Consider the following 57,248-nt stretch of genomic DNA (forward strand, 5'->3'; position numbering starts at 1 on the left):
GCTTATACAGATCAGTCACTTGAATCATAGGTTCCATCTGATTACCCACTCTTTCTCATAGCTTTTTCGACTTGTTGACCAATCAAGGACAATCCCATGACAAGTACGAAGTAAATGAATCCCGCAAACAACAGCGGCTCAAAATACAAGGCCTTTTCTCCTCCGACGACCTGCGCCCGGCGCATGACGTCAAGTACGCTGACCGTTGAGACCAATGCCGATTCTTTTGTTAATGTGATCAATTCATTCATGAGTGCCGGCAGGATGTTTTTGAACGCTTGCGGCAAGATGATTGATCGTAACTGTTTCATGTAAGGAATACCAAGGGCGTCTGCTGCTTCCCATTGTCCGCGGTCAACGGCTTGAATCCCGGCCCGGATGATTTCAGAGATATAGGCACCGGAGTTCAGAGAAAAGGCAATGACCGCCGATTGATAACCGGTCGTCACGTACCCTGTCAACTGCGGTAACCCAAAGTGAATGATCGCCAGTTGTAAAATGAGCGGCGTTCCGCGGAAAACTGCCGTATAGGCATGACCAATGAACCGAACGAATCCATTTTTCGTAATCTTCAGCGCTGCGACGACGATCCCGATTAACATACCGGCAATCGCGGCGACGATGACGACTTGAAATAGAACTGGAATTCCTTGCAGAATATATGGGATTGAATCTTGAATCTTTGTAAAGTCTATCATAACCAATCTCCTAACGTCGCACAAAAGGGATGAGGTTACCCCCACCCCTATGCACTACTCTTATTTTGCTTCTTTTTGGAACCATTCTTCCGCGAGTTTATCGATGTCGCCGTTGTCGATCATCTTCTTCAACTCTTTGTTGAAGTCGTCACGCATTTTGTCCCCTTTTTTGAAGGCGACGGCCGAACCGGTTGGCCCGTCTTCTTTGATTTCATACGTTTTTAATGCTTTGTCCTGATCCATGTACTTGACGGCCACTGCGTCTTCAATGATCAAGGCGTCGATCCGGCCCGTATTCAACTCCTGAATGATTTCCGGAATTTTATTTAATGAAACAGCTTCACTGTCTTTGTAACGGTCCTTCGCCAACGCTTCCTGGATCGATCCGAGTTGGACACCTAGCTTCTTGCCTTTTAATTCGTCATCTGACGTGATGGCTTTATCTTTCGTCATGACCAGGTTTTTAGACTGGAAATAAATATCCGTGAAGTCGGCGTTTTTCTTCCGCTCGTCGGTCGGCGTCATTCCTGCCATGACGAAATCAACACGTCCCGCACTGAGCGCTCCAAGCAGACTGCCGAACTCCATGTCCTCAATTTTCAAATCATATCCGAGATTTTTTGTGACTTCTTTGGCGATTGCCACATCAAATCCGACGATGTCATCACCTTTTGCTGTATCGATATACTCGAATGGGAAGTAATCCGCTGACGTTCCCATCGTCAATACTTTATCGTTCTTTTTTATCGTATCGCCTGTCGATTCCTCCGAAGCGCCACATGCTGCCATCGTGACTGCTAGAATGCCTGCCATTGCCGTTGCTGCTAATTTCTTCATCAATAAATTCCCCTTCCAACGCTCAATTGTCAGAACTTTAACAATAGTATGACTTATGTTTTTTTCTAATTCAATACTAAAAAGTTCGACCTGATTTATTGCTTTTAGAATATACGAATATTTATTCATTGTAAAGCATAAAAATATGAAAATAGTGCATAAAACCTGAATTTATTCGCTTTATTTGATCAACACCATTTTTGTTAACGCTTACATTTATTTTTGTTTTATTCCCGTGCAAACAAAAAAAGACCAACGTTTTCACGTTGGCCTCTTTTTCACTGTTACGCGTAGATTTCAATCAATGACTCTAACTTTTCGACGACTTCTTCTGCAGTAAACGATTCGATGTCAAACCGTTCGACCATCGAGAGGATGTTTCCATCTTGCATCAATGCGAATGATGGTGATGACGGTGGATATCCTTCGAAGTATTCACGCGCCCGGTCTGTTGCTTCCCGGTCTTGTCCTGCAAATACGGTCACGAAATGATCCGGTTTTACACCTTCCATCCGGTTGATATAAGCTGCAGCCGGACGCGCGATGCCACCGGCACATCCACAAACCGAATTGACGAGGACGAGCGTCAAACCGTCACGCTTCATTGCCTCATCGACGCTTTCGGCCGTCGTTAATTCTTCAAAACCAGCCGCAGCTGCTTCTTTACGTGCCGTTTGAACGACATCTTCAAAATACATTTGGAAATCCATTGTATTTATTTCCCCCTTTAAATCGTTGTCTTCTTTATTGTACGAGTTTCGGTGAAATCTGTCCAAGTCTGCCGCTCAATTCGTGTTCTAAATACGGTTTAGCGTGTAACAGGTCTCGGAAAGCGATATACCGGTCAATTTTTTCTTCCGTTGGCTGCTTCGGATTCTTGTAGGCCCGAATCAAGATGTTTTTCGGCGTATGTTCCAAATCGATGAACTCAAGCAATTGCGTATCGTATCCGACCAGTGTCAATAACTCTGCCCGGATGGAATCCGTCGCGAGTGAAGCAAACTTTTCTTGAATCAATCCATGTTGCAGCATGACGTCAAGCGGTGAACAATCCAATTGACGGTTCAATTCTTTCTGACAACACGGGACACTGAGAATGACTGATGCGTTCCAATCAACGGCACGGGCAAGTGCGACATCCGTCGCCACGTCACAAGCATGCAGCGTCACCATTAAATCAACTTCCGTATCCTGGTCGTAATCATGGACGTCCCCGACACGGAATGATAAATCGTCATACCCTAAGTCAGCAGCGATCACGGTGCAGTCCTCAATGACTTCTTTCTTAAGATCAAGACCGGTGACATTTAAATCAAAGCCCTTGACGACCTTCAGGTAATGATAAAGAGCAAACGTCAGATACGATTTACCGCACCCGAAATCCAAAATCCGTAACGTACGCCCTTGCGGCAACGCTGCAATGCTGTCTTCGACGAATTCAAGAAAACGATTGATTTGTTTAAACTTATCGTATTTTTGACGTTTGACCTGTCCGTCTTCCGTCATGACACCAAGACGGATCAAAAACGGGACCGGCACGCCGTCTTCGAGCAGATGACTTTTCTTTCGATTATGAGACAGTTCGGCCTTCACCGGTTCCTTGGCTGTCGTTTTCAGCGAAACTTTCATTTTCTTCGAAAGCTGGAACTGGACTTCTTCCGTCTCAAAACGGAATAAAAATTGACGAAATTCATTAAAATATTCGTCCATTCGTAAAATAAATTCTTCTATACTTAAGTTCTCATGCTTAATGATCCGTTCATGTTGAAACTCTAACTGGATTGCATACGTATCTTTAAGTAGAATCGGCTTTAACTTGATTCGACGAAGATCGTTTGATTTTTGGCGCGGACCGCTGATCGTCGCGTGGACGAGTGAAGCCGCCTCCAGTTTTTTAGTGAGCAGGTCTTTTAATTGGTGTAGTTCCACGTATCGTCCCGTCCTTTTTTGTTTGGTCTTTCGAAACTGTAGCAAATTCGTCCCCGTTCGACAAGCAAGTCAGCTTTATTTTCGGCTGTCATACTTAATTTAAAGGAGGAACACAACATGTTCAAAAAAATTCTTTCGCAAATCGGCATCGGTGCCGCCACCGTCGATACACGCCTCGAGCACGATCAATGTGAACCAGGTGGAACGATTCAAGGAGTCGTTCATATTAAAGGCGGTAACGTCGATCAGGAAATCGCCCGGATTTATCTCGCCTTTAATACCCAGTACAAACAAGAAGTCGGGGACAGTACGTCATTTACAACGTTCACACTCGACCGTTTTGCATTAAATGAAGCACCGTTTACAATCGAAGCAGGCGTTGAACGGGAAATTCCGTTTACACTCCAAGTTCCCTTTAATACACCACTCTCCGTCAGCCAATCGAAATCATGGATTGAGACCGGCCTCGACATCGCGCAAGCCGTCGACCCTTCCGACCATGACGCGGTCGTCGTCAAGGCGAACGACCATCAATCGGTCATCCTCGAAGCAATGGAAGATCTTGGATTCCGCTTAAAAAAGGCCGATACAGAAAAATTACCGGGACGTTTCCGGAAAGATTTGCCGATTGCACAGGAACTCGAGTATTCTGCCCGCGGGACACATTACGCTCACAAGCTGGACGAAATCGAAGTCATTTTATTACAGGACCGCTCCGGCATCGACATCGTCGTCCAAATTGACCGCCGTGCCCACAGTCTCGGTTCGCTGTTCAGCGAAATGGCAGGAACCGACGAGACGATGACAAAACTTTCATTATCGAATCAGGACTTAACCAATCCGTCACTCGTGAAGCAACGTCTCGCCGATTTGATTGAACACCACAGTTGATTGATGTTTTCTATAGAACAAACACCGGATCCGACGATAAGCGGATCCGGTGTTTGTATTTCCTTCTTTACTTGGATGATGTCATTTCCATCGTCTGTTCATACTGCCGTTCAAACGTTTCTTCCGCCCAGCCCATCTGCCAAAACATCAATTCGTAATAACAGCTTCTGACGAAATGTTGTTTCATCCGGACGCGTTCATGTTCACCCGCCTTCTCTGCCAACTCATTTAACCGGTCAATCTGTTCAAAGACCACCCGCTCGAACCATTCCGAACTGTATGTCGCAATCCATTGCTGATAAATCGGTGAAGCCGGTGTCGCGGCTTGTAACTGTTGTCCAATCTCATAATAAAGCCAGTAACACGGTAAAATCGCAGCGATCGTCTCCCCAAGCGTTCCTTCACTCGCATGGTGCATATGCGAAATATACGCGTATGCAGTCGGTGCCGGTTCAAACTCTGCCAGTACCTTGTCTGAAATTCCGAGCGGTTCAAAAAACGATTGATGCAGACTGAGTTCTGCAGCATAGGTCGACGTCGCATGTTCCGCAAGTTCGGCAATCGTTGCGAAGTCCTGTGCTTTCGAAGCGGCCCGTGCCTGAATTTTTGCGAAATGTTTTAAGTAATAGGCATCCTGCAAAACATAATGACGAAATTTTTCTTCCGGCAATGTTCCGTCCGCAATGCCGGTTACGAATGGATGGATAAAGCTGCTGTCCCAATACCGTCTTGCCGCTTGCCGGATTTCTTCACTGAATGTCATCTTGTTTCCCCCTTTGTTAATCAAAAAAACGCCACACCATTTGTCAGGTATGACGTGAAACGATCACAAAAAGAGGATCAGCCACGCCACTTCCCTCCGTAAGTCCAAACTTAATCAGGTTCAAAGGGTCCGCACGTCTCCGTCGTCTCAGTCAGCCTACTGACTCCCCTAGTGGTCGTTATTTGATTTGTTTTGAGTTTATCATGATTTGATATGGAATTGACCCATTCTCGTCATTTCACTCGATTTTTTTGTACAATGTACATGACGGAAGGTCGATGCCAGCTCGTTCTTGAGACCGATTCTCTTCTGTCACCGGTCGATTAGACTGAACTTAGTACCTGATACTTAAATAACGGAGGAATTTTTTATGAATAAAACCATCACATGGACCGCTTCGGCATTACTTGCCACGACGCTATTACTGCCAACCGTTGCATCTGCCGAGCAGGTCGTCGATAAAACAATCATCACACTGGGCGAATCGCTTGGGGCAAAGGATAAAACATGGGTCTTGTCCCGCCTGAATGCACCGGAAGGCATCACTCCGATTATCGCGACGTCTGCGGACGAAGAAAAATATCTCGGGAAAAATATTCCCCAGTCCCAGCGCGGCGGCGGCATGTATTCCTCCGCCAAGATCGAGTTAGCCGAAAAAGGTGACGGTCTGTCCGTCGCAACGGAAAATATCACGTGGGTGACGAAAGACATGTACTTGAATGCCCTCGTCACGGCCGGCGTAACCGATGCCGACATCACCATCACATCCCCTTATAAAGTAACCGGCACTTCGGCTTTGACCGGAATCATGAAAGCCTACGATCAGACGTCGGCTGAAACCGGGATCAAACTGACGGATGAACGAAAAGATTTGGCCCAACAAGAATTGTCCGTCACGTCGGACGTTGGGAAAACGGTCGGAACGGACAAAGTCGCCGACTTGATGAACGAAATCAAAGCGGAAATCGCCAAACAAAAACCGGAAACAAAAGTCGAGATCGAGAATGTCATCGTCCAAGTCATTCAAAACAACAACATCAATCTGTCCGATGCCCAGATGGAACGCTTGACCGGTTTGTTTAATCAAATGGAGCAAGCAGACCTCAACTGGGGACAAATTGAAAATGGATTGAAGGATGCCGGGCAAAACATTCAATCCTTTGCAACCTCAGAAGAAACAAAAGGATTTTTTGCAAAGCTGTTTGACGGCTTAAGTGCATTTTTCAACTCCATTGCCGGCTTATTTAAATAATCTGTTCTTTCGTTCCGGTTGAAATGGTAAAATAGAGTCATCGAATGAGAAAAGGTGGTGGGAAGACATGGGTTTTGCTGCGTGTAAGCATTGGTTGATGGAACAACTTTATCTGTTGCGCGCAATTTTTCATGGAATGGCGTTCTAAGGGATCAGTCTGCCCTTTTTTGAAGAACTCCATACTTGAAAAATAAAGCAAAGCGCATCTTCCACGAGTCGAGGAGAGTGCTGTTTGCACTCTCCTTTTTTGATGCGTCAGAGAGGACATTTCCTATGATGATCTGCGACATGCAACACCTGACAAAACAATTCGGAGGCGAAGACGTTCTAACGGACGTCTCCCTCTTTATCCAATCAAACGACCGGATCGGTTTAATCGGACGCAACGGGAGCGGGAAAACAACTCTCCTGCGTTTGATGGCACGACTTGATTCACCCGATGCCGGGACTATCTATCAAAAAAGCGGACTATCGATCGGTTACTTGGAACAGTTACCGGTCTACAATTCCGGCATGACCGGACTTGATGTCCTATGGACCGCTTTTGCCTCCTTGCTCGACTTACGCCAGTCACTACACGATCTCGAACAAGCCATGACAACGAACACGGATCAAATCGAATCGTTGCTTGAGCAGTACACGAAGGTGACGGAAACATTCGAGCGGCAAGGCGGTTATCTGCTTGAATCCAAAGTCGACCGGATGATTAACGGTTTACGACTACATCCTCTACTCGACCGGTCGTTCGAGCAGCTCAGCGGCGGCGAACAAACGAAAATCTGCCTCGGACGTATGCTGTTAACCGAACCCGATTTGTTGATTCTCGATGAGCCGACGAACCATCTTGATCTCGAAGCCGTCGAATGGCTTGAATCCTTTTTATCGAGCTATGCCGGCGCCGTTCTGATCGTGTCACACGATCGTGTATTTCTCGATACGGTCGTAACGAGCATTGCCGAACTGGAAGATGGTCAGATTCAACTATACCGGGGGAACTATTCGTACTATATGACGGAAAAAGAACGGCTGTTGCTCGAGCAATTCCATGCCTATCAAGAACAACAAAAAAAAATCAAGCAAATGAAGGATGCGATCCGCCGCCTTCGCCAGTGGGCGAATGAAGCTTCTCCACCGAGCGAAAAGCTGTTTCGGAAAGCGAAATCGATGGAACGGGCACTTGAACGGATCGAACGTATTAAACGTCCTCAACTCGAAGCCGTGACGCCCGATGTCGTTTTTAATGCCCAAGGCAAAACAAGCCGGATGGTCTATCGACTAGAAGATGTCAGCGTCTCCTTTACCGAGAATCCTTTGTTTCACGCCTTAACTGTTGAAATCGTCGCAAAAGATCGCCTGGCCATCGTCGGCGCCAATGGCAGCGGAAAAACGACACTGTTGCAACTGTTGTTAGGACGGATCCAACCGACAAGCGGTCTCATCTCGCGGGGGCCTTCGGTGAAAATCGGCTATTTATCGCAACACATCGATTTTCCTGACGATCAACGTTTGATTGATATCTTCCGGTCAAGTATCGCTAGCGATGAAGGGACAGCCCGAAAACACCTCGCCCAGTTTTTATTTTTCGGTCCGCGTGTCTTTTTACCTGTGAGCGCTTTAAGCGGGGGCGAGCGTATGCGTCTGATGCTCGCAATTTTAGTCCACTCGGAACTAAACGTCTTGATTCTCGATGAACCGACGAATCATCTCGATATCGAATCACGTGACGCTCTCGAAGAGGCACTTGAGTCGTTTGAAGGGACGTTGATCGCCGTTTCACATGACCGCTACTTCTTGAATCGTCTGTTTACGAAAACACTTTGGCTTGAGCAAACGCCGGCGTTGTATCACGGTCCCTACGCCTATGCGGTAAGTAAGCACGCTGTAAAGTCTCCTGTGGCTGAAACGGAACACATCCCTTCAAATAAAAAACTGCCTAAACGATCAACTCCGATTTCTCCGATGCAACGCTCACGACAACTGGAAGAATCCATTAATCAGACAGAGCAGGAGCTCCATCTGCTGGGATCAGAACTGGAACAGGCAACGGATTACGACATATTGACGAAACTTTTTGACGCGCGTGAAGAGCTGGTGCATCACCTCAACGACCTTTACGAACAATTTCTGACTTTGGAATGACCAATCTGTTTCTTAGCATTTCTTTTTTGACCTGTCGTCCTCTTCGGCAGGTCTTTTTTCATAGTAAAAAACAAACTCTTTTTTACATTCTAAATAGTTAACACAGTTAGTTTGTGAAAAAAAGTTTTAAAATTTATCTTGCTTATTATCTGAAAATTCGTATAATTTAGCGTATAGCCATTTTACTACAACACATTAGGAGGAATTTTTCAGATGGATGCCTTTCAGCAAGCAGTACAATCAGGAGTCGATTTTGCCAACAACTTATTATGGTCTTATGTTTTAATCGCGGCACTGATCGGAGTCGGCATCTACTTTACGATTCGGACAAAATTCATTCAGTTCCGGTACTTAAAAGAAATGTTCCGTGTCACACTCGATAAAAACGAGAAGACAACGGACGATGAAGGACAAAGCATCACCTCTTTACAGTCGTTCTTCATCGGTGCCGCTACGCGAATCGGAACTGGTAACCTCGCCGGTGTTACGATTGCCATTACGCTCGGCGGTCCCGGTGCCGTCTTCTGGATGTGGATGGTCGCATTACTCGGAGGCGCAACGGCTTTAATTGAAAGTACGCTTGCTCAAGTCTATAAAGTCCGCGACAGTAAAACGAATGCTTACCGCGGCGGTCCCGCCTACTACATCGAAAAAGGTTTAAAAAACCGTGCGCTCGGTGTTGTCTTCGCCATCTTAATCGCTGTCACGTTCGGCTTAATCTTCAATTCCGTTCAATCGAACACGATTGCGGCAGCATTTGATAATGCCTTTGGTGTCAATAAAGCTGTCGTCGGCGGAGTACTCGTTGTCTTGACAGGACTGGTCATCTTCGGTGGTGTTCACCGGGTGGCGAAGTTCTCAGCTATCGTCGTCCCTGTCATGGCCGGTCTTTACCTGATTGCTGCTCTGTTCGTCGTCGTCACGAACCTGACGGAACTTCCCGGCGTCTTCGCGATGATCTTCAAGAGCGCTTTCGGCATCGAGCAAGCTTTCGGCGGATCGGTCGGAGCCGCGATTTCGCTTGGTGTCAAACGGGGTCTGTTCTCAAACGAAGCCGGTATGGGTTCTGCACCGAACGCTGCCGCGGCGGCCGAAGTTTCTCACCCAGCCAAACAAGGATTCCTACAAACACTTGGTGTTTTCCTTGATACGTTGATCGTTTGTACAGCAACAGCTGCTATCGTCTTGTTGAGTGACAGCTATGCTTCAGGTAACGGCGAAGGAATCGCCATGCTACAGAATGCTCTAGGTGAGCAGCTTGGCGCTATCGCTCCAGCTTTCATTGCAATCTGTGTCTTCTTGTTCGCCTTCAGTTCGATCGTCGGCAGCTACTACTACGGTGAAACAAACATCGAATTCATCAAAAACAGTCCGGCTGCTGTCTTCGGATTCCGGATTGCGACAATGGCCTTTGTTTTCATCGGTTCCGTACTCAGTCTGGGAATGGTTTGGAGCTTCGCTGACCTCTTCATGGCAGGTATGACGTTGATCAACTTGACGGCCATCTCACTCTTAGGCGGTATCGCCCTCAAAGTCATCAACGATTACCAGGAACAACGGAAAAAAGGACTCGATCCTGTCTTCTCGGCGAAAGCACTCGGTATCGAAAATACAGAGTGTTGGGACGAAGAAGAAACCGTTCGTCCGGCAGCAGGAGAAGCATCCCCTCCTCCAATCGCCCGTCGCTAATTTCATCGTTTCCTTGGACATGACGAATCTTCGTGATGTCCAAGGTTTTTTTCTGTCCAGGATTATGTTTATGGAATCTTGGGAAAATAGGAACAGGTAGAATCAAAGGAGGAATCATTTGTGTCAAAAGTCATGCTCATCATCAATCCGTCATCCGGTAAAGAACTTGGAAAGAAACACGCTGAATTTGCGGAAGGAACATTGGCGCAACGGTTTACGGAAGTCGATGTCCGTTTTACGGAAAAAGAACGCGATGCAACCGAATTTGCCAAACAAGCTGCAGTCGGGCATTATGATGCCGTCGTCGCTATGGGTGGAGATGGAACGGTTAATGAAGTCATCACCGGCATCGCGGAACAAGAACATCGACCGACGCTTGGCATCGTGCCGCTCGGAACGGTCAATGACTTAGCGCGTGCATTAAACATTCCGACAGATCCGCAGGAAGCTATCAGCGTTTTAGAGGATGCCCCGTCCCGCCCGCTCGACATCGGTAAGTATGATGATCATTATTTCATGAACGTCATCGCTGTCGGTTTGATTGCAGAAGCGGTCGAAGAAGTAAGTGTCGAACAAAAAACATCGCTTGGTTCCGTCGCCTACTTCATTGAAGGACTAAAAGCCTTTAAAGACCACAGTCCCTATCCGATCCAACTGACGGCGAAAGAAAAATCGTTTGATGGTGAAACGCCTCTCCTGATCATTTCCTTGACCAATTCCGTCGGCGGTTTCGAATCGTTTGCGAAAGAAGCCCGTGTCGACGATGGTCTGTTGCATGTCTTCATCGTCAAACAGCTTGGTTTCTTTGATGCCTTACAGGCCTTACCGAAACTATTAACCGGAAAAATTTCTGACGCTGATCAGGTGGAATATTTTACGACAAAAGAAGTTCATATCGATTCAAAGGAACGTCTCCCGATTAATGCTGACGGCGACACAGCGGGTCATCTTCCCGTTACGGTTCAGGTCTTAAGTCAGCATTTAACTGTTTTCGCACCCGTTTCCAACTAATTCTTTTTGCCTATAGCCCGTGACGATGTGAGACACACATCATCACGGGCTATTAATTTTTTTCATAAAAAGGGCTATACATTCTATTTTAGTAAAAATAAATTCAGATACCAAATGAAAAATATTCCATTACAATATATGTTATACAACTATAATCTTGCAATGAAACTGAAATATTTTTGTGTTATTCGCGATGCTATAATCATTCTATCAAGAAAATATTTATACATATTAAATACATATGCTTTGCATCTTACAACTTTGAAAGGGTCTTGTTCCCTTACATAATCGTCCGTCGTCTTTCACACTTTAGGAGGAACTTCTACATGAAACGCATGATTACAACTATGACAATGACAGCACTGATGGTTTCTGGTTTCGCTACAACGGGTATAGAAAAAGTTGAAGCAGCAACAACGTACAAAGTAAAAGTAACTGCAGACGGGTTGCGGGTTCGAACGGGTCCTTCGACTGCTTACAAAGTTGTCGGTAGTGTCAATTCTGGTCAAACCTTCAATTATTTAGGAGTGTCCGGATCTTGGACAAAAATTTCTTACGGCGGCACATCCCGTTACATCTCTTCTACATATGCTAAAAAATACAGTGTTACGACATCTGCAAAAGCGTCTAGCGGATTTTCACGACCAGCCAGTGGACGGATTGCCCAAGGGTATGGTGCCGCTAGCGGTACTTACGGTTACACGTTCCATAACGGGATTGATATCGCTGCCCCGACCGGTACACCGGTTTATGCTTCTGCTGCCGGTACAGTCATCACTTCCCGGTATTACGGCGCTTACGGTAACCACATCATGATGAAGCATACTGTCAATGGAATTTCCTATACGACGGTATATGCACACTTAAGCAGTCGTGCTGTTTCTGTTGGACAAACGGTTGCTAAGGGTTCACGCATCGGTAATATCGGCAACACCGGCAACTCATTCGGCTCACACCTTCATTTCGAAATGCACCGTGGAAACTATGTTTACAGCGCTTCTTCTGCGGCAAACAGCGTCAACCCGCTGAACTATTTTAATTAAGACCTGATCTTCTCTCACGCGACTGTTTGTCTTCGCGTGAGTTTTTTTTGTTGTTCGTTCGAGATGAAATCCTTTGCAAAGAATGATACGGTTATAGGACAGACTTTCCGTAAAGGAGGATTTCCCTTGAAGAAGACACTCCCGCTTCTGCTTTCGACAAGCTTCGTACTGACCATCCTTGCCGGCTGCCAAGATCAGCCGACACCTGAAGAACGATTAGATGCCTATATCAAATTATGGGAAAAACAAGATTACGATAAAATGTATGCTGATTATGCCAGCAAGGAAACTAAAAAAACATACGGTAAAAAAGAGTTTATTGATCGGACAAAAAAATTAGCCGATTCTCTTGCCATTGAAAAGATCTCTGTCGAACGAATGAAAACCGAAGAAAACGAAGAGAAGGAACAGACCAGTTTACCGGTGACAATCTCTTTTGAGACACTGGCCGGACCGGTTTCCTATAAAAAAGACGTCCCGTTGACGTTCGAGAAACAACAAGATACGGAAAACTGGTTCATTGACTGGGATTCTTCGTTTGTTTTGAAGGATTTCAAGAAAGAGGATCAAGTCCAGTTGACGACGCTCGATGCCAAACGTGGTGATTTACTTGATGTCAAAAATCAGCCTCTCGCCACGACAGGGACCGGTTACCAAGTCGGGGCCATTGCAGGTGAAGTCAAGGATCTTACGGCGCTTGCTAAACGGCTCGACCGTCCTGTCTCTGCAATCGAAGATGCACTCGGCGCCAGTTGGGTCAAGGATGGACAATTCGTTCCGCTGAAGACGTATACAGCAAATGATAAATCAAAAATCGATCGCCTCAAGCAACTCGACGGTATCAGCGTCAAGGAAACGGAAGTCCGGACATATCCGTTCGGGAAAGCGACTTCCCATTTGATCGGCTATACCGGTTCCGCAACAGCCGATGACATCAAACAATCCAAACAAACGATCCAAGCAGGCGAACAAGTCGGAAAACGGGGACTTGAACAAGTGCTCGACGAGACGTTGCGCGGTACGTCCGGTGCCCGAATCAACATCGTCAAGCCGGATAAAACAACGGTTACCGTCGCCGAGACGGAAGCAAAGGATGGACAGGATATCGAACTGACGATCGACGGGAAGTTACAACAAACGACCTATGCGACGATGAAAGAGGATCCGGGGACTGCGACCGCGATTGATCCCCGGACCGGGGAGACCCGTGTCCTGTTAAGTTCTCCCGGATTCGATCCGTCGGAATTTACAACGGGTATTTCACAGGCCCGTCTCGATACGTTGACGAACGATCCGGATCAACCGCTGTTGAACCGGTTTACGAGTGCCTTTGCTCCCGGCTCGACCCAAAAACCGTTGACGGCAGCGGTCGGCTTAAAAAGTCAAACGCTCGATCCGGAAAAAGCGTATACGATTGACGGGTTAAAGACAAAAATCGACGGTTTCAACGTCACCCGGATTCACGAGACACCGGATCCGGTCAATCTCCATAATGCTTTGGTCTACTCGGATAATATCTACTTCGCAAAATCGACACTCGAACAAATCGGAACCACCACGTTTACTTCCGGTCTTGAAGCACTTGGATACGGAGAAAAGATTCCCTTCACCTATCCGATGCGGGCGTCACAAATTTCAAACGACGGTTCGATTGCTTCCGACGGTCAGCTGATGGATACATCTTATGGACAAGGACAGATGCTGACGAACATCCTGCACCTTGCTTCGATGTACGAGATCTTCTTGACGGACGGGACAATTTATCGACCGACGTTGCTTGCAGAAGAAAAAACGAAGCAGGTCTGGAAAAAAGACGTCCTCGACGCAAAAGATGCTGCAATGATCCGCGACGATCTGTATGATGTCGTTCATGCCGGCTATTCCTTACCGGCTGATATTCCTGAAATTAAAGTTGCCGGCAAAACAGGTACAGCTGAACTAAAGAAGTCCGGTGAAGAAAACGGCCAGGAGAACGGCTTTTTCGTCGGCTATGATAATGACAAGAAAGATTTGCTCGTTGCGATCATGATTGAATCGGTCGAGAAGGAAGACCGGGGCAGCCCGTACGTATCGGGTCTCGTCGCTGACGTTTTAAAGAGTCATGCCAACAAATGAAAAGTGATGCTACAGCAAACGAGGGTACCGGAATGAAAAATCCGGTACCCTCGTTTTGTGATGCTCCTATTTTTACACTGTCACGTCCGGCAGGCGGGCTGCCATCAACTGTTCAATTGCCTTTTCATCCCCTTGCTGCAACAATTCGACGATTTTACTGCCAACGATGACACCGGCGACACTTGTACTGAGCTGACGGACGTGTTCCGGTGTACTGATCCCGAAGCCAGCCATGACCGGAACCGGACTCAGTTGCGCCACTTTCGCCAAATGCTGTTCAAGTGAATCCCCGAAGTTGGTTTGTCCCCCTGTCGTCCCGTTAACGGTCACGGCGTAAAGGAACCCTTCACTGTGTGTGGCCAGTTTTTCAATTCGTTCAATCGGACTGGTCAGCGAGACCAGTTGAACGAGTGCGATGTCTGTTTTATTGCGCCCGGCAAAAAACTGATCGCTTTGTTCGAGTGGCAGATCAGGAATGATCAACCCGTCGACACCGACTTCACGGCACGTCGATAAAAAGGAATCAATGCCGAAGCGGAAGATTGGATTCAAGTACGTCATGACGACGATTGGCACGCTGGTTGACTGACGCGCAATCCGGATCGCCTCAAGGACATCCTTCAAACTGATTTTCTCTGCCAGTGCCCGTAGTCCTGCTTCCTGAATGACCGGACCATCGGCAACTGGATCGGAAAACGGCACCCCGACTTCAATCGCTGTCGCACCGGATCGTTCAAGAAACGCTAAAATATCCGGCAGACGATCGATGCCTCCGTCTCCTCCCATGACATACGGGATAAACGCTTTTTCACCACGTGCGTTAACTGTTCGGATTGCTTCTTCTAATCGCATCATGCTTCCCCCTTCAAGGCATTTCTGACGGTCATGACATCTTTATCGCCGCGTCCTGAAAGACAGATGACGACAACTTCTTCCGGTTGCATCCTTTTTGCGAGTTCCGTCGCCTGTGCGACGGCATGAGCCGACTCCAGGGCCGGAATGATGCCTTCTTTTTGACAGAGCAGTTGCAAGGCATCGAGTGCCTGTTGATCCGTTACTGCTTCGTACTGAACACGGCCGATGTCTTTTAGCAGGCTGTGTTCCGGTCCGACTCCCGGATAGTCCAGTCCGGCTGAAATCGAGTGCGCTTCCGTGACTTGACCATGCTCATCCTGTAAGAGATACATCATTGAACCGTGCAGGACACCGACCTCACCTTTAGACATCGTGGCGGCATGTTTCTCCGTCTCGAGTCCGTTTCCGGCTGCTTCGATGCCGTACAATGCGACCTCTTCATCGTCGATGAACGGATGGAACATGCCAATTGCGTTGCTTCCGCCTCCGACACAGGCAACGATGGCTTCCGGTAATTTGCCTTCTTTTTCAAGAATCTGCGCCCGTGTTTCCTTACCGATGATGGCTTGGAAATCACGGACGATTTCCGGGAACGGGTGGGGGCCGAGGACCGATCCCATCAAGTAATGCGTATCGTCGACGTGTTTGACCCAGTAACGTAACGCTTCATTGACAGCATCTTTTAACGTCCGGCTTCCTTGCGTTACCGAAACGACTTTCGCGCCGAGCAACTCCATCCGGAAGACGTTTAATTCCTGGCGCCGGATGTCTTCTTCTCCCATAAAGATGACACATTCGAGATCAAGTAGCGCACAGACGGTCGCCGTCGCGACACCGTGTTGTCCGGCACCGGTCTCGGCAACAATTTTCCGTTTTCCCATCCGTTCGGCGAGTAGTGCTTGCCCAATCGTATTGTTGATTTTATGCGCTCCTGTATGATTCAAATCTTCGCGTTTCAAGTAGATTTTGGCGCCGCCGATCGCCCGCGTCAAATGTTCCGCGTAATAAAGCGGTGTTTTTCGTCCGACATAATTTTCGAGTAAATCATTCATCCGTTCATGAAACGCCGGATCTTCCTTCACTTCGGTATAGGCTTGTTCGAGCTCAAGAACGGCTTGCATCAACGTTTCCGGAATGTAACGTCCTCCGTAGATTCCGTACTGTCCCAGTGCATCAGGTTGTAAATAACGTGTCATTTAAAAGTCTCCTTTACGGCATCATGAAATGCCTGCATTTTTTTCGTATCTTTTTGACCATTCGTTTCAATACCGCTTGAGACATCAACAGCAAACGGCTGATACCGTTCAATCACTTGTCCGACGTTATCTGCCTGCAGACCACCTGCGACGAACATCGGTTGATCGACCCGTAGATTGGTTGTCCAATCAAAGGTTTGACCGCTTCCCGCTTCCGGTGCATCAAATAACACATAATCGGCGTCCGGATGAATCGTAACCTGTGTTCCGGCCGCGAGCGCCTGAATGACCGGCACCCGTTTCTCCCGGTACAACTCATCCGGGACCTGCCCGTGAAGCTGAATCAAATCCAGTCCGACCTGTTCAATCGCTTCTTCGACTTCCTGTTTCGTCGGAGAGACGAACACACCGACGACCTGGACCGTCTCTGGAATTTCTGCCCGAAGCCGTGCTGCTTCCGTCAATGTGACCTGCCTCTTGCTCGGAGCAAAGACGAATCCGATGTAGTCGGCCCGTTCGATGGCGAAATGGACATCTTCTTGCCGCTTCAGCCCACAGAACTTAATACGTGTCATGTTTCACTCCGTTGACGGCTTGAATGAAGGTTGCCGGATCTTCCGCCCGCATTAACGTTTCCCCGATTAAAATTCCGTCTGCACCTGCCGCATGAAGCATCTGCGCTTCAGCAACGGTCTTGATGCCGCTCTCACTGATATAGCGGACATCGGGTGACTTCGTCTTCAGCAGTTCGAGCGATGTTTCGAGACTCACTTCGAATTTTTTCAGATTGCGGTTGTTGATGCCGATGATTTTTGCCTGCAACCGTTCCGCCCGTTCCAGTTCCGTCGCATCGTGCACTTCGACCAATACTTCGAGGCCACTCGCATAAGCATAGGCGTATAGATCGTGTAAGGTTTCTTCGTCAAGCGCCGCAACGATCAACAGAATCAAACTGGCACCATGCGCTTTCGCAAGATCAATCTGGATCCGGTCGACCATAAAGTCCTTACACAGCACCGGAACGTTGACTGCTTTCGTGACGGCCGCTAAATCTTCCATGCTTCCTTTAAAATACGTCTGATCGGTCAACACCGAGATCACGGTCGCTCCGCTCGCGGCATACCGTTTTGCCTGTTCGGCAGGATCGACATGTAGTGAAATATCGCCTTTTGACGGTGAAGCCCGTTTAATTTCCGCGATGACGGACAAATCCGTTCCGCCAAGCGATTGATGAATCGATTGGTTAAGTCTTCTCGGCTCCGCTTGACCCACGCCGTCGATTTTCAAGCGGGCAACTTCCTGTCGTTTCGTCTCGATGATGCGGTCTAATATATTCATCCGATTGCCTCCTGTTGTTTCATCCGTTGTAAAAATTGTAATTTTTCAAGGGCGCGACCGGAATCGATGCTTTCCGCCGACCGTTCGATTCCTTCGCGAATCGTCTCGACCCGACCTTCCGCAAACAAAGCGATTCCGGCATTGAGTAAGACGGTATCCCGGTACGGACCCGCTTCCCCGCGGAGGACCCGCAAGAGGATTTCCGCGTTTTCTGCAGCCGTACCGCCACGGATGGCTTCGAGTGGCGCGACCGCCAGTCCAACTTCTTCCGGATGAAGACTGAACCGGATCAACTCGCCTTGATCGAGCAGTACCAATTGATTTGTTCCTGCGAGTGATGCTTCATCCATCCCACACGCTCCGTGTAAGACGATGGCACGTTTTCGTCCAAGCCGATGCAAGGTCAAGGCCATCGTCTCCAGCAAATCTTCCCGGTAAATTCCGAGTAACTGTGTTTTTAATGGTACCGGATTCGTTAGCGGTCCAATCAGATTAAAGATTGTCGGAATCCGTAAATCGCGGCGGACTTTCATGATCTGTTTGACACGCGGGTGCATCCGTTGGGCGAACAGAAACGCAATCCCGTTTGCTTCAAGCAACTTCGCAATGTCTTCTGCCGTCACATCGAGCGGGACACCGAGTGCTTCGAGTACATCGGCACTGCCCGTTTTGCTTGAGACACTCCGGTTTCCGTGTTTTGCTACTTTGGCTCCGGCACCGGCCAAAACGAATGCCGCTGTCGTACTGATGTTAAAGGATTGGGAACCGTCGCCGCCTGTACCGCAGTTATCGATAAAATCCGTTCCCGTCACCGGAATGTCGAGTGCGACTTCCCGCATGATGGAAGCAAGACCGGCCAGTTCTTCCGCCGTTTCACCTTTGGCTTTCAGCGCAACGAGAAAAGCTGCAATTTCACTGTCTGTGACATCTGCTGCAAATAAGGCACGGGCCGCCTGTTGCATTTCTTCGTAGCGGAGATGATTGGCATTCGTCAATTTCGTCAATACGTCCTTCATTCCTGTCACTCCTTCGTCAGTTCGATAAATCGTTGAATCATTTGTTGTCCAAGCGGGGTTCCGATCGATTCCGGGTGAAACTGAATCCCGTATGTCGGATGTGTGTGGTGTTCGAGTGCCATGATTGTTCCGTCAGCGGTCACGGCGGTCACTTCCAGTACTTCCGGTAAGGTCGTCCGCTCGACAATCAAGGAATGGTAACGCATGACGTCGAGTTGTTCCGGAAGACCGGTAAACAATCGTCCGCTTTGCCGGATTGTTGATGTCTTTCCGTGCCGGATCTCATCCGCTTCGATGACACGTCCGCCAAATGCTTGACCGATTGCCTGGTGCCCGAGACAGACACCGAGTATCGGGATCTTTCCCGAGTATGTCTCAATCACGTCGAGACAGATACCGGCATCACTCGGATGACCCGGTCCCGGCGATAAGATGATTCCAGCCGGATTCAAGTCGGCAATCGCGCTCACTTCGATCGCATCATTTCGGATGACTTGAATCTCATCGTAGACGGCCGCATATTGATACAGGTTATAGGTAAAAGAATCATAGTTGTCAATCAGTACAATCATTTCCAAACCTCCAGTAACGACTTCGCTTTATGCAACGTCTCTTCATACTCCAAGGTCGGATCAGAGTCATAGACTATACCCGCTCCGGCCTGAACGTACGCTTTTCCATGTTGGATGACCATCGTCCGGATGGCGAGCGCAAAATCAAGATTGCCGCTGACATCAAAATATCCGACCGCTCCGGCATAGACTTCCCGTTTTTTTGTCTCATATTGATTGATCAACTGCATCGCCCGGATCTTCGGGGCCCCTGAGACGGTACCTGCGGGCAGACAGGAAATCAATGCGTCTGCGCCTGTCCGTCCTTCTGCAAGTCTTCCTTCGACGACGGAAACGAGATGCATGACATTTTTGAACCGTTCGATTTCCATTTCCCGCGAGACATGGATGGTACCGACCTGACAGACTTGACCAAGATCATTTCGTCCTAAGTCAACGAGCATCCGGTGTTCAGCCTGTTCTTTCTCGTCGTTCAATAAATCATGCGCCAGTTGCGTGTCTTCCTGTTTCGTTTTTCCACGGGGCCGGGTCCCGGCAATCGGATTCGTCGTGACATGGCGGCCTTTGACCTGAACGAGACTTTCCGGTGATGCACCAAGGACGATGACTTCTCCTAAATCAATGTAAAAGAGATACGGACTCGGATTGTCCTGGCGCAGCTTCCGGTAAAAGTGGAACGGGTCGCCGGCGAATGTTGCGTCTAACCGTTGCGATAACACCAGTTGGAATACATCTCCCTGACGAATATGTTGTTTCGCCTGTTCGACGAGTGATATAAAAGTTTCTTTTTCAAGCTGCGGTTGATAGACGATGTTTTCAAGCGGGCGCTCGATCCGGGTCTGCTGACCGGTTTGTTCCAGTAAGGTTTTGCGGAGCTGCAGTTTCCGAATCATCTCCTGCCGGTCCATCAGTCCACCGAGTGACGTATGAATTAAATGCACCCGGTGTTCCAGGTGGTCATATAAAATGATTTCGTCATAGACGGCAAGCAAGGCATCCGGCAAGTTGCGGTCACTGTCCGGCACCGGTCCGATGTTCTCATATGCCCGAATCGCATCATAGCCGACATAGCCGATTGCACCGCTTAAGAACGGAAAGTCGGTATCGGTCGTCCCCCGTGTCACAGACTGTTGCAACAGCCGGACCGGATTCCCTGTCATCGTTACGGTTTCTTCCGTCTGAAGATGGTGCCGCGTCACTTGATTGCCTTCCGCCCGAAGCAATTCGACCGGATTGACGCCGATGATCGAGTAACGACCGTTACTGCCGCTCGCTGAGCTTTCAAGTAGACATTTCCGGTCTCCCTCGAGATTTAAAAAGATGGAGATTGGCGTCAACTCATCGCCGTTCATTTCGATTTGCTCTATTATCAATTGTTCTGTCTCGATCATCCTGTTCGCCTCCTGATATATAAAAAAAGTCCTCCATACAGCAAATGCCGTATGGAGGACGATAGACTCGCGGTGCCACCTCACAATTGGAACTACAAACGTTCCCACTCTTCCGATGCGTCTTGACGAGACATCGTAGCCTAAGATAACGGGGGCTTCCGTCACGACCTACTTACCGTTCAGTCCTGCTCTCATGAGACCATTCATCAAACATCCCTGTACGGAAGTCCCACCATTCTTCCGCTCTCTGAAACAACGATTCGTCTGACTACTTAACTCATTCATCGATTTACTTATTCAATTGAATACGAAAAGGGTTTTCCCGTCCATTCATGCTAAACATGAAGGACGGGAAAACCCGCGGTACCACCTTCGTTGACTAGTACTAGTCCCCTCGAACGAACCGGTCACCCTGATTCGTCGTCCTTGATAACGGAAGGTACCCGTCAGAGCCTACTGTAAGTTCGGTCTGATGCTCAGAAGCCCATTCACCTGTTTCACGATACTGATTCGCACCACCCATCAGCTCTCTTCAATCGTTTCATAGGTTACTTTTCTTCGTCATTGCGTCTGTGTTCTTTAATTGTTCTTTATGTTACGTGGGAAACCGTTTTCTGTCAATAGATTTGTCTGAATCAATATAAAGACAGTTGGTTCGGGTCAATTGACTCGAGCGCGTGTTTGACCGTCTGCAGGAACTGGCCGGCAACGAGTCCGTCGAGCACCCGGTGGTCAATCGACATACAAAGGTTGACCATGTCGCGTGCTGCGAACATGCCGTTGACCCAAACCGGGCGTTTGACGATTGATTCGACCGACAAAATCGCCGCTTGTGGGAAGTTCAGAATCGGCGCTGACTGAATCGAACCAAATGATCCGGTATTGTTGACCGTAAACGTTCCGCCCTGCATCTCGCTTGACGACAGTCGTCCGGCTTGCGCTCGTTTTCCGAAATCATCGATTGCCCGGGCCAGTCCTTTAATGCTGAGTTCGTCCGCATTTTTGACGACCGGTACGAACAAGGCTTCTTGCGTCGCGACCGCGAGTGACAAGTTGATTGCTTTTTTCTGGATGATCTTGTCGCCCGCCCACGTCGAGTTCATGATTGGATGTTTCTTTAATCCTTCAACGGTTGCTTTCATGAAGAACGGAAGGAATGTCAATTTGACCCCTTCTTGTTTAAAGAATGCATCTTTATGACGATTCCGGGCTTCGACCAGGTTCGTCACGTCGACTTCAATCATTAACCAGGCATGCGGTGCTTCCTGTTTAGAGCGGACCATGTTCGCTGCGATTGCTTGGCGGACACCGGCCGTCGGAATTTCGATGTCTCCGGCTTCTGTCGTGCTTGTCATCGGTTTAGCCGCTTGCGGTCGCGCTGCTTGCGGTTGTTCATGTCGTTCAGGTTGTGCTTCCGGTTTTGGTGCCGGCACCGACTCAATCGTCGGTGCTTCGACCGTATCCGGTTGTGTAATTTGTCCGGTTTCGACGATTTTGAGAAGGTCTTTCCGGGTAATCCGGCCGCCGGCACCCGTTCCCGAAACCTGCTCCAAATCAATGCCGTGCTCGGCAGACAATTTAAGAACGGCCGGTGAATAACGTTTCTTCATCGATTGATCACTTGAAACCGGTGTTTCTTCGATTGCCGGAACAGCTTCTTCCGTTGCCGCGACTTCTGTTGAACCGCCGCTGACTTGCAAGGTCACGATTGCCTCCCCGACTTGCAACGTGTCTCCTTCTTCTGCCAACAGCTGATCGATGACACCGTCGAAAGACGATGGAACTTCTGCTGTCACTTTATCGGTGATGACTTCCGCGATCGGATCATACTTCTTGACTGTATCACCTGGTTTGACGAGCCAAAGGGAAATCGTCCCTTCCGTTACACTCTCACCAAGTTGTGGCATCGTTAATGTTTCAGTTTTCATTGACGTTTCCCCCTTAGTACGCGTGCAGCGTCCGGATTTTATCTTCGATTTTTTCGCTCGAGACATTAAAGAATTTTTCCATCGTCGGCGCGTATGGCATCGCCGGGACATCCGGACCGCACAGTCGTTCGATTGGTGCGTCGAGATCAAATAACGCTTCTTCCGCAATAATCGCTGACACTTCACTCATGACGCTGCCTTCTTTGTTATCTTCTGTCACGAGCAAGACTTTCCCGGTTTTTCTTGCTGCTGCGACGACCGCTTCCCGGTCGATTGGATAGACGGTCCGCAAGTCGAGGATATGAACATCGATGCCGTCTTTCTCAAGACGTGCTGCTGCGTCAAGGGCGAATTGAACACAGAGACCGTACGTGATGACCGTCAAATCTTCGCCTTCCCGTTTGACGTCGGCTTTGCCGATTTCAACGATATAATCCTCTTCCGGTACCTCACCTTTGAGGAGACGGTATCCGCGCTTATGTTCAAAGAACAACACCGGATCATTCGAACGGATCGCTGCCTTCAGCAGTCCTTTAGCATCGTACGGATTCGACGGAATGACGATTTTTAAGCCCGGTGTCGAATTGAACATCGCTTCGACGGATTGCGAGTGGTAAAGAGCGCCGTGAATCCCGCCGCCGAACGGTGCCCGGATGACGATCGGGCACGACCAGTCATTGTTCGAACGGTAACGGATTTTCGCCGCTTCACTGACGATCTGGTTGACGGCCGGCATGATGAAATCAGCAAACTGCATTTCAGCAATCGGCCGCATCCCGTACATCGCAGCCCCGATTCCGACACCGGCGATTGCACTCTCAGCGAGCGGTGCGTCGATGACACGTGCTTCCCCGAACTGTTCCAGTAATCCTTGTGTCGCCCGGAAAACGCCACCGCGGACGCCGACGTCTTCTCCGAGGACGAAGACCGATTCATCGCGTTCCATCTCTTCTTTGATTGCGCTGTTGATTGCTTCGATTAAACTTAATGTCGTCATTTCGTTTCCCCCTCATCGTACACGTAACGGAGTGTGTTTTCAGCTGTATCATAGGCTGCTGCTTCCGCATAAGCCGTCGCTTCGTCTACTTCCTGCTCAAGTTTCGCTTCGATGTCTTGTGCCGTTTCTTCCGTTAAGACACCCATCTGAATTAATTTTTCACGGAACAGTTTAACCCCGTCACGTGTTTTCAGTTCAGCCAGTTCTTCCGCTGAACGGTACGATTTATCGTCATCATCCGATGAATGGGGCACGAGCCGTTCGACTTCGACCTCAATCAATGTCGGTCCGTCACCGCGAAGACCACGCTCACGTGCTTCTTTGACGGCTTTATAGACCGCAAGCGGATCAATACCGTCAATCGTCACGCCCGGCATCCCGTATCCGATCGCCCGGTCGGCGACGTGTTTCGCCGATAATTGTTTCGAAAGCGGTGTTGAAATCGCGTATTTATTGTTTTCACAGAACAGGATGACCGGTAATTTATGAATGCCGGCAAAGTTCGCGCCTTCATGGAAATCCCCTTGGTTCGATGAACCTTCGCCAAATGAAACGTATGCGACAAGCGGCTCTTGACGCATCTTCGCAGCGAGGGCAATCCCGACAGCGTGCGGGACTTGCGTCGTTACCGGACTTGACCCCGTGACGATGTTTAAAGCACGCGAACCGTAATGGCCCGGCATTTGACGTCCACCTGAGTTCGGATCTTCCGCTTTCGCGAAAGCGGACAACATGATGTCACGCGACGTCTGTCCAAAATGCAGCACGACGCCGAGATCGCGGTAGTAGGGTAAGATGTAGTCTGTTCCTTTTTCGAGAGCGTAAGCTGCACCGACTTGTGCCGCTTCCTGCCCTTGACAGGAGACGAGGAACGGGATTTTTCCTGCCCGGTTCAATTTCCACATCCGTTCGTCAATCTTCCGTGCCCGGACCATCGTTTCGAACATTTGAATCGCATCTTGCTCCGTCAAACCCAGTTCGACGAGTTCTTTGAATTCTATTTTTTCCATCTGTTTTTCCTCCTTAGGCGTGAACCGCTAATCCGTCAACTGCGAGTGCTGCTTCACCGAATGCTTCTGAAAGTGCCGGGTGTGGGTGGACGAGTTGTCCGACTTCCCATGCCGTTGCATTCAGGACGAGCGCAAGACCGCCTTCACTGATTAATTCAGTTGCTTTTGGTCCAACGATATGGACGCCGACCAAATCATCCGTTTTCGCATCGGAAACGAGTTTAATGAAGCCTGCCGCTTCCCCTTCAATCCGGGCTTTTCCGAGACCGTTAAACGAGAACATCCCTGTTTTGACGTCCAGTCCCGCTGCGACAGCCTCAGCTTCCGTCAAGCCGACCGAGGCGGCTTCCGGCACACTGTAAATACAACGTGGAACAAACGCATAGTTCAGTGGTGTCGTCGAACCGTTGACAATCGTCTCGACCGCTTTTGCACCTTCTGCCGATGCGACGTGCGCGAGTTGCAGACGTCCGATGACATCACCAATCGCAAAGATGTGGTTATCCTTCGTCCGGAACTCATCATCGACCTGGATGAAGCCGTTCTCAACGACGATGTTCGTATTTTCAAGTCCGATGCCCTCGATATTCGCCATCCGACCGATCGCGACCAACAACTTATCTGCCGCAAGCGTCGTTTTGTCGCCGTTACGGTCGACATCAATCGTCACGCCGGACTCGGTTAACTGGAAACTGTCACTTTGTGCTGCAGCACTCGTCATGATTTTGACGCCGCGCTTTTTGAGCTGACGGGCTACTTCCCGGCTGACCGCCTGATCTTCTGTCGGTAAAATCCGGTCGCTGAATTCGACGACCGTGACCTCGACGTCAAAGTCCGTCAACATCGACGCCCATTCAATTCCGATGACACCCCCACCGATAATGACGATTGATTTTGGTAAGGCGTTCATGTCGAGCGCCTCATCCGAACTGAGCACATACTCGGAATCAAAGGCCAGACCGTTCAATGGGCGTGGACGCGAGCCTGTCGCGACAATCAATTGACGCGGTAAGATCAACTCGCCGTCGCCTTCTTCCGGCTCGACGCTGATTGTTCCCGGCATTGGTGAAAAGATGCTTGGTCCAAGAATCGAACCGCGGCCGTGAAAGACTTCGATTTTTCCTTTTTTCATCAGATGCTGGATGCCGGATTCGAGACCATCGATGATCTCTTGTTTCCGTTGTTTGACCTGTTCGAACCGTAAAAACGATTCCGGTACGTCGACGCCGTATGTAGCGGCGTGTTTGACTGTCTGATAGACGGCTGCCGACTTTAAAAATGCTTTGGACGGGATACATCCACGATGCAGACAGGTTCCCCCGAGTTTTCCTTGTTCTACGATTGCTACCGTTTTCCCGGCTTGTGCAGCACGAATCGCTGCGACATATCCACCGGGTCCACCACCTAGGACAACGACGTCGAATTCTCTAGCCATGTTAGTTCGCCTCCATATTCCTTCACTTGTTCCTCTTGACGCAGTACACGTAACACGCCTTCTGCGAGCGCACGTAACTCATCTTCACCCGGTATCCGGATGACAGATCCGATGTGTGCGATCCGTTCTTCAATCGCTTTTGTTAACCGGTCACTGTATGCGAGTCCGCCCGTTAAAATGACAGCATCGACTTGACCATATAAAACAGCACTTTGGGCCGCGATCTCTTTTGCAACTCGGTAGGCCATCGCCTCATACAGCAGAGCGGCTTTTTCATCGCCGTCATCAATCCGACGTTCGATTTCGACCGCATCATACGTGCCTAAGTGCGCGACAAGTCCGCCTGACCCAACGACCAGACGCTTCATTTCCTCGAGTTTATACTTGGTACTATAACATAGTTCTACTAGTTGACCAACAGGCAGGGACCCGCTTCGTTCCGGTGAAAAAGCACCTTCTCCGTCCAGTCCATTGTTCACGTCAATCACACGTCCGTTCAAATGGGCACCGACTGTGATTCCGCCACCCATATGGGCTACAATCAGCCGTAACTGCTCGTATGGTGTGCCGATTTCTTTGGCATACCGTTTCGCGACTGCTTTTTGATTCAAGGCATGGAAAATACTTTTTCGTTCGAGTTCAGGTAAGCCTGTAAGGCGGGCAATCGGTTCCAGTTCATCTACGACGACCGGGTCGACGATGAAGGCCGGAATCGAGAGCATTTGACCAATCTCATCCGCAAGCAGTCCACCGAGGTTCGAAGCATGAACGCCAAACGTTCCGCTTAACAAATCATCACGCATTTCTTGATTGACCCGGTACGTCCCACTGACGAGTGGACGAAGCAGACCACCACGACCGACGATAGCCGTAAACGCTTTCAATTCAATCCGTTCTTGTGCCAGCACATCAAGGACGACTTGTCGTCTGATCTTCAGCTGATCTGAAAGCGGTCCTCCGACCGCTTCAGCTGAATGGCGCAACGTTTTTGTAAACACTTGCTCTGTTCCATCAAAGATTCCGATTTTCGTTGAGGTTGACCCCGGATTGATGGTTAAAATACGTTCGCTCATTGAAATCCTCCTCTGATTTAACCGCGTGATCCTAAAATGTTTTTATCGCGACGTAAAAACTGGCTGCGGGCACTGCCCATTGTCGCAATCCGTTCTTCCGCCATCTTTTCAGCTGCCCGGTAAGTCGGCAGATGATCACGTTTTGCAATCTCGATGACTTTCGCTACTGCATCATAGACCAGTTCCACTTTTTTCATCGCACGTTCCCGGTTGTATCCGTCGAGTTCGTCCGCGACATTGATGACACCACCTGCGTTGATGACGAAGTCTGGTGTATAGAGAATACCGCGTTCTTGGAGCATGTCCCCATGACGGTCTTCTTTCAGTTGGTTGTTTGCGGCACCGGCAATGATCTTGACCTTTAGTTGTGGAATCGTCTCATCATTTAATGTCGCACCCAGGGCACACGGTGCAAAGATATCAGCATCGACACTGTAAATTTCATCCGGTCCGACGACTAAAGCACCAAACGCTTCTTCCGCACGGCGTAACGCATCTTGATTAATATCCGTGACAATCAATTTCGCGCCTTCTTCGTGCAGATGACGGCATAAGTTAAAGGCAACGTTTCCAACACCTTGAATCGCGATTGTTTTTCCGCCGAGTGAATCTGTACCGTACACTTCTTTCGCTGCAGCTTTCATCCCGCGGTAAACACCGTACGCCGTGACAGGTGACGGATTCCCACTTGATCCGAATGCCGGGCTGACACCTGTTACGAAGTCCGTTTCCATATGAATGTAATCCATATCGGCGACTGTCGTATTGACGTCTTCCGCTGTGATGTAACGTCCGTTTAACGACTGTACGTAACGACCGAATGCACGGAACAACGCTTCTGATTTTTGAGTCTTCGCATCACCGATGATGACAGCTTTCCCCCCACCGAGGTTAAGACCGGCTGCGGCATTTTTGTATGTCATACCTTTTGCCAATCGTAACGCATCAATCAAGGCTTCCTCATCCGACGCATAGTTCCACATCCGGAGTCCGCCGAGTGCCGGTCCGAGTGTCGTATCATGAATCGCGATGATGGCTTTTAACCCGGAGACTTTATCGTGACAAAAAACGACCTGCTCGTAATCTTCCATTGCCATTGTTTCAAAAATACTGAATCGTGCTTCTACGTTTGTTTCAACCATCGTTAGTTCCCCCTTAGATTGTTTGTTTAATTTTTTTAATAGGCTGCGCATTAAGTAAAGCAAAGGCCAATGAATACAGTTTCGCTTCCGCCGTATCGGCCCGACTCGTCAAGACGACCGGTGCTTTGGCTCCGACCAAGATAGCCGCGACCGAAGCGTGCGCAAAATACATCAGTGATTTATAAATCACGTTTCCAACCTCAATTTGCGGAACGACGAGTAGATCGGCTGCCCCCGCAACGTCTCCTGTCAGTCCCTTTTGTTTCGCCGCTTCTAGATTGACAGCATTATCGAGAGCGAGTGGACCGTCAACAAGGCAATCCTTGATCTGTCCGCGTCGATTCATTTGTGTCAGTAAGGCAGCATCAATCGTTGCCTGCATCGTCGGATTAACGACTTCGACAGCCGCCAACACCGCCACTTTCGGCAAAGAGTATCCGACTGCCCGAAGTGCGGTCACCCCGTTTTCGATGATGTGGACTTTATCTTCCAGTGTCGGCGCGATATGAATCGCAGCATCCGTCAATCCGATGGCAGTCTCCCGTCCCGGTACTTCAAACAACGCGACATGAGACAACACATTTCCTGACCGTAAACCTGTTTCCTTATTTAAAACAGCTTTCATGAACGTTGCTGTCGGAACAAGTCCCTTCATCAAGACATCCGCATCCCCTTTGCGGACAGCATAAGCGGCACGCTCGGCTGCTTCTTGTGCCGTGGCCGTATGCGTGATGACGAATTGCGCCTCACTCAACTGCCGTTCATGAATCATTTTTTGAATACGTGTCGCATCCCCAAACAAATGAAAACGGGCTAAATCGTTCTCAATTGCCAACGCCACGGCATCCATTACTTCTTCATCATCTGCTGATGCAATCGCAACGACTGCATCTTCAAGATCTGCTGCCTGCTGAACCATCTGTTCAAACCTCAAGCCATTTCCCCCCTTACCTGTCGTTCTCTTTATTTAATAGCAATTTTCATGCCAATTTTAAAACGACGATATACCAACATTTACTCTTTTATTTTTGCATGGAATTGCATTTATTTGCAATATGTTGCATGCAATAAATTGCAAATCAACACCGGATATTAAACCGCTCCACTTTGTAATAAAGAGCTCGTAAAGAGATGCCTAATTGTTTAGCCGCTTCAGTCTTGTTTCCATTTACAACATCCAGCGCCTCCCGAATCAATTGTTCTTCCACGTGCGACATCTCATCCGACAGGTGTTTGATTTCTTTTTTCGGACGTTCCGATCGTTTAGGTGGCGTCGAAACTACCAGTTGCAAATGACCTTTTCGTAAGACCTGCTCCGTTTTATCCGTAAAAATCAGTGCACGTCCGATGACATTTTCGAGTTCACGGACGTTTCCTTTCCACGTCTGTTTTCGAATGGCATCCAAAGCGTCTTCGGAAACCCGTTCGACGGATCGTCCGTAACTTTGATTTAATTTACGCAACAGATGTGTCGTCAACGGCGCAAGATCGTCAGGTCGTTCACGGAGAGCCGGAATATGGATCGGTAACCGGTTGATGCGGTAATATAAATCTTCCCGGAATTCCCCGGTGATGATTTTTTGCTCGAGATTGGCATTCGTCGCTGCAATGATTCGGACATCGACCGGGACTGCTTTCGCTCCGCCTACGCGTACGACTTCATTTTCTTGCAACACCCGTAATAACTTCGCCTGGACATCAAGCGGCAGTTCACCAATCTCATCTAAAAACAGCGAGCCGCCATGTGCTTCTTCAAAATATCCTCGTTTCCCGCCACGACGGGCTCCCGAGAACGCTCCGTCTTCATAACCAAACAACTCGCTTTCAAGCAGGCTCGGTGCAATCGCTGCACAATTGACCCGGACGAATTGTTCATACCGACGATCACTTGCAGCATGAATCGCATGTGCAAACAATTCCTTTCCGGTACCGGATTCTCCCCGGATTAAGACATTGACCGGCATCGTCGCTGCAAGCTTCGCCTGATCCACGACAAAACGCATCGATTCACTTTCAGCGATGATGTCATCAAACGTGTATTTCGCTTCAAGCGTCCGGATTTTTTGTTTGGCAGCTTTCAGTTCTTTCGTTAATGCTTTCATTTCCGAGATATCCCGGATCACACCAACGGATCCCCGTACTTGACCATCCACGACGACAGGAGCTGCATTCACGATAATATCCCGTCTGTCTTGACCAATCTTCATCCGGGCATCGCGGACACTTTCCCCCGTTTCGAGTACCCGTAAATGGACCGATTCCTGCATCCCGATATCCGCGCTTGCCGGTTTACCGATGACGTCATCCTCTGTATAACCGGTCATTCGCGTATATGCCGGATTGATCAGCATCGTCTCACCCGCCTGATCCGCGACTGAAATCGCTTCGCTCGTACAATGAATGATCGCTTCGAGCATCCGTTCCTTTTCTGCCAGTCGTTCCAGTAACACACGAACGAATTCTCCCGGTAAAACGGCGGCGTCCGGAAAATAATGAATCAATTGTTCCAGCACACCGTGTTCTCCGGTCGCGTCAATAATAAAATCAATGGCTGTTCCCTGAAAAGCCGCCCAAGTTTTTTCTACCCGAATTTGTCCCCGTTTTGCGAGTTGAACGCCTATCGCGTGTTCGTCTGGATCGACGACCCCGATAACCGTCAACAAAGGCGAACGTTGAAAAGCATGTAATACTTCTGTTCCACCGCGCCCCGCACCAACAATCAAGAGATGATGCATTCTGATTCCCCCTTTGAAACTGCTTACATCTTTATCCTACCTGTATTAAAACAGGAGGGCAAATCGAATTCGCAGTCATCTGGATTTTCTGATACAATACGCTTGGAAAGGGGTCACAATCATGCGAATCATCGGTCTATTGTCTTTGTTCATCCCGGGTGTCATCGGTGCCATTGGCATCAAGCTGATGCGGGACAGTGTTTTCTTAAAAGCTCAGTTCCCCTTCCGGTATCTAGGGGATTCTGCCTATGTATATGTTTTACAAGGGTTCACCGGTTTAGCGTTAGCTATTGGCGGCATCGGTTTCGTCGCAGGTTATGTTTTTTACCGCGATCGTAAACGTGGCAAAGTGTCGGATCGTTATCAAAAAAAATAAGCACACAAAAAGGTCCCCATCTCTTGAACTCATTTCAAGCGCGGGACCTTTTATTCATATAAAGTTGGTTTCACTTACGGATGAACTCCTCTCATAGTAGAACTATTCGTGTACTTCAAAACCATAGGTGGTCCTCTTAATGAAGAGGTTGAAAGAAATCAGATTTGGCTATCGGGCGATCGATAGAAAGATAAAGCTACTCCATCATCTGACTTTACTTGGACCTAGGTGAAGCATAATGTCATCCGCTTAACGCAGTCGATCATTCGGTTGCTAACATTCACTGCTAGACAACACTCCTTTTCACGAACTGTACTTGTTACGGGTCTTGCTTGGTCTTGCTTGGTCTTGCTTGGTCTTGCTTGGTCTTGCTTGGTCTTGCTTGGTCTTGCTTGGTCTTGCTTGGTCTTGCTTGGTCTTGCTTGGTCTTGCTTTGGACGTTTATTTTACGTTACCCTCCACTTTTTCCTTGCTTCGAAATCGTGAAGTTTCATACCTGTTTGAAATAAATCTTCCAAAAAAGATATGAAATGCCTTGGTAAAAACTCTACCAAGAGAATGTCGTCCCTCATTCTTGAGCCGTTTACAGGTGGCGACCTGAGATGAAATGTGTTGAACGGTTTTCCGGGAACCAATTCGACTCGACGTTCATCTGACGTCTTTCCAAATCATTTGGTACCTTTATTATAACAAACATTTTAGTTTATGCAACATTTATTTAATGAATATTCAGTTTTTATTAATCTATTCAAAAAAATCAGGATTATGCGGATACGTTCATCCGTACAAACCTGATTTCTCTCTGTTCAAGATCCGTTCATATGATTTGACACATAAGAAATGAACTCGGAATTTTTTGGACTTTTCTGTTGTTCAATCCGTCCGTTGAATAAGGTATGTTCACTCATACCTTCTTTCCAGGCCGACTTAATCGCATGACGCATCGCCCGTTCGACACGAGAAGAAGTTGTTTCATGTTTTTTAGCAATCATCGGGTATAACTCTTTTGTGATCAACCCCAATAAATCTTCTCGTTCAAGTACCATCAAGACGGCATCTTTTAAGTACGTGAACCCTTTGATATGCGGAGCAATCCCAATTTCCCGTAGCGTGGTTCCGACTTTCGTTTCAACCGGTTCTGCTTGGTTCGTCTGGACACCGTGAACGACAAGGCGGATTTTATTGACGAGTTGATCCAGACTAAACGGTTTTAATAAAAAGTAGGCAGCGCCCAGTGAAACCGCTTGTTGCGATACTTCATCTTTTCCGAATGCACTTAACATGATGACAGCCGGACTGTTCTTTTGATTCGTCAATGCTTCCAAGACACCCAATCCGTCGAGATGAGGCATGATGATATCTAATAACAGGACGTCCGTCTCGACATGCTCCAATTTCTCGAGGCAACTTTCGCCGTTATAGGCGACACATACCACTTCCATGTCTTCTTGTGCAGATAGATGTTGCCGAATCAATTCGACCATCTCACGGTTATCATCTGCAATCCCCACTCTAATCAATTGTTACACCCCATTTTTAAGCGATTCCTTCATATGCATTGCCTGTTCCATCAGTTCTTCTGCATGACGCAACGTCAAATCCGTCATATGTGTACCGGAAATCATCCGTCCCAGTTCATTTCCACGCTCCGAGTCCGTCAGAACGTTGACCTGTGTCGTCGTCCGGTCCGTCTCTTCGATTTTCCGGATATACAAATGTTGATCCGCAATGGAAGCAACTTGAGGCAAGTGAGTGATACACAACACTTGACTGTCGATCGACAGACGATAAATCTTTTCCGCCATCGCTTGGGCGACACGACCGGATACACCTGTATCCACCTCATCAAAGATGATGGATGCCACACCGACTGAACGTGAGAAAATCGATTTCAGCCCCAGCATGATACGTGACAATTCACCGCCCGAAGCAACTTTCCCAAGTGATTTAAATGGTTCTCCGGCATTCGTCATAATATAGAACTCAACGAAATCGATTCCATTTCTACGTAAAGTCGGTACCTTTCCGTCCTGTAGGAAACGAATTTCAAACCGGGCTTTTTCCATATACAACTGACGCAGCTCGAGATGAATCGCTTCACCTAAAAGATGTGCTTCTTTTCTCCGGACTTGGGACAACTCGCCACCGATTTCGAACAGTTCCGTTTCCAACTGTTCCACTTCAGTTTTCAGTTTCTCAATCCGCTCATCCCGGTTCGTCATCGTATCCAGTTCCACACCGATTCTTTTCCCGTAGGCGATGACTTCTTCAATCGTCGCCCCGTATTTCCGCTTCAACTGCTGGAATACGGATAAACGGAGTTCGATTTCATCGAGCCGGTTCGAATCAAACTCTAATGTTTCCAGTTGATCACGGACCGCATATCCGACTTCCTCCAGCGCGTAAAATGCATTCGCGAGGGTATCACTTTGACCTGAAAACTCGTCATCGATACTTGAAGCCTGCTGCAATTCACGCATCGCGTCTCCTACGGAATCGATACCGCGTCGTTCATCATGCAACGCATCGTAAGCCGCACTGAGCGAAGCATGAAGCTTTTCGAAGTTCGCTAACCGGTTTCGTTCGCTCAACAACTCTTCTTCTTCTCCTGTTCGGAGTTTCGCACTGTCGATTTCTTCCGTTTGAAAGGACAGCAAATCGATGCGTTGCGCTAATTCCTGCTCGCTTTGCGCCAACGCTTGTAAGGCATCACGTTTTTCTTCATACTGCTGAAAACGTTCCTGATACCGTTCGAGAATCGGAGCAATCGTCGCATGTCCGAAATCATCCAAAATGGTTTGATGATACGTACTTTCCATCAGATGTTGATGTTCGTGCTGACCGTGCAGATCGACAAGCGCCCGTCCGAATTCCCGCAAAATCGTCAACGTGACTAATTTATGGTTGACGCGACAGACACTTTTCCCGGAAGCAAACAAGTCACGTCGTAAAATGATCATCCCGTCTTCCATGTCGATCCCGTACTCTTCGGCTAACGTATATGCCATATGACCGTCTTCAATCATGAAGAGACCTTCTAATTCCGCCTTGTCCTCACCGTACCGGACAAATTCAGCAGACCCGCGACCACCGATCAGTAATCCAATCGCATCCAACACGATCGATTTACCGGCTCCTGTCTCTCCGGTCAAGACCGTCATACCTTTTTTAAAATCAATCTGTAGCTGGTCAATGATTGCAAATTGTTTTATCGATAGTTCAGCTAACATCTTGTCAACTCCTTACAACATTCCTAAAATACGTTCAGTCACTTCCGCTGCCGCTTCTTCGTTTCGCGTAATCATCAGTATCGTATCGTCTCCGCAGACCGTACCGAGCAACTCCGGCCAGTTTAAATGATCAAGGAGGACTCCTAATGCGTTAGCATTCCCCGGTAAAACATGCATGACAATCAAATTTTGAGCAGAATCAATCGAGATGAAGCTATCTCCGAGTAACCGGCGTAACTTTCCGAGTGGATTGAACCGCTGATCGGCAGGCAAACTGTATTTATATCGTCCATCATTTAACGGTACTTTTACGAGATGGAGTTCTTTAATGTCTCGAGAGACGGTAGCCTGTGTTACTTTATACCCTGCATTTCGAAGTTCCTCGACCAACTCATCTTGTGTTTCGATTTCTGACTGCGTAATGATTTCCCGAATCTTGATTAACCGTTGCCCCTTTGTCATCCTTGCACCTCACAGTTTTTCTTCACTGATACTATTGTAATCCAATAATTCGATAAAAGTCCATGCTTGCCCTATTCATTCCTGACAAATCAAAAACAGACTCCATCATCTTTGACGGAGTCTGCTCAAAAATCGATTGGACTTACAGCGCAGCATGTGCGAGGCGGACGGTTTCAAGCGGATCGACCGACTCTTCCATTCCCGGTGTCTTGAGCTCGGCATGCAAGAGAAACTCAATATTTCCTTCACCGCCGGTAATCGGTGAGAAATCTAATTGTTTGACGTAAAATCCTTCACGGACGAAGAAATCCACCATCTCTTTGAGTACACGTTCATGAATCCGTTCGTCCCGAACGATTCCTTTTTTACCGACATCATCGCGTCCCGCTTCAAACTGCGGTTTGACGAGCGCGATGACATCCCCACCCTGAGCTAGAATGGCTTTTAAGGGCGGAAGAATTAATCGGAGCGAAATGAAAGAGACATCAATCGTCGCAAAGCTTGGCTGAATCGAAAACATGTCTGGCGTCGCATGGCGGAAATTTGTTTTCTCCATCGCCGTCACACGATCGTCCGACCGTAATTTCCAGTCCAGTTGATTTGACCCGACATCGAGCGCATACATATGTGCAGCTCCGTTTTGTAAGGCACAATCCGTGAAACCGCCTGTTGAAGAGCCGATATCAAGACCAATCCGTCCGGATACATCGATATCGAATACAGCTAGTGCTTTCTCCATCTTATATCCGCCACGACCGACATATGGCATGACTTGACCTTTAACCGTCAAATCGATGTCTGACTTCACTTTTTCACCGGCTTTTTCGAGTCGTTCCGTTCCACTGAATACAAGACCTGCCATAATGGTCCGTTTTGCTTTTTCACGTGTTTCACATAAACCGCGCTCGACGAGTAAGACGTCGAGGCGGATTTTTTTTACAGTTTCCATGAATCGTTACACACTCTGTTTCTTTCCTTGATTGACAAACAAACGAACTTCTTCCGCAATTTGTCCAGGCAATAATCCGATTTCTTCTAACAATTCGTTGACGCCGCCGTGTTCGATATACCAGTCTGGAATACCAAATCGTTTGACGCGCGGGAAAGCTTCCTGTTCATTGGCATGTTCAAGAACAGCTGAACCGAATCCACCTTTAAGCACCGCTTCTTCAAGCGTCACGAGTGGAATGCCTTCTGCATATAAAGCTGTCAACATTTTTTCATCCAGTGGTTTAATCGTTCGGGCATTGATGACGCGTACCGATAACTCTCCTTCAAGAAGTTCCGCGATTTTCAAGGCGTCTTGCACTTGTGGACCAAACGCCATGATGGCGACATCCGTTCCTTCGCGCTCCACGTCCCATGTATCAAGCGAAATCTCATGGAGTGTCTCATCCATCGGCACACCGATTCCTTCTCCACGCGGGAAACGGACAGCAATCGGACCTTCGTGTTTAACAGCCGAATAAAGAAGATGTTGGAGTTCGTTCTCATCTTTCGCCATGACAATCCGTATGTTTGGCACGTGGCGCATAAAAGCGATATCAAAGACACCTTGGTGTGTCTCGCCATCAGCACCGACGAGACCAGAACGGTCAATCGTAAACGTGACGTCCAGGTTCTGACGTGCAACGTCATGAACGAGTTGGTCGTATGCGCGCTGGAAGAAGGTCGAGTAGATCGAGACGACCGGTTTCATTCCTTGTGTTGCCTGACCGGCAGCGAACGTGACGGCATGTTGTTCCGCAATCCCGACATCAAACATCCGCTCCGGGAATTCTTTCTCAAAACAATCGAGTTTTGATCCGACGCTCATGGCCGGTGTGATCAGTGTCAATTTGTCGTCCTCACGGGCCATCTTCGTTAACGTATCTGCTACTGTAAACGAATAGCTTGGTGCTTTTGATTTCCCTTTAATGACTTCACCCGACTCCATCTTGTACGGTCCAAGACCGTGCCATGTGCCGATGCCGTCGTATTCAGCAGGACGATATCCTTTTCCTTTTTTCGTGATGACATGAAGCAGGACAGGTCCTTCTTCTTTCTTCACGTAGTTCAGCTGTTCAATTAAATCGTTCAGATCATGACCATCGACCGGTCCGTAATAATTGAAACCGAGTTCTTCAAAGAACATGCCGGGAACAAGTGCCCCTTTGACAGCCTCCTTGATTTTCTCTCCGCCTTTTTCCAGCTTCCCGCCGATCAAAGGAATTTTTTTAATCAACGTTTCCAGTTCATCTTGCGCATAACGGACTTTGCGGGAAGAACGGATTCTTCCTAACATTTGGTGCATTGCTCCGACATTCGGTGCAATGGACATCTCGTTGTCGTTTAAGATGACGATGACGTTTTGTTGTTCCGCTCCGATATGGTTTAAGGCTTCGAGTGCCATCCCGCCTGTCAACGCACCATCCCCGATGATGGCAATTGCCCGGTCATCGTTTCCTTTTAACTCATTCGACACAGCAATCCCCATCGCTGCCGAAAGTGAAGTCGAGCTGTGCCCGGTTTCCCAGACATCATGGATACTCTCGTTGCGTTTCGGGAACCCGCACAACCCTTTGTGTTGACGTAACGTATCAAACTGGCCTGCCCGTCCTGTCAGAATTTTATGCACGTACGCTTGGTGTCCAACATCCCAGACGAATTTATCGTTCGGACTGTCAAATTCACGGTGAAGCGCTAACGTCAGTTCAACGACACCTAAATTCGGTGCTAAATGTCCACCCGTTGTTGCTAGTTCTTCAATCAAAAAGCGTCGGATGTCGCCTGCGAACAGTTCTAATTCCGAGACTGACATACGCTTTAAAAATGACGGATCCTGTATCTCTGTCAACTTCATACCTTACCGCCTCTTTCCCTTGCATTCTTATATGGTTTGTACCCTACATTGTACTAGAACAATCTTGCGAATGCCACATTCCCGGCGCATAAAAAAAGACGGCATACTACGCCGCCTCTCTTAATGGTCACGCTTGACGACGAAGTCGAGCAAATCTTTAAGCGGTGCCGCTTCGACGGAAAGTGCTTCGATTGCTTTATCTGCTGCCGTCACCTGGGCTGCAAGTGCCCGTTCCGCCCCGTCAAGACCTAGTAGTTTGGGATATGTTGCTTTGTCATTTCCTTCATCACTGCCAACCGGTTTGCCAATCTTGTCAGCGTCTCCGGTTACGTCCAAAATGTCGTCTTGAATCTGAAACGCAATCCCGAGATGACGGCCGTATCGCTTCAAATGTTTGAGATCCGCTTCTGTAACGCCGGCTAAAATACCACCTGCTTCGACTGCGAAAATCAACAATGCTCCCGTTTTCCGACGGTGAATCGACTCAAGTTCTTCCGCGTCATTGATTCCGCCGCGCTCCCCCAGCATATCGTCTAACTGACCGCCAACCATTCCGGCTGCACCTGCCGCCGTTGCAAGTCGCTCGAGCAATTTCACTTTGATTTCTGCCGTCGCCGTCGTCTCGAGTAAACACGTAAAGGCATTCGTCAGTAACGCATCACCAGCGAGAATCGCCGTCGCTTCGTCAAATTGGATGTGGTTTGTCGGACGTCCGCGTCGCATATCATCATCGTCCATCGCCGGTAAGTCATCATGGATCAACGAATATGTATGAATCATCTCAAGCGCTGCCGCTGTTGCGTCACCCATCTTGCGGTCGATCCCATACGCATCGAGAACAGCATAAATCAGCGCCGGCCGGACACGTTTGCCACCTGCATCAAGCGAATAACGCATGGCCTCCCGCAGACGATCCGGTGCTTCGAGACGGTTCATGAATGTTTCGAGCGCTTGTTCCACCTGCGTTTTCCACTCTGTTAAGACAATCATTGTGATCCCCCTTTTTCACGTAACGTGCCATCTTGCTCCAAGATTTGATCCAACCGTTGTTCTGCCGTCGACAGTTTCCCTTGACAGAGTGCCGTCAATTTGACACCTTCCTCGTACAAATTCATCGCTTGCTCAAGCGGAGCTTCACCCGCTTCCAGTAATTCGACGATCTCTTCCAACCGCTCTAAAGCCGCTTCAAAGGATTGTTCTGTTTCCATCTTCTTCATCCTCTCGTTTCGCTAGGATACTCCCGTCATGAAACTGAACCCGGAAGGTCTGATCTGACAATTCTGTTACAGAGCGGACGAGTCGTCCATCCTGCTCGACGTATGTATAGCCACGAAGCATGACTTGCGTCGGACTGACCGAGTCGAGTCGGGCAATCATTTGATGGAGCCGATCCTGCTTCGAACGCATGATGGCGTGGATCCGTTCCAGCTGTTTTCGTGTCCGAATCACTTGGCGCCCTTGCTCCGCAAGACGTTCCTGCATCGCAATCCGGGCAAACCGGTTCACCTGATCGGTCAACGCTTGTTGTTTCGTCTGCAGCACTTGCTTCCCAATTCGGTGAAGTCCCATCTCTGCCCGGTCCAACCGTTCCTGTTTTAAACCTAACAACACCCGGGGAGATTTCAATCCGTAACTGGTTGCCAGTCGGTTGACGTGATCTTTACGTTCGTTGATGTACTGAGCATAGTGTCGTGTCAACCTTCGATTCAGCTCAGTGAGACGCTTCGCAAGTTCTACTGCTTCCGGCGTCACAAGTTCTGCCGCGGCTGTTGGGGTCGCCGCACGGACATCCGCCACAAAATCAGAAATTGTAAAGTCTGTTTCGTGACCGACCGCTGACACAATCGGAATTCGTGATTGATGAATCGCCGTTACAACCGACATTTCGTTAAACGCCCACAGCTCCTCGATTGATCCGCCCCCCCGACCGATAATCATCACATCACATGCCTGATGTTCGTTCATCGCTTCAATGGCACGGACGATTTGGGGTGCTGCGTCTTTTCCTTGGACCAAAACAGGTGCAAAGACGATGGCTGCTTGCGGATAACGCCGCCGTAACGTCGTCGCAATATCATGCAGGGCTGCCCCCTTCGGAGATGTCACGATGCCGATTCTTTGCGGGAAGGCCGGCAACGGTAGTTTCTGTTCCGCTTCAAACCACCCTCGGGCTTCGACATCCTCTTTCAATCGGATATAGGCTTCGTAAAGGACACCTACACCGTCCTCCATCATCCGTTCGACGTAGAGCTGCATCTCACCCGACGCGACATATACCGAAATCCGTGCCGTTATGATAACACGGGCACCGTCCCGGATATCCGTTTTGACACGACCGGCATCGCGGGCAAACATAACGGCTTTCATCCGCGACTGTTCGTCTTTCAACGTAAAATAAAGGTGACCGGAAGAGTGTCGTTTAAAGTTCGACACTTCTCCCACCACCTGAACTTGTTGGAGCAACGAGTCATTCTCGAGTTCCCGCTTCACGTACTGGACGAGTTCGGAAACCTGAAGAGGGTTCGTCATTTCGCCGCCTCGATCGTGTTATGAAGCAACATCGTGATCGTCATCGGTCCGACCCCGCCAGGAACTGGTGTAATCATCGAAGCGACCTCTTTCACAGCTTCAAATTCGACATCTCCGACCAACTTCCCGTCTACCCGGTTGACACCGACATCGATGACAACGGCATCCGGCTTGACCATATCGGCTGTAATCAGTTTCGGTACACCGACAGCGACGATCAAAATGTCCGCCTGACGGGTCATCGCACCGAGATCTGCCGTTTTCGAGTGACAATAGGTCACTGTCGCTGATTCATTCAAGAACAGCATACCGACAGGCTTTCCGACGATTTGACTCCGGCCGACGACAACGACATGACGACCGGCAATCGGTACATTCATTTCCTTGACGAGGTGAAGAATGCCGTTTGGTGTACACGGTAAGAAGGTTGGTTCTCCGATCATCATTTTTCCGACCGAGACCGGATGGAATCCGTCGACATCTTTTTCCGGTGAGATGGCGAAGATGACTTTACTTTCATCAATATGTTTTGGCAAAGGTAATTGAACGAGAATACCGTGTACGCTTGCATCGGCATTCAAACGTTCAATCAAGTGAAGCAATTCCGATTCCCCCGTCTCTTCCGGTAGTCGAATTAAATCAGACTCCATACCAATCTCCTGTGCCGCTTTTTCTTTACCACGGACATACGATTGGCTGGCTGGATCTTCCCCAATTAAGATGACGGTCAGCTTCGGTTGAATACGTTGTTCTTTCAGACGTGCGACTTCTTCTTTCAGTTTCAAACGATACGATTGTGCGACTTGTTTCCCATCGATTACGACTGCCATGATTTTGTCCACTCCCCAAAAAATATTCACTTCACTCTTTGCCTGATCAAACTTCTCTGTTTAAGTTAGTTGCTTTGCGGATTTTCTTTCAAACCGTTTTGTTCCACTTCTTGTGCTACTTTTCCTAACACACCGTTGACGATTTTTGTTGCTTCTTCGTCGGCAAAAGCTTTTGTCAATTCAATCGCTTCGTTGATCGTTACCCGGACTGGAATTTTAGCTTCAAATAACAGTTCATACACCGCAAGACGAAGAATCGTCCGTTCAATGTTTCCGAGACGTTCAAATGACCAGTTCACGAGCGCAGCACGCAATTTTTGATCAATTTCCGGTTTATTGGCTTCGACACCCTCGACCAATCGTGTAACAAACGTATCATATTCTTTACCTTCTACTGCGAATTCAATGGCTTCTTGTGCAGACAGATCCGAGAGTTCCATTTGGAACAAAGACTGTACTGCCAGTTCGCGCGCCATATGTCTTTTCATCATGATTTTACGTGCTCCTTTTTTTATCGTTCTCAATCAATTAGTTTAGCACATTCTTTTTTCAAAAAACATAGAGAACGGCAAAAAGACGGGAGTTAAATACAATCGACTCCCGTCCACGATCACTTCACGATTTCGGCTTTTAGTTCACGTTCTGTAAATTTCGTCGTAAACGTTCCCCGACGGAATACAGGATGTGCCAAGACTTTTTGATGGAACGGAATCGTCGTTTTGACCCCCTCGATCCAAAACTCGGATAAAGCCCGTTCCATCTTCGCACAGGCTTCTTCACGTGTTTCGGCATGAACAATCAGTTTGGCGACCATTGAATCATAGTACGGGGGAATCATATACCCCGGATAGACGGCACTATCGATTCGGACACCCATTCCGCCTGGTGCGACGTATTGTGTGACACGTCCAGCATGCGGACGGAAATCGTGATCCGGGTCTTCTGCATTAATCCGGCATTCAATCGAATGCCCCCGGAATTCAATATCCTCTTGCTGAACAGCCAGTGGATGATCGAGCGCTACCTGGAGCTGCGCCTGCACAAGGTCAAATCCCGTGATCATTTCCGTCACCGGATGTTCGACCTGGATCCGCGTATTCATTTCCATAAAGAAGAATTCTTCCGTCTCTTCAACAAAGATGAACTCGATCGTTCCGGCTCCTGTATAGTCAATCGCTTTCGCTGCCTTGACTGCCGCTTCTCCCATCTTCAAACGTGTTTCAGGACTGACGGCCGGCGACGGGGCTTCCTCAATCAGTTTTTGCATCCGTCGTTGAACGGTACAATCCCGCTCCCCAAGATGAATCACGTTTCCGTGACGATCGGCGAGTACCTGAACTTCGACATGACGGAACTCTTCGATAAAACGCTCGAGATACACTTCGCTGTTGCCGAATGCTTGTTTCGCTTCACGGCGCGTTTCATCCAGACCGGTCACGAGTTCTTCCTGTGAACGGGCGACGCGAATGCCTCGTCCACCTCCGCCGGCAGTTGCCTTGATGATAACGGGATAGCCGATTTCATCCGCTAGTTGTAACGCTTCGTCATCCGTGACCGTCCCGTCAGAACCCGGTACGACAGGTACGCCGCAGGCAATCATCGTTTGTTTCGCGACATCCTTGATCCCCATCTGACGGATGGCAGCGGATGTCGGTCCGACGAACTTGATGCCACAGGCTTCACACATCTCGGCAAAATCAACGTTCTCCGCGAGGAACCCGTATCCCGGATGAATCATCGTGACGTTCCGATTGGTCGCAACAGCCAGGATGTTCGTGACATTCAAGTAAGAAGCCGTCGAACTGACATCTCCGATACAATATGCTTCATCTGCTAAACGGACATGCAGGGCATCCCGGTCCGCTGTCGAATAAACGGCAACCGTCTGAATGCCGAGTTCTTTCGCCGCACGAATGATTCGGACCGCAATCTCGCCCCGGTTCGCTATTAAAAGTTTTTCCATTGCCATCACCCCGCTCAAGGACGAATCCGGAAGAGTGGTTGTCCGAATTCAACAAGGTCTCCATCAGCGACGAGAATCTCGACGACCGTTCCGGCTACTTCCGAGTTCAGATTATTAAATAGTTTCATTGCTTCTAAGACACAGACGACTTGACCGACTTCGATCTGATCGCCGACTTTAACGAACGATGGTTTGTCCGGATTCGGACGCGAATAAAACGTTCCGACCATCAACGCATTGATCGTTACTGTATCTGCTTCGACATTTGATTCTTCCGTTGCTGATTCCGTGACGGCTACTGGAGCTTGCGGTGCCGGTGTTGCGACCGGTGCCGGTGCTTGATGGGAAACAACGATGTTATCATTTTGTTTTTTTAGTTTTAACTTATACGTATCGGTTTCAAGAGAAAGTTCATTGACACTCGATTGGTCCAACATTTCGAGTACTTGCTTCAACTGATCAATTTTCATTTTTCTTCATCCCCTATCTCAACATTCACCTTTATTATTATACTTTAATATTATACCAGGTGCTAATGCCTACTCAAATACTAATATTAACTGGTCATACCAAAGGACGCAAGTCAAGACAAGAGGAAAAAACGCCTATCCATCCAAGACGAGGATGCATAGGCGCTTTGAAAGCTGGATTATCCGTTGTAACGCCCTGTGAAATCACCAGTACGTGTATCAACTGTTACTTTTTCTCCTGCTTCGATGAAGAGTGGTACATGGATGATATGTCCCGTCTCAACCGTCGCATTTTTTTTGACGTTTGATGCTGTATCGCCTTTGACGCCCGGTTCTGCTTCAACGATTGTCATGACGATCGTATTCGGCAACTCGATTCCGAGGATTTCACCGTTGTAGACAGCGATTTGAACTTCCATGTTTTCAAGAAGGAACGGGAGCGCCGCTTCGACTTGAGCCGTTGTCAGTTCGAGTTGCTCGTACGATTCTGTATCCATGAAGACATATGTTTCGCCCATCGGATACAAGTATTGCATCTTATTGCGTTCGATGTGGGCACGCTCGACACGTTCACCACCACGGAACGTCATCTCTTGAATGTTTCCGTTACGGATGTTACGCATTTTCGTCCGGACGAATGCCGCTCCTTTACCCGGTTTAACGTGTTGGAATTCAAGGACCTGCCAAATCATTCCGTCTGATGTTTTAATTGTAAGTCCTGTTTTTAAATCGTTTACTGATACCATGAAAAGTTCCTCCTAAATGTTGATCTTGCCGTTTTTACAGTGTGATGAGTTCTTTTGGTGAAGACGAAAGAATTTCACGCCCTGATTCGGTGATCAGGACGTCATCTTCAATCCGACATCCTCCGACTTGTGGTACGTAAATGCCCGGTTCAACCGTCACAATCATACCAGGTTGCAGTTTCGTTTCAGAACGGAACGATAACCCTGGTCCTTCATGTACTTCTAACCCAATTCCATGACCCGTCGAATGACCGAAATATTCCCCATATCCTGCATCCTTAATGATGTCACGTGTCAAAGCGTCTGCTTCAATTCCGGTGATTCCCGGACGTAATCCGTCAACGCCTGCAAGTTGTGCTTGAAGGACGGTGTCGTAAATCTTCTGTAGCTCCGGACTGATCGATCCGATCGCTACAGTACGCGTGATATCCGAGACGTATCCGTTCAGAAGCGCACCAAAATCAAGCGTCACGAGTTCACCTGACTGAATGACTTTCGAACTGGCGACACCGTGCGGTAATGCTGAACGATAACCGGACGCAACAATCGTATCGAATGATGACGACGTCGCACCGTGTTTACGCATGAAGAATTCGAGTTCGTTCGAGACTTCAAGTTCTGTCCGGCCAGCTTGAATATACGTCAAGATGTGGTGGAACGTCGCATCTGCTAAATCCACCGCTTCCTTAATCATCTTAATCTCTGACGAATCCTTAATCAAGCGTAGGTTTTCAACGATTCCAGTCGTCGGAACCAATTCCACGGAAGATGCCTGATCGAACGCTTCGAATGCGCCGAGTGTCATCGCATCTTTTTCGACGCCGACTGCACGCACACGGGCTCCAGCCATCAATTCACCCATCGTTTCAGGGATCGACCGTTCAATCTGGACGATTTCCATTCCCTTCACTTGATCCGCGGCTTGTTCCGTGTAACGGAAATCCGTCACGAAATAAGCTTGTTCAGCCGTCACGAGACATGCACCGCTCGAACCGGTGAATCCAGAAATATATCGGATATTTTCTGCCTTCGTCACGAGAAGACCTGGTAAATCACGTTCCTTAAGAGCTGTTTGGAGTGCTTCAATACGATGTTTCATGTCTGTTTCCCCCTTTGATTATGTAGACGGTTGAATCAATGCTTCGACTGCGAGCAGGTAACCTGTCATTCCTAATCCGCTGATGACTCCTCGGCAAACCGGTGCAAGCATCGAATGATGCCGAAATGCTTCGCGTGCATGAACGTTTGATAAATGAACTTCAATCGTCGGTACATCGATTGCCGCAATCGCATCCCGCAACGCAACACTCGTATGCGTGTATGCTGCCGCGTTCAAAACGATTCCGTCATATCCGCGCGCTCCGTGTAAATAGTCGATCAGTTCTCCTTCATGGTTCGACTGGGCAAACTGAAAATCAACATCTTTAAAACGGTGTTTTATCAGACCTTCCAAATCCGATAGTGTTTGCGTCCCATATGTATCCGGTTCCCGTGTCCCAAGCAAATTTAAGTTCGGTCCATTCAAGACTAAAATCTGCATTTCATCACCTCCAGATTGTCTTTGTTATTGTATCATAAGTCGTTTTCCGCCTCCTAAATTTTCGACCGCTATCGACAGCTGTGCATAGTGTTTTTTTACTAAATCGAGTAAAATGACGGTACACGATATTTTATTTGAAGATGGGATGCGTTTCTCTATGAAAACTGCTCAAGCGCCCGTCGGTGGACAAGCCATCGTCGAAGGGGTCATGTTCCAAAATGCCACACATGCCGTCTCAGCCATTCGTCGAAATGACGATACGATTGAAACGTTCGAACAAAAAAAACCGATCCGGCCACGAATTGCCGTCGGTAAAAAAATCCCGTTAATCCGCGGATTGTTCGCCTTAGTCGAATCTTCGGCGAACGGGGCGAGTCATATGAACTTTGCCAGTGACCGATACGGGGTCAACCCGGGGGAAGAAGAGCCGGAAGAGGCTTCCCAAGGTCAACTGGCGAAATGGCTTGGCGTCGCCCTGCTCGGTGTGTTGTCGTTCTTTTTCGGAAAGCTGATGTTTACACTGCTTCCGGCTTTTTTAGCCTCCCTGTTCAGTTACTTCCCGGCCCTTTCCGGTCACTTGATTCAAAATGTACTGGAAGCTGTGATCAAGTTGACCTTGCTGTTCAGTTACCTCTATCTGATTTCCTTGACTCCGCTCGTCAAACGGCTGTTTCAATATCATGGTGCGGAACATAAAGTCATCAACTGTGTCGAGAGCGGCCAGGCATTGACGGTCGAAAATGTGCGGACAAGCAGCCGTTTGCATTACCGTTGTGGTTCGAGTTTCCTGATTTTCACCGTCATCGTCGGGTTTTTCGTTTATTTAATCGTCCCGACCGACCCGTTATGGTTACGTCTCGTTTGCCGGATTGCGTTACTTCCTGTCGTTATCGGTTTATCTTTTGAGGTTTTACAATTAACAAATAAAGCCCAAAATATTAAAGGTTTACGCGTCATCGCCTTGCCCGGCCTGTGGTTACAGTACTTGACGACAAAAGAACCGGATGATTCTCAGATCGAGGTTGCGATTTACGCGTTTGAAGCACTCGAAAAACAGGAACATAACCTACATGAGAATGCACTTGGTTAATTGATAACAGGGGTGATAATATGATTAGACAACGGATTGGTTCTACATTCGCACTTGTCGTGTTACTGTTCGCGTTCGTCGGCTTTGGATATAAGCTTGCTAATGATCCCGGTAGTCTGTTTTCACAATTACTGTTTTTTGCGATTACAGCTGGAATCATCTTCTTGCTGTTTAAATTTTTAACACGAAACAGCGTCAGCAGCGGTACGAACTCTCAATATCGCAAATCTGTTGCGCAGTCTAAAAAAATGCATGCCAAGAACAACCCTTCTCCCCGCCGGACCGACTTTAAGAAGAAACCGGTTAAAACGACGAAAACGGCCACTTCTAATAAAGTCCGCCCCCTTCGCGACCGATCAAAAGCACCACATTTGACTGTCATCGAAGGAAAAAAAGGCAAAAAGAAAAAACGTGCTTTTTAAACAAATCAACAGTAGCTGCGCGCCTCCGAGGCACACAGCTACTGTTTTTTTAATTCGTTTCGACCCAACCCACATACGGCAGATTCCGATACTCCTCGGCACAATCAATACCATAACCGACTACAAAATAATCGGGAATCTCAAATCCGACATAATCGGCATCGAGCGGTACTTCCCGTCGTGCCGGCTTGTCGAGTAACGTACAAATTTTCAAGACACCCGGTTTATGCAGCTTCATGTGTTCACACAAGAAACTTAAGGTATGCCCGGTATCGATGATATCCTCGACAACGACGACGTATTTCCCTTCAACATCAAGATCCAAGTCCTTTTTCAACTGGACGCGTCCTGACGAAACGGTTTTGGCCCCGTACGATGAACAGGCAACCGTATCGATTTGGACACTGCCTTTGATTTCACGCATCAAATCAGCAGCAAATACCATCGATCCTTTTAACACGACGACTAAAACAATTTGCCGTCCTGCCGCGTCACGTTCAATTGCAGCAGCAAGTTCTTTTACTTTTGACGCAAGTTCTGACTCCGACACTAACTTCTCTTTAATCACGATTTCCATAACCGGATGGAGACCCATCCGTCACCCCCTTCGATGATTTCACGGTCAGTATAGCATATCCGCTCCCTATTAACCGTACTATAATGACATTTTATTATAAAACGTTCGTCTTTTAAGGTGAAAGAGATAAAAAAACAAGTACACTCATTCTTCTGGGTGTACTTGCTGATGTTTTTGAAATTCTGCTTGTAATTCTGGACGTTCGGCAAAAAACTGAATCATCCCGTTGATTTTATCGAGTGCTTCAATACTGATATGATGCTCGATCCCTTCAACATCTTTGTAAATCAAAGATTCATCCACTCCGACGAGACGCAGAAAATCTTCTAACAACGCATGACGTTCGACAAGGCGCTTCCCGATTTTCCGTCCTTTTGCCGTCAACATCAATCCACGGTATTTCTCATACACGAGATATTCTTCCCGGTCCAACTTCTGGACCATCTTTGTCACAGAGGACGGATGAACACCTAACAGTTCTGCAATATCGGATACACGGGCATATCCTTTTTCTTCAATCAAAATATAGATTTGTTCTAAATAATCTTCCATGCTCGGAGTCGGCACGACATCACCTTCCAATCCATCTCTTTAGCGCTTCCAGTTCCATTCTTCACTACGGTACTTCTCTGACAACCGCTCAATTTCCTGCCATTGATGCGCTGTGAACTCAAGCGGCGTGAAGGTCAATTGAAGTGCATCTTCAAATCCCTTTACAAAAGCAAGACGAACTTCTTCGAATGAAACAGAACGTCCAGCAAGCTCATTCAAAGCAACCGCTTTTCCGGCAAAGCGCGCTTTCATCCGTTCGCGCATCATTTCATCTTCATACATAAAACAGTCAAACAATTCCCCTTCATCGACAGACAGCGGCACAGAACCGTGTTGCAACACGACACCTTGATGACGGACTTGCGCACTTCCGGCCACCTTCCGTTTTCCGACTGCCAGTTCATAATACGATGCGGCATCAAAACAGACAGCAGACTTCGGTTTTCGCAATTCGTCTTTTTCTTCTTCTGTCATCGGAACCGAAAATTCAGCAGGAATCCCTAAATGATGATACCCTTTACGGATTCCTTCTGTCAGCATCCGGTAACTTTCAATGACGGTTTTCGGTACACCCTCCATCTGTTCAGGAAGAATCACACTGTATGTCAATTCGTCTGCGTGTAAGACAGCCCGTCCCCCGGTCATCCGGCGAACGATCGGAATACCGAGTGCTTCGATCCGTTTGCGATCAATATCTTTTGTCGCCCGTTGAAAATGACCGACACTTAATCCCCTTGGTTCCCACGAATAAAAACGAAGCGTCGGTGCGACTTCGCCTCGGCCGACAAAACCGATTAAAGCTTCATCAATCGCCATGTTTAATGCCGGTTCCATTCTTTCCGTCGTCAATACTTGCCACTCTCTGATCAAGTGAACACCCCCAGAAACGTTTCCGTATTAGTGTATCAGACCCTTTCTATCCTGCGCAACGACGAGTCGATTGCCGAAATCGATTTCGTTTACTATAATGGTAAAGATGTTATATGAACGAAGGGGTTGGAACTTAGATATGGAAATCAGTACAATCATCACGATCGTCTTATGGGTAGCCTTGATTGCTTATATCGTCTGGCGTTTCATGCCGGTCAAAGGAATCACGAAGCTCTCACAAGAGGAATTCCGGGCAAACTACCGGAAAGCACAAATCGTCGACGTCCGCGAGACACAGGAGTTTAAAGGCGGTCACATCATTGGAGCGCGTAACATACCGGTCAGTCAGATGAAAATGCGTTCGAAGGAATTACGTAAGGATATGCCGATTTATTTGTATTGCCAAGGTAACATGCGTTCATCACAAGCGGCCAAAGTCTTGAAAAAAGCCGGTTATACGAACTTGTATCAACTTAAAGGCGGATTCAAGCAATGGACCGGAAAAGTCAAACGCAGCTGATTCCTTTTACTTCATAACAAAACCATCCCTGTCAATTACGACGCGGGATGGTTTTTTGTTTAGACGTGAACTTCCTGTTTCGGCTGGTAACGTAAAATCGGCTTACGTGCTGCTAATGTCTCGTCCATTCGTTTGACGACCGTCGTATGCGGTGCGTTCAAGACGACGTCCGGTGTCTCTTCGACCTCTTTCGCAATTTGGAGCATCGCATCGCAAAATGCATCAAGTGTCTCCTTCGATTCTGTTTCCGTCGGTTCGATCATGATACATTCTTCGACATTCAACGGGAAGTAAATCGTTGGCGGGTGATACCCGAAGTCAAGCAGGCGTTTGGCGATATCGAGCGTCCGGACACCCAGTGCTTTTTGACGACGTCCCGACAGAACAAATTCGTGTTTGCAATAGACATCATAAGGAGCATCATATGCACCCTTCAGACGTGCCAACATGTAATTGGCATTCAAGACGGCTTCTTTCGAAACGCGGGCAAGCCCTGCGCCTCCCATCGTCCGGATATAACTGTAGGCCCGCACGTTGATTCCGAAGTTTCCATAAAACGGTTTGACGCGCCCGATTGATTCCGGACGGTCGTAATCGAGTACAAAACCATCTGCCGTTTTCGCCACAATCGGTTTTGGCAGATATGGAATCAAGTCTTGTTTGACACCGACCGGACCTGAACCAGGACCACCGCCGCCGTGAGGACCTGTAAACGTCTTGTGGAGATTCAAGTGGACAACATCAAAGCCCATGTCCCCGGGACGCGCAATTCCCATAATCGCGTTCGAGTTCGCACCATCGTAATACAGTTTTCCACCGGCTTCGTGAACGGCTTTCGCAATCTCGACGATATCCGATTCGAACAGGCCGAGTGTATTCGGATTCGTCAGCATCAGCGCTGCCGTATCTTCTCCGACTTTACTCTTTAAATCAGCTAAATCGACTAATCCGCGCTCGTCAGATAAGACCGTCACCGTATCAAAACCAGCAACAGACGCCGATGCCGGATTCGTTCCGTGAGCGGAGTCCGGAACGAGAACTTTCGTCCGTTTAAAATCTCCACGCGCATGATGATAGGCTTTGATCAACATCAGTCCTGTCCACTCACCGTGGGCTCCGGCTGCCGGTTGCAACGTCACTTCATCCATACCGGTAATGACTGCCAGTTTCTCTTGTAAGTCGTACATCAGTTCAAGAGCACCTTGTACGCTCTCGACCGGTTGCAAGGGGTGGATATGAGCGAATCCCGGGAGACGTGCCATATCTTCATTGATTTTCGGATTGTATTTCATCGTACATGAACCAAGCGGATAGAAACCGGAATCGACCCCGTGATTTCGGTTCGAAAGGGCGGTATAGTGACGGACAAGATCCAGTTCAGATACTTCCGGCAACTCCACGTCCTCTTGGCGTAGTAAATGCGCAGGCAATAAATCTTCCGCCGCTACTTCTTCGACCGTCGGAAGCGGTAAACTGTAGGCGACACGACCAGCTTTTGAAATTTCAAAAATCAATGTCTGTTCACTAGTTTTATGCATGAGTCAGTCCTCCTAACGCAGTCACGAATTGATCCAATTCTTCTTTCGTGCGTAATTCCGTCGCACAAACAAGCATTTGTTTGTTCCGACTGTCGTCAAACGTACCAAGCGGCAGTCCACCGATGATTCCGGCTTGCAACAACTGTTTGCCGGCTTCTGTCGCATCGATCGGCAATTCCACCACAAATTCATTGAAGCTCGGACCGTCGTCCACGATGTGGAAGCCTGCTTGAATCAATGATTTTTTCAAGGCGTAGGCCGTCTGGAGGTTGCGGGTTGCCAGTTCACGAATCCCGCGCTTCCCTAGTGCGCTCATTGCGATGGAGGCCGCTAAAGCATTCAGTGCCTGGTTCGAACAGATATTCGAAGTCGCTTTATCGCGGCGAATGTGTTGTTCACGCGCCTGTAATGTCAGGACGAAACCACGTTTTCCGTCTTCGTCGACCGTCTGACCGACAAGACGTCCAGGGATTTTTCGCATTAACGCTTTTGTCGTCGTGAAATACCCGCATGTCGGTCCACCAAAGCTCTGCGGAATTCCGAACGGTTGGCAATCCCCAATCGTAATATCTGCTCCAAGCTTACCCGGTGCTTCTAATAAGCCGAGTGCAAGCGGGTTGGCCGAAACGATGAATAACCCGCCTTTTGCATGCGTCGCGTCTGCTAACGCTTGTAAATCTTCGACACGTCCATAGAAGTTCGGATATTGCACGATGACACACGCGACATCATCGAGTGCATCCAGGTTCGCGATTGCCGTTTCACCATTCACGAGCGGTAATGTCTGTACTTCAAGTCCCGGACCGTTTGCATAGGTCCGCACGACATCGTGTGCTTCCGGATGCACACCATCCGAGAGAACGATTGTCTTCTTTTTCTTATGGGCACAGGCAAGCATTGCCGCTTCAGCAAGTGCTGTAATCCCGTCGTACATCGAAGAGTTGGCGACATCCATTCCCGTCAATTCACAAATCATCGTTTGGTATTCAAAAATCGCCTGCAGCTCCCCTTGTGAAATTTCAGGTTGATACGGCGTATAGGCCGTGTAGAACTCAGAGCGGAGCAACATATGGTTGACGACAGCCGGTGCATAGTGGTCATAAATACCAGCACCGAGGAACGACGGATACTGTTTCGTATTCATGTTTTGATCGGCAAGTTTTGAGAGCGTCCGAATCAGGTCAGTTTCCGGTAGCGGAATACCTACCTCTTCCAAAGTCCCTCGATCGCGTACACTTGCCGGAATATCAGCGAGTAAGTCTTCAATCGAGTCTGCACCAATCGTCTGTAACATTTCTTTTTCATCTTCTTGCGTCATCGGTAAATAACGAAAATCCATCTTTTATGTCCCCCTTATTTGCTCCGGCGATAGAATGGCGTATCAATTCGTTTTGCTGCCAGTTTTTTTCCGCGTACTTCGATTTCGAATGTTTCCTCAGTCGCATATTCCGAAGGTACAAGTGCTAACGCAATCGCTTTACCGATTGTCGGCGGTAATGTACCGGTCGTAACGAATCCGACGGGTTCTCCGTTCACTAGAACAGAAGCATCTTGACGAGCAATCCCCTTATCAAGAAGTTCAAGACCGATTAACCGGCGGCGCGGACCGTCTTCTTTCTGTTTCAACAAAACTTCCGATCCGATAAACGACTTCACTTGTGGTTTGACGGCAAACCCCATTCCTGCCTCAATCGGTGAAATCGTCGCCGATAACTCATGTCCGTATAAAGGCAGACAGGCTTCAAATCGTAACGTATCCCGGGCACCCAGCCCACACGGTACGACACCTGCTTCTAATAACACTTTCCAGACTGTCGAAGCGTCTGCTGACGGCATGTACAGTTCGAAACCGTCTTCTCCTGTATACCCGCTACGTGATACCAGCATATCGACTCCGGCCAATTCCCCTTGCGCAAAACGGAAAAATTTGATGTCATCGAGCTTTAAATTCGTCAACCCTTGCAATACTTCAACCGCTTTTGGACCTTGAACGGCAATTTGTCCATAGGCATCCGATTGATTTTCAAGCAACACATCCCCGCTTAAGTACTGACGTAAGTGCGCTTCATCTTTTTCAATGTTGGATGCATTGACGACAAGCAGATAGTCCTGTTCTGTTAAACGATAAACCAATAGATCGTCTACTGTGCCACCATCTTCCTGGCACAAAACATTGTATTGCGCCTGCCCGATCGCAATCTTCGAGATGTCATTGGACAACGTCTGTTGAAGAAATGCTAACGCATCTGATCCGGAAACAAACAACTCGCCCATATGGGATACATCAAACATTCCGGCACGTTCCCGCACCGCTGTATGCTCTTCCTTGATGGATGAAAACAGAACTGGCATTTCAAACCCTGCAAAATCGACCATTTTCCCCGTTGGTGCAATGATGTCGAACAATGGCGTTCTCTTCAATGTCGTCTGACTCATACTTTTCCCCCTAATTACGAACATTTTTAGTTCCTTTTCTCTTTATTGTTCAACTTTCAATTACATTCTACCAATTTAAAATCTTTTATTCCAGGTTTATTCGGAAATTGAACAAAAGGAAAGAGAGAAAGGACAAAGTCCCTTCTCTCCTATTGTTTCATATTCAGCCGATGAAAGCCATTTCAAAATGGTTTAAGTCCTGCAGTATGTTCAACCTCTGTTTTAAGACGTTGCCCTTCAGCAATGAGTTGACGTCCTCCTTGCTCGACTCGTTTGCCCTCCGCGACCAAATGATCGACGTTTCCTTTGATTTGATTGATCCGGCTCGTCGTATGATCAATATTCGTCTGCAACGTTTGCTGACGAATCGAAAAACGTTCCAGCAGTTGCTTGATCACTGTCACATCTTTTGAAATCTTCTTTTTGTATAGGCTTAGCCCATAAATCACCAAACCGATGATTGCTAAGACGATAATTCCGAGATTGATCCAAATCATACGTTCTCCTCCAATATCGTTTCAATTTCTTTTGCCAGTTCCCGGACAGACTTCTTACCATCTAAGCGGATATCTGCCAACCGCGCATAGATAGGTCGGCGTCTCCGAAATAACTTTTCGACTGTCATCCGAGATTTGACAAGCGGACGGGATGGGTCTGTCCGGATTCGATTCCAGACCAGATGGAACGGTGTATCAATCCAGATGACGATTCCAGTTTCTTTCATGAACGTCCGGTTCTCCAAACGCTCGATGATTCCGCCTCCCGTGACGACAATTTCCGCCTCACTACTTCGTAACAATTCGACTTCCCGATCCCGGAATCCTGTTTCACCGTGTTTTGCGAAAAACTCCGTAATCGAACCATACTCCTGAACAAAGCGCTCATCCAGTTCTTCGACATGATAATGCACTTGAAGATTACGTCCAATCGCTGTTTTACCAGTTCCCATAAAACCAATCAAATAAACCTTATCCATTCGAAACAACCGCCTCGATTCTTTGTCCATTATCTAGTATCGCTTCCATTTTAAAGCCTTTATCTGTCTGTGTACAGATAACTTGACCGATCGGATACTGAACGGTTTCATCTTGACGGCAGTCCCTTGTTGCGGCTCGCACGAGCGACTCGAGTTGTAGCGCTTCTTTCTCCAACTGAACCTGTTTTACCGCTTCATCCATCTGATGACAACCTAGCAGGATGGCCACGCCTATTCCAAGCAGCAACAACAGGGTTTGGATCAGGATGAAGCCGCCTTCTTGCACTGAACGGTTCGTTGACGCTGATTGAGTTCGAAAATAAGTGTTTGTCCTTCCTGGCGAACTTGGTAATGTGTTACATCGTGGGCATATGTCAGTTCGCCTCCAAATTCTTTTTTTAATCGGATTTGATTTTGTACACGGACGAGTCGCCATTTGATCGGTTCCTCTTCCGGATCGACGTCTACGCCGCGAACTTCATCACCATTTTTTTCACACGAAATACTCCGCCACATCAGTCGTTCAATCGTATGAAAAAATAATTCTTCTTCCATCGATTGCTCGTGATGCACAGTACTGACGATTTGTGTCATCGCAATCAGACTAATCAACAGCAACGGGCTCAGCCAAAGGACCAATGAAATTTCGAGGAGTGTCGTTCCGGATTGAGCTCGCCAAACAGAGCTCTTCACTACACCACATCCCTTCTGTAATGTCGTAGCCTGTTCTTCTTTCTGCGATTTGATCAGACGCCATTTGATCGAGACGACGTGTTTCGACCATCAATTGATTTTTTTGCTTTTGAAAAGACAACAGAGGATCGATTGCAAGCATCAGGAAAAAAGCGATGGCAACCATCGATAAAACGACTTCCAGAAGTGTGAATCCCTGTTGCTGATTTTTTTGATTTCCCACGGTATTTACCTCGTTTTTTGAATCACCATTTGATAATTGCCGAGTAAAAATTTGATTTCAAACGCTTGTGTCGTCGATTGACACACCCAGGTCGACGCGTACGTCGAATGATAACTTTTAAAGTAAATGATCCGTCCGTTCGAAGGAACGATACAGGAGTGACCCGGTTGAAACGTCCGTTGCCATAACAGGCGATCGTTCGCCATGATGAAATATCCTTTGCCGTCATTTTTCCAGCGGAGCTGCATCTGATTTTGATCACCCGATTTAGAATATTGAATCAATCGGAGGGTCTGAACATCCTGTTTGAGGATTTCAATGTCTTGTTCCAGCGTATACAGGGCCGGTCTTCGATCGATGACGGTTGGTAATAAAAATATCAAAAGACATCCGATCATCACCAGTACAACGGTCATTTCAAGTAACGTAAATCCGTCATTTGACTTTCGTAAGTTCTCCAGTCTTCGCATCATACGTATAGGTCTCCTGATCGCAAGCAAGCTCGTTTGGTTTTTCCGCTGTCCCCCGATTGATGGTTTGCAGTGATTCCGGATATTTTTTCTCTTTAGCGTAATAAAGATTTACTTCGGAACGGATGACACGGATGTTCGCTTCACAACTGACTCCTTTCGCCTGATCTTTCCCGCTCGTCATCGTCGGAATCAATACGAGTAAAAGCAAGGAAATGATCAGCAGGACGGCTGCCATTTCGAGCAAAGTAAATCCGCGTTGATTTTGAATAAATCGTTTCATTTAATCGACTCCTCGTCTCTTTAAAATGGAAGTTGCTGAATAGCAAGTTGGATCGGATAGTAGAGAATTAAAAATAGTGTGCCTGTCATCACGGTTAATCCTCCGTACAACGCCGGTTCAATCAATAACAGCTTCTTTTCGACTTCTTCCTCAATCGATTCATGCAATAATGCAGCTTGCTCCAATAATAAAGGACCTAAGTCGCCACTTTCCCGTGCAATATGAACCAATCCGACAGTTTCAACATCAATGATGTTTTCATCCTGCATCGCTTCCGATAACGGTTGACCACTTTTTTGACGGTGATGCAACATTTGATACATCTGTTTCTTTTTACCGGTTTGTCCTTGTTCCAAAGCATGAAAAGCTTCTTCCAATGAAAATCCGGCATCAATGAAGGAGCCGACCTCGATTGTAAACAAATAGCTGTAATACAAACGCAGCATTTTTTCAATCATCTTCATACGGAGCAGCCGTTTCATTGGAATATGTCGAATCAAGAGCACAAGTCCCGTCACCATCGTGACAGGGGCAAACGCCATGACGTACTTGGCT

At 48.0% G+C, this 57,248-nt stretch carries 61 protein-coding genes, 1 riboswitch and 2 other annotated features (2 of these 64 cut by a window edge); of the genes, 11 read left to right on the forward strand and 50 right to left on the reverse strand.

The window, feature by feature from the left end:
- From DVG79_RS08370 to DVG79_RS08390, 5 genes are all read right to left on the reverse strand, one after another.
- Positions 1–28: the 5' end (the start) of an amino acid ABC transporter ATP-binding protein gene (locus tag DVG79_RS08370; protein ID WP_041261856.1), read on the reverse strand. 695 nt of this gene lie to the left of the window's left edge; 28 of the gene's 723 nt are visible here — the first part of the coding sequence; it begins with the start codon at positions 26–28; its stop codon lies beyond the left edge, outside the window.
- 13 nt (positions 29–41) lie between these two features.
- On the reverse strand, positions 42–698 hold the full coding sequence (locus DVG79_RS08375; protein ID WP_114596312.1) for an amino acid ABC transporter permease: 657 nt from the start codon (positions 696–698) through the stop codon (positions 42–44).
- 60 nt (positions 699–758) lie between these two features.
- Positions 759–1,535: a transporter substrate-binding domain-containing protein gene (locus DVG79_RS08380; RefSeq protein ID WP_114596313.1), complete on the reverse strand. Its 777-nt coding sequence runs from the start codon at positions 1,533–1,535 to the stop codon at positions 759–761.
- Between the two features lie 284 nt (positions 1,536–1,819).
- Entirely contained in the window at positions 1,820–2,245 is a 426-nt protein-coding gene (locus DVG79_RS08385; RefSeq protein ID WP_114596314.1) for a BrxA/BrxB family bacilliredoxin, read from the reverse strand.
- Positions 2,246–2,279: 34 nt separating this feature from the next.
- Complete coding sequence (locus tag DVG79_RS08390) at positions 2,280–3,464, reverse strand: class I SAM-dependent methyltransferase (RefSeq protein WP_114596315.1); 1,185 nt, start codon at positions 3,462–3,464, stop codon at positions 2,280–2,282.
- 117 nt (positions 3,465–3,581) lie between these two features.
- On the opposite strand from DVG79_RS08390, the gene DVG79_RS08395 reads away from it, so the two are divergent.
- Positions 3,582–4,355, forward strand: a complete 774-nt coding sequence (locus DVG79_RS08395) for a sporulation protein (RefSeq protein ID WP_114596316.1) — start codon at positions 3,582–3,584, stop codon at positions 4,353–4,355.
- A gap of 67 nt (positions 4,356–4,422) precedes the next feature.
- Here DVG79_RS08395 and tenA read toward each other — a convergent pair whose 3' ends face one another.
- On the reverse strand, positions 4,423–5,118 hold the full coding sequence (gene tenA, locus DVG79_RS08400; protein WP_114596317.1) for a thiaminase II: 696 nt from the start codon (positions 5,116–5,118) through the stop codon (positions 4,423–4,425).
- 74 nt (positions 5,119–5,192) lie between these two features.
- A riboswitch (TPP riboswitch) is annotated at positions 5,193–5,298 on the reverse strand.
- A 190-nt stretch (positions 5,299–5,488) separates the two neighbouring features.
- Between tenA and DVG79_RS08405 the strand changes: the two genes are divergently transcribed.
- The 6 genes from DVG79_RS08405 to DVG79_RS08430 all read left to right on the forward strand — a co-directional run bounded on the left by DVG79_RS08405 (position 5,489) and on the right by DVG79_RS08430 (position 14,367).
- On the forward strand, positions 5,489–6,370 hold the full coding sequence (locus DVG79_RS08405) for a DUF1002 domain-containing protein (protein ID WP_114596318.1): 882 nt from the start codon (positions 5,489–5,491) through the stop codon (positions 6,368–6,370).
- Between the two features lie 288 nt (positions 6,371–6,658).
- Positions 6,659–8,509 (forward strand): ribosomal protection-like ABC-F family protein, encoded by a 1,851-nt coding sequence (abc-f, locus tag DVG79_RS08410; protein WP_233494560.1) that lies wholly within the window; start codon positions 6,659–6,661, stop codon positions 8,507–8,509.
- A 213-nt stretch (positions 8,510–8,722) separates the two neighbouring features.
- Positions 8,723–10,198 carry an alanine/glycine:cation symporter family protein gene (locus DVG79_RS08415; protein WP_114596320.1) on the forward strand — a complete coding sequence of 492 codons (1,476 nt, stop codon included), beginning with the start codon at positions 8,723–8,725 and terminating at the stop codon, positions 10,196–10,198.
- Between the two features lie 120 nt (positions 10,199–10,318).
- On the forward strand, positions 10,319–11,209 hold the full coding sequence (locus DVG79_RS08420) for a diacylglycerol/lipid kinase family protein (RefSeq protein WP_114596321.1): 891 nt from the start codon (positions 10,319–10,321) through the stop codon (positions 11,207–11,209).
- A gap of 326 nt (positions 11,210–11,535) precedes the next feature.
- The gene (locus DVG79_RS08425) at positions 11,536–12,252 is read left to right on the forward strand and encodes a peptidoglycan DD-metalloendopeptidase family protein (RefSeq protein WP_114596322.1); all 717 of its coding nucleotides are present in this window, start codon (positions 11,536–11,538) and stop codon (positions 12,250–12,252) included.
- 126 nt (positions 12,253–12,378) lie between these two features.
- Positions 12,379–14,367: a penicillin-binding transpeptidase domain-containing protein gene (locus DVG79_RS08430; protein WP_114596323.1), complete on the forward strand. Its 1,989-nt coding sequence runs from the start codon at positions 12,379–12,381 to the stop codon at positions 14,365–14,367.
- 72 nt (positions 14,368–14,439) lie between these two features.
- On the opposite strand, the gene trpA is transcribed toward DVG79_RS08430, so the two are convergent.
- From trpA to DVG79_RS08505, 15 genes are all read right to left on the reverse strand, one after another.
- Positions 14,440–15,219 (reverse strand): tryptophan synthase subunit alpha, encoded by a 780-nt coding sequence (gene trpA, locus DVG79_RS08435; RefSeq protein ID WP_114596324.1) that lies wholly within the window; start codon positions 15,217–15,219, stop codon positions 14,440–14,442.
- Positions 15,219–16,418, reverse strand: a complete 1,200-nt coding sequence (gene trpB / locus DVG79_RS08440) for a tryptophan synthase subunit beta (protein ID WP_114596325.1) — start codon at positions 16,416–16,418, stop codon at positions 15,219–15,221. The genes trpA and trpB overlap by 1 nt, the downstream gene beginning before the upstream one ends.
- Complete coding sequence (locus tag DVG79_RS08445) at positions 16,415–16,993, reverse strand: phosphoribosylanthranilate isomerase (protein ID WP_114596326.1); 579 nt, start codon at positions 16,991–16,993, stop codon at positions 16,415–16,417. Before DVG79_RS08445 ends, trpB begins: the two co-directional genes overlap by 4 nt.
- On the reverse strand, positions 16,980–17,756 hold the full coding sequence (trpC, locus tag DVG79_RS08450; protein WP_114596327.1) for an indole-3-glycerol phosphate synthase TrpC: 777 nt from the start codon (positions 17,754–17,756) through the stop codon (positions 16,980–16,982). The genes DVG79_RS08445 and trpC overlap by 14 nt, the downstream gene beginning before the upstream one ends.
- Complete coding sequence (gene trpD / locus DVG79_RS08455; protein WP_114596328.1) at positions 17,753–18,772, reverse strand: anthranilate phosphoribosyltransferase; 1,020 nt, start codon at positions 18,770–18,772, stop codon at positions 17,753–17,755. The genes trpC and trpD overlap by 4 nt, the downstream gene beginning before the upstream one ends.
- A gap of 5 nt (positions 18,773–18,777) precedes the next feature.
- Positions 18,778–19,344 (reverse strand): anthranilate synthase component II, encoded by a 567-nt coding sequence (locus DVG79_RS08460; protein ID WP_114596329.1) that lies wholly within the window; start codon positions 19,342–19,344, stop codon positions 18,778–18,780.
- Positions 19,341–20,735 (reverse strand): anthranilate synthase component I, encoded by a 1,395-nt coding sequence (trpE, locus tag DVG79_RS08465; protein ID WP_114596330.1) that lies wholly within the window; start codon positions 20,733–20,735, stop codon positions 19,341–19,343. The genes DVG79_RS08460 and trpE overlap by 4 nt, the downstream gene beginning before the upstream one ends.
- A 51-nt stretch (positions 20,736–20,786) precedes the next feature.
- Positions 20,787–21,029, reverse strand: a binding site (T-box leader).
- A 47-nt stretch (positions 21,030–21,076) separates the two neighbouring features.
- Positions 21,077–21,309 (reverse strand) — a binding site (T-box leader).
- A 61-nt stretch (positions 21,310–21,370) separates the two neighbouring features.
- On the reverse strand, positions 21,371–22,663 hold the full coding sequence (locus DVG79_RS08470) for a dihydrolipoamide acetyltransferase family protein (RefSeq protein ID WP_114596331.1): 1,293 nt from the start codon (positions 22,661–22,663) through the stop codon (positions 21,371–21,373).
- A gap of 13 nt (positions 22,664–22,676) precedes the next feature.
- On the reverse strand, positions 22,677–23,660 hold the full coding sequence (locus tag DVG79_RS08475; RefSeq protein ID WP_028106745.1) for an alpha-ketoacid dehydrogenase subunit beta: 984 nt from the start codon (positions 23,658–23,660) through the stop codon (positions 22,677–22,679).
- A complete protein-coding gene (locus DVG79_RS08480) occupies positions 23,657–24,670 on the reverse strand; it encodes a thiamine pyrophosphate-dependent dehydrogenase E1 component subunit alpha (protein WP_114596332.1) in 1,014 nt (337 codons plus the stop codon). The genes DVG79_RS08475 and DVG79_RS08480 overlap by 4 nt, the downstream gene beginning before the upstream one ends.
- Positions 24,671–24,683: 13 nt before the next feature.
- Positions 24,684–26,105, reverse strand: a complete 1,422-nt coding sequence (gene lpdA / locus DVG79_RS08485; protein WP_114596333.1) for a dihydrolipoyl dehydrogenase — start codon at positions 26,103–26,105, stop codon at positions 24,684–24,686.
- On the reverse strand, positions 26,075–27,178 hold the full coding sequence (gene buk / locus DVG79_RS08490; protein WP_114596334.1) for a butyrate kinase: 1,104 nt from the start codon (positions 27,176–27,178) through the stop codon (positions 26,075–26,077). The genes lpdA and buk overlap by 31 nt, the downstream gene beginning before the upstream one ends.
- Before the next feature lie 17 nt (positions 27,179–27,195).
- Positions 27,196–28,320, reverse strand: a complete 1,125-nt coding sequence (locus tag DVG79_RS08495) for a Glu/Leu/Phe/Val family dehydrogenase (RefSeq protein WP_114596335.1) — start codon at positions 28,318–28,320, stop codon at positions 27,196–27,198.
- A 13-nt stretch (positions 28,321–28,333) separates the two neighbouring features.
- A complete protein-coding gene (gene yqiS / locus DVG79_RS08500; RefSeq protein WP_255412937.1) occupies positions 28,334–29,254 on the reverse strand; it encodes a phosphate butyryltransferase in 921 nt (306 codons plus the stop codon).
- Between the two features lie 145 nt (positions 29,255–29,399).
- Entirely contained in the window at positions 29,400–31,055 is a 1,656-nt protein-coding gene (locus DVG79_RS08505) for a sigma 54-interacting transcriptional regulator (protein ID WP_114596337.1), read from the reverse strand.
- A 121-nt stretch (positions 31,056–31,176) separates the two neighbouring features.
- Here DVG79_RS08505 and DVG79_RS08510 point away from each other — a divergent pair, with 121 nt between their 5' ends.
- On the forward strand, positions 31,177–31,431 hold the full coding sequence (locus tag DVG79_RS08510) for a DUF2627 domain-containing protein (RefSeq protein ID WP_114596338.1): 255 nt from the start codon (positions 31,177–31,179) through the stop codon (positions 31,429–31,431).
- A gap of 806 nt (positions 31,432–32,237) precedes the next feature.
- Here the strand turns inward: DVG79_RS08510 and spo0A are convergent.
- The 15 genes from spo0A to aroQ form a co-directional block, all read right to left on the reverse strand.
- Entirely contained in the window at positions 32,238–32,951 is a 714-nt protein-coding gene (gene spo0A, locus DVG79_RS08520; protein ID WP_114596340.1) for a sporulation transcription factor Spo0A, read from the reverse strand.
- Positions 32,952–32,954: 3 nt separating this feature from the next.
- Positions 32,955–34,661, reverse strand: coding sequence for a DNA repair protein RecN (recN, locus tag DVG79_RS08525; protein ID WP_114596341.1), 1,707 nt, complete (start codon positions 34,659–34,661; stop codon positions 32,955–32,957).
- A gap of 12 nt (positions 34,662–34,673) precedes the next feature.
- Positions 34,674–35,123, reverse strand: coding sequence for a transcriptional regulator AhrC/ArgR (gene ahrC, locus DVG79_RS08530; RefSeq protein WP_114596342.1), 450 nt, complete (start codon positions 35,121–35,123; stop codon positions 34,674–34,676).
- A 142-nt stretch (positions 35,124–35,265) separates the two neighbouring features.
- A complete protein-coding gene (locus DVG79_RS08535; RefSeq protein WP_114596343.1) occupies positions 35,266–36,072 on the reverse strand; it encodes a TlyA family RNA methyltransferase in 807 nt (268 codons plus the stop codon).
- Positions 36,073–36,078: 6 nt separating this feature from the next.
- Complete coding sequence (gene dxs, locus DVG79_RS08540) at positions 36,079–37,965, reverse strand: 1-deoxy-D-xylulose-5-phosphate synthase (RefSeq protein WP_114596344.1); 1,887 nt, start codon at positions 37,963–37,965, stop codon at positions 36,079–36,081.
- Positions 37,966–38,085: 120 nt separating this feature from the next.
- A complete protein-coding gene (locus DVG79_RS08545) occupies positions 38,086–38,955 on the reverse strand; it encodes a polyprenyl synthetase family protein (protein WP_114596345.1) in 870 nt (289 codons plus the stop codon).
- Complete coding sequence (gene xseB, locus DVG79_RS08550) at positions 38,952–39,173, reverse strand: exodeoxyribonuclease VII small subunit (RefSeq protein WP_026828907.1); 222 nt, start codon at positions 39,171–39,173, stop codon at positions 38,952–38,954. The genes DVG79_RS08545 and xseB overlap by 4 nt, the downstream gene beginning before the upstream one ends.
- Positions 39,151–40,494, reverse strand: coding sequence for an exodeoxyribonuclease VII large subunit (gene xseA, locus DVG79_RS08555; RefSeq protein WP_114596346.1), 1,344 nt, complete (start codon positions 40,492–40,494; stop codon positions 39,151–39,153). The genes xseB and xseA overlap by 23 nt, the downstream gene beginning before the upstream one ends.
- A complete protein-coding gene (gene folD / locus DVG79_RS08560; RefSeq protein ID WP_114596347.1) occupies positions 40,491–41,324 on the reverse strand; it encodes a bifunctional methylenetetrahydrofolate dehydrogenase/methenyltetrahydrofolate cyclohydrolase FolD in 834 nt (277 codons plus the stop codon). Before folD ends, xseA begins: the two co-directional genes overlap by 4 nt.
- Positions 41,325–41,389: 65 nt before the next feature.
- Entirely contained in the window at positions 41,390–41,815 is a 426-nt protein-coding gene (gene nusB / locus DVG79_RS08565; RefSeq protein ID WP_114596348.1) for a transcription antitermination factor NusB, read from the reverse strand.
- A gap of 119 nt (positions 41,816–41,934) precedes the next feature.
- The gene (gene accC, locus DVG79_RS08570) at positions 41,935–43,287 is read right to left on the reverse strand and encodes an acetyl-CoA carboxylase biotin carboxylase subunit (protein WP_114596349.1); all 1,353 of its coding nucleotides are present in this window, start codon (positions 43,285–43,287) and stop codon (positions 41,935–41,937) included.
- A gap of 14 nt (positions 43,288–43,301) precedes the next feature.
- Positions 43,302–43,757 (reverse strand): acetyl-CoA carboxylase biotin carboxyl carrier protein, encoded by a 456-nt coding sequence (gene accB, locus DVG79_RS08575; RefSeq protein ID WP_114596350.1) that lies wholly within the window; start codon positions 43,755–43,757, stop codon positions 43,302–43,304.
- Positions 43,758–43,936: 179 nt separating this feature from the next.
- On the reverse strand, positions 43,937–44,503 hold the full coding sequence (gene efp, locus DVG79_RS08580) for an elongation factor P (RefSeq protein WP_026833564.1): 567 nt from the start codon (positions 44,501–44,503) through the stop codon (positions 43,937–43,939).
- A 34-nt stretch (positions 44,504–44,537) separates the two neighbouring features.
- Entirely contained in the window at positions 44,538–45,602 is a 1,065-nt protein-coding gene (locus DVG79_RS08585) for a M24 family metallopeptidase (RefSeq protein ID WP_114596351.1), read from the reverse strand.
- Between the two features lie 18 nt (positions 45,603–45,620).
- Entirely contained in the window at positions 45,621–46,043 is a 423-nt protein-coding gene (gene aroQ / locus DVG79_RS08590; RefSeq protein WP_114596352.1) for a type II 3-dehydroquinate dehydratase, read from the reverse strand.
- Positions 46,044–46,200: 157 nt separating this feature from the next.
- Between aroQ and DVG79_RS08595 the strand changes: the two genes are divergently transcribed.
- Together DVG79_RS08595 and DVG79_RS08600 are read left to right on the forward strand one after the other, a co-directional pair.
- Entirely contained in the window at positions 46,201–47,133 is a 933-nt protein-coding gene (locus DVG79_RS08595) for a DUF1385 domain-containing protein (RefSeq protein WP_114596353.1), read from the forward strand.
- Positions 47,134–47,153: 20 nt separating this feature from the next.
- Entirely contained in the window at positions 47,154–47,555 is a 402-nt protein-coding gene (locus DVG79_RS08600) for an SA1362 family protein (protein WP_114596354.1), read from the forward strand.
- 49 nt (positions 47,556–47,604) lie between these two features.
- Here DVG79_RS08600 and hpt read toward each other — a convergent pair whose 3' ends face one another.
- The 3 genes from hpt to DVG79_RS08615 form a co-directional block, all read right to left on the reverse strand.
- Positions 47,605–48,132, reverse strand: a complete 528-nt coding sequence (gene hpt / locus DVG79_RS08605; RefSeq protein WP_114596576.1) for a hypoxanthine phosphoribosyltransferase — start codon at positions 48,130–48,132, stop codon at positions 47,605–47,607.
- Between the two features lie 144 nt (positions 48,133–48,276).
- Complete coding sequence (gene mntR / locus DVG79_RS08610) at positions 48,277–48,699, reverse strand: transcriptional regulator MntR (RefSeq protein WP_034770295.1); 423 nt, start codon at positions 48,697–48,699, stop codon at positions 48,277–48,279.
- A gap of 24 nt (positions 48,700–48,723) precedes the next feature.
- On the reverse strand, positions 48,724–49,554 hold the full coding sequence (locus DVG79_RS08615) for a lipoate--protein ligase family protein (RefSeq protein ID WP_114596355.1): 831 nt from the start codon (positions 49,552–49,554) through the stop codon (positions 48,724–48,726).
- Positions 49,555–49,693: 139 nt separating this feature from the next.
- On the opposite strand from DVG79_RS08615, the gene DVG79_RS08620 reads away from it, so the two are divergent.
- The gene (locus DVG79_RS08620) at positions 49,694–50,074 is read left to right on the forward strand and encodes a rhodanese-like domain-containing protein (protein WP_114596356.1); all 381 of its coding nucleotides are present in this window, start codon (positions 49,694–49,696) and stop codon (positions 50,072–50,074) included.
- Positions 50,075–50,133: 59 nt separating this feature from the next.
- Here DVG79_RS08620 and gcvPB read toward each other — a convergent pair whose 3' ends face one another.
- From gcvPB to DVG79_RS08675, 11 genes are all read right to left on the reverse strand, one after another.
- A complete protein-coding gene (gcvPB, locus tag DVG79_RS08625) occupies positions 50,134–51,612 on the reverse strand; it encodes an aminomethyl-transferring glycine dehydrogenase subunit GcvPB (protein ID WP_114596357.1) in 1,479 nt (492 codons plus the stop codon).
- On the reverse strand, positions 51,605–52,951 hold the full coding sequence (gene gcvPA / locus DVG79_RS08630) for an aminomethyl-transferring glycine dehydrogenase subunit GcvPA (RefSeq protein WP_114596358.1): 1,347 nt from the start codon (positions 52,949–52,951) through the stop codon (positions 51,605–51,607). Before gcvPA ends, gcvPB begins: the two co-directional genes overlap by 8 nt.
- 14 nt (positions 52,952–52,965) lie before the next feature.
- Positions 52,966–54,048, reverse strand: coding sequence for a glycine cleavage system aminomethyltransferase GcvT (gcvT, locus tag DVG79_RS08635; protein ID WP_114596359.1), 1,083 nt, complete (start codon positions 54,046–54,048; stop codon positions 52,966–52,968).
- A 182-nt stretch (positions 54,049–54,230) separates the two neighbouring features.
- Positions 54,231–54,545 carry a hypothetical protein gene (locus DVG79_RS08640; protein ID WP_114596360.1) on the reverse strand — a complete coding sequence of 105 codons (315 nt, stop codon included), beginning with the start codon at positions 54,543–54,545 and terminating at the stop codon, positions 54,231–54,233.
- Positions 54,542–55,024 (reverse strand): shikimate kinase, encoded by a 483-nt coding sequence (locus DVG79_RS08645; protein WP_114596361.1) that lies wholly within the window; start codon positions 55,022–55,024, stop codon positions 54,542–54,544. Before DVG79_RS08645 ends, DVG79_RS08640 begins: the two co-directional genes overlap by 4 nt.
- Positions 55,017–55,226: a hypothetical protein gene (locus DVG79_RS08650; RefSeq protein WP_233494561.1), complete on the reverse strand. Its 210-nt coding sequence runs from the start codon at positions 55,224–55,226 to the stop codon at positions 55,017–55,019. Before DVG79_RS08650 ends, DVG79_RS08645 begins: the two co-directional genes overlap by 8 nt.
- A gap of 59 nt (positions 55,227–55,285) precedes the next feature.
- Positions 55,286–55,717, reverse strand: a complete 432-nt coding sequence (locus DVG79_RS08655) for a hypothetical protein (RefSeq protein WP_233494562.1) — start codon at positions 55,715–55,717, stop codon at positions 55,286–55,288.
- The gene (locus DVG79_RS08660; RefSeq protein ID WP_233494563.1) at positions 55,629–55,940 is read right to left on the reverse strand and encodes a PulJ/GspJ family protein; all 312 of its coding nucleotides are present in this window, start codon (positions 55,938–55,940) and stop codon (positions 55,629–55,631) included. The genes DVG79_RS08655 and DVG79_RS08660 overlap by 89 nt, the downstream gene beginning before the upstream one ends.
- 5 nt (positions 55,941–55,945) lie before the next feature.
- A complete protein-coding gene (locus DVG79_RS08665) occupies positions 55,946–56,413 on the reverse strand; it encodes a prepilin-type N-terminal cleavage/methylation domain-containing protein (protein ID WP_114596363.1) in 468 nt (155 codons plus the stop codon).
- Complete coding sequence (locus tag DVG79_RS08670) at positions 56,376–56,693, reverse strand: competence type IV pilus major pilin ComGC (RefSeq protein ID WP_012369786.1); 318 nt, start codon at positions 56,691–56,693, stop codon at positions 56,376–56,378. Before DVG79_RS08670 ends, DVG79_RS08665 begins: the two co-directional genes overlap by 38 nt.
- Before the next feature lie 20 nt (positions 56,694–56,713).
- Positions 56,714–57,248: the 3' portion of a type II secretion system F family protein gene (locus DVG79_RS08675; protein WP_114596364.1), read on the reverse strand. The gene runs 392 nt beyond the window's last position; only the last 535 of its 927 coding nucleotides appear in the window; the start codon falls outside the window, past its right edge; it ends in the stop codon at positions 56,714–56,716.

The organism is Exiguobacterium sp. RIT594, from assembly GCF_003339585.1.
Classification (GTDB): Bacteria; Bacillota; Bacilli; order Exiguobacteriales; family Exiguobacteriaceae; genus Exiguobacterium_A.

Excerpts from the sequence above, each read along its gene's own strand:
- DVG79_RS08375 (WP_114596312.1), bottom strand. The coding sequence starts at position 698 with ATGATAGACTTTACAAAGATTCAAGATTCAATCCCATATATTCTGCAA.
- DVG79_RS08380 (WP_114596313.1), bottom strand. The coding sequence starts at position 1,535 with ATGAAGAAATTAGCAGCAACGGCAATGGCAGGCATTCTAGCAGTCACG.
- DVG79_RS08385 (WP_114596314.1), bottom strand. The coding sequence starts at position 2,245 with ATGGATTTCCAAATGTATTTTGAAGATGTCGTTCAAACGGCACGTAAA.
- DVG79_RS08395 (WP_114596316.1), top strand. The coding sequence starts at position 3,582 with ATGTTCAAAAAAATTCTTTCGCAAATCGGCATCGGTGCCGCCACCGTC.
- tenA (WP_114596317.1), bottom strand. The coding sequence starts at position 5,118 with ATGACATTCAGTGAAGAAATCCGGCAAGCGGCAAGACGGTATTGGGAC.
- DVG79_RS08405 (WP_114596318.1), top strand. The coding sequence starts at position 5,489 with ATGAATAAAACCATCACATGGACCGCTTCGGCATTACTTGCCACGACG.
- abc-f (WP_233494560.1), top strand. The coding sequence starts at position 6,659 with ATGCAACACCTGACAAAACAATTCGGAGGCGAAGACGTTCTAACGGAC.
- DVG79_RS08415 (WP_114596320.1), top strand. The coding sequence starts at position 8,723 with ATGGATGCCTTTCAGCAAGCAGTACAATCAGGAGTCGATTTTGCCAAC.
- DVG79_RS08425 (WP_114596322.1), top strand. The coding sequence starts at position 11,536 with ATGAAACGCATGATTACAACTATGACAATGACAGCACTGATGGTTTCT.
- trpA (WP_114596324.1), bottom strand. The coding sequence starts at position 15,219 with ATGCGATTAGAAGAAGCAATCCGAACAGTTAACGCACGTGGTGAAAAA.
- trpB (WP_114596325.1), bottom strand. The coding sequence starts at position 16,418 with ATGACACGTTATTTACAACCTGATGCACTGGGACAGTACGGAATCTAC.
- DVG79_RS08445 (WP_114596326.1), bottom strand. The coding sequence starts at position 16,993 with ATGACACGTATTAAGTTCTGTGGGCTGAAGCGGCAAGAAGATGTCCAT.
- trpC (WP_114596327.1), bottom strand. The coding sequence starts at position 17,756 with ATGAATATATTAGACCGCATCATCGAGACGAAACGACAGGAAGTTGCC.
- trpD (WP_114596328.1), bottom strand. The coding sequence starts at position 18,772 with ATGAAGGACGTATTGACGAAATTGACGAATGCCAATCATCTCCGCTAC.
- DVG79_RS08460 (WP_114596329.1), bottom strand. The coding sequence starts at position 19,344 with ATGATTGTACTGATTGACAACTATGATTCTTTTACCTATAACCTGTAT.
- trpE (WP_114596330.1), bottom strand. The coding sequence starts at position 20,735 with ATGATCGAGACAGAACAATTGATAATAGAGCAAATCGAAATGAACGGC.
- DVG79_RS08470 (WP_114596331.1), bottom strand. The coding sequence starts at position 22,663 with ATGAAAACTGAAACATTAACGATGCCACAACTTGGTGAGAGTGTAACG.
- DVG79_RS08475 (WP_028106745.1), bottom strand. The coding sequence starts at position 23,660 with ATGACGACATTAAGTTTAATCGAAGCAATCAACAGCGCAATCAAAGAA.
- DVG79_RS08480 (WP_114596332.1), bottom strand. The coding sequence starts at position 24,670 with ATGGAAAAAATAGAATTCAAAGAACTCGTCGAACTGGGTTTGACGGAG.
- lpdA (WP_114596333.1), bottom strand. The coding sequence starts at position 26,105 with ATGGCTAGAGAATTCGACGTCGTTGTCCTAGGTGGTGGACCCGGTGGA.
- buk (WP_114596334.1), bottom strand. The coding sequence starts at position 27,178 with ATGAGCGAACGTATTTTAACCATCAATCCGGGGTCAACCTCAACGAAA.
- DVG79_RS08495 (WP_114596335.1), bottom strand. The coding sequence starts at position 28,320 with ATGGTTGAAACAAACGTAGAAGCACGATTCAGTATTTTTGAAACAATG.
- DVG79_RS08505 (WP_114596337.1), bottom strand. The coding sequence starts at position 31,055 with ATGCATCATCTCTTGATTGTTGGTGCGGGGCGCGGTGGAACAGAAGTA.
- DVG79_RS08510 (WP_114596338.1), top strand. The coding sequence starts at position 31,177 with ATGCGAATCATCGGTCTATTGTCTTTGTTCATCCCGGGTGTCATCGGT.
- recN (WP_114596341.1), bottom strand. The coding sequence starts at position 34,661 with ATGTTAGCTGAACTATCGATAAAACAATTTGCAATCATTGACCAGCTA.
- ahrC (WP_114596342.1), bottom strand. The coding sequence starts at position 35,123 with ATGACAAAGGGGCAACGGTTAATCAAGATTCGGGAAATCATTACGCAG.
- DVG79_RS08535 (WP_114596343.1), bottom strand. The coding sequence starts at position 36,072 with ATGGAAACTGTAAAAAAAATCCGCCTCGACGTCTTACTCGTCGAGCGC.
- dxs (WP_114596344.1), bottom strand. The coding sequence starts at position 37,965 with ATGAAGTTGACAGAGATACAGGATCCGTCATTTTTAAAGCGTATGTCA.
- DVG79_RS08545 (WP_114596345.1), bottom strand. The coding sequence starts at position 38,955 with ATGATTGTCTTAACAGAGTGGAAAACGCAGGTGGAACAAGCGCTCGAA.
- xseB (WP_026828907.1), bottom strand. The coding sequence starts at position 39,173 with ATGGAAACAGAACAATCCTTTGAAGCGGCTTTAGAGCGGTTGGAAGAG.
- xseA (WP_114596346.1), bottom strand. The coding sequence starts at position 40,494 with ATGACGAACCCTCTTCAGGTTTCCGAACTCGTCCAGTACGTGAAGCGG.
- folD (WP_114596347.1), bottom strand. The coding sequence starts at position 41,324 with ATGGCAGTCGTAATCGATGGGAAACAAGTCGCACAATCGTATCGTTTG.
- nusB (WP_114596348.1), bottom strand. The coding sequence starts at position 41,815 with ATGATGAAAAGACATATGGCGCGCGAACTGGCAGTACAGTCTTTGTTC.
- accC (WP_114596349.1), bottom strand. The coding sequence starts at position 43,287 with ATGGAAAAACTTTTAATAGCGAACCGGGGCGAGATTGCGGTCCGAATC.
- accB (WP_114596350.1), bottom strand. The coding sequence starts at position 43,757 with ATGAAAATTGATCAGTTGAAGCAAGTACTCGAAATGTTGGACCAATCG.
- efp (WP_026833564.1), bottom strand. The coding sequence starts at position 44,503 with ATGGTATCAGTAAACGATTTAAAAACAGGACTTACAATTAAAACATCA.
- DVG79_RS08585 (WP_114596351.1), bottom strand. The coding sequence starts at position 45,602 with ATGAAACATCGTATTGAAGCACTCCAAACAGCTCTTAAGGAACGTGAT.
- aroQ (WP_114596352.1), bottom strand. The coding sequence starts at position 46,043 with ATGCAGATTTTAGTCTTGAATGGACCGAACTTAAATTTGCTTGGGACA.
- DVG79_RS08595 (WP_114596353.1), top strand. The coding sequence starts at position 46,201 with ATGAAAACTGCTCAAGCGCCCGTCGGTGGACAAGCCATCGTCGAAGGG.
- DVG79_RS08600 (WP_114596354.1), top strand. The coding sequence starts at position 47,154 with ATGATTAGACAACGGATTGGTTCTACATTCGCACTTGTCGTGTTACTG.
- hpt (WP_114596576.1), bottom strand. The coding sequence starts at position 48,132 with ATGGAAATCGTGATTAAAGAGAAGTTAGTGTCGGAGTCAGAACTTGCG.
- DVG79_RS08620 (WP_114596356.1), top strand. The coding sequence starts at position 49,694 with ATGGAAATCAGTACAATCATCACGATCGTCTTATGGGTAGCCTTGATT.
- gcvPB (WP_114596357.1), bottom strand. The coding sequence starts at position 51,612 with ATGCATAAAACTAGTGAACAGACATTGATTTTTGAAATTTCAAAAGCT.
- gcvPA (WP_114596358.1), bottom strand. The coding sequence starts at position 52,951 with ATGGATTTTCGTTATTTACCGATGACGCAAGAAGATGAAAAAGAAATG.
- gcvT (WP_114596359.1), bottom strand. The coding sequence starts at position 54,048 with ATGAGTCAGACGACATTGAAGAGAACGCCATTGTTCGACATCATTGCA.
- DVG79_RS08640 (WP_114596360.1), bottom strand. The coding sequence starts at position 54,545 with ATGATTTGGATCAATCTCGGAATTATCGTCTTAGCAATCATCGGTTTG.
- DVG79_RS08645 (WP_114596361.1), bottom strand. The coding sequence starts at position 55,024 with ATGGATAAGGTTTATTTGATTGGTTTTATGGGAACTGGTAAAACAGCG.
- DVG79_RS08650 (WP_233494561.1), bottom strand. The coding sequence starts at position 55,226 with ATGGATGAAGCGGTAAAACAGGTTCAGTTGGAGAAAGAAGCGCTACAA.
- DVG79_RS08665 (WP_114596363.1), bottom strand. The coding sequence starts at position 56,413 with ATGATGCGAAGACTGGAGAACTTACGAAAGTCAAATGACGGATTTACG.
- DVG79_RS08670 (WP_012369786.1), bottom strand. The coding sequence starts at position 56,693 with ATGAAACGATTTATTCAAAATCAACGCGGATTTACTTTGCTCGAAATG.